Raw genomic sequence first — 54188 nt, forward strand, 5'->3', positions numbered from 1 at the left:
GGGTGTTGGGGGCGAACTTGGCGGTGGCCTTCACCGGGATGACCTTCACCAGCTCACCCAGGGCCTCGACCATCTGCGCCTGCACGCCGCCCAGCGTGGCCGCTTCCATCTGGCAGCCGGCGCAGGCGCCCTTCATGGACACGTAGATGTTCTTGCCATCCACATCCACCAGCTCGATGTCACCGTGGTCGCGCTGCAGGTTGGGGCGGGCCTTCTCGATGACCTGCTCGATCTTGCGGATGCGCTCCAGCGTGCTGAGCTTGCCCGGCACCTTCTTCTCCGGCGGCGGCGCCGGCTTGAAGTCCTCGCCGCGCTCGGCCAGTACCTTGGCGAGGATCTCCTCGATGCCTTCGTGGCAGGAGGAGCAGCCGCCGCCGGCCTTGGTGTAGTTGGTCACCTGCTCGACGCTGCACAGGTTGTTGGCGCGGATAGTCTCTTCGATCATCACCGCGTCCACCGCGAAGCACTTGCAGATCAGCGCGCCTTCTTCGTGGTCGTCCTTCCATTCCTCGCCGCGGTAGTTGGCGACGGCGGACTGCAGGGCTTCGCGGCCCATCACCGAGCAGTGCATCTTCTCGGGCGGCAGGCCGCCGAGGAAGTCGGCGATGTCCTGGTTGGATACTTCCAGCGCCTGCTCCAGGGTCTTGCCCTTGATGATCTCGGTCAGCGCCGAGCTGGAGGCGATGGCCGAGCCGCAGCCAAAGGTCTGGAAGGAAGCATCCAGGATGGTTTCGTTGGCCGGATCCACCTTCAGCATCAGCCGCAGCGCGTCGCCGCAGGAGATGGAGCCCACTTCGCCGATGGCGTTGGCATCCGGCAGCGGGCCGGCGTTACGCGGGTTGTAGAAGTGTTCCTTGACGGTTTCGGAGTAATCCCACATGGCGCTCTCCCGGTATCAGGCGGAGAAGGACTGGCCACAGGCGCAGCCGCCGGAGGCATTCGGGTTTTCGAACTTGAAGCCGGAGCCGGACAGAGAGTCGACGAAATCGACGGTGACGCCGTCCAGCATCGGGGCGGAGTAGGGATCGACCAGCAGGGTCACGCCGCCCATCTCGACGACCATGTCGTCTTCCGCCTTCTCGGCTTCCAACTTCATGCCGTACTGCAGGCCGGAGCAGCCGCCGCCCTGCACATGGATGCGCAGACCGGCAACCGGGTCGGCGGAGGTGGAGATGAAACGGCTGACAGCCTGCAGCGCGCTGGGGGTGAGGTTGATCATGTTCGGTTCTCCTGGGGAAGAGGGTGTGTCGCCGAACATGGTGCAAAGGCTATGCCATCACGGATGAAAACGTATCTTGCTGGTTTTAAAGGATTTGTTGTGCATGTGCCATGTCGCGAAGGGGACGCGCCACGGCCATTGTCGGTTTTGTGACATGCCGGCTAAAAACCCTTCTGTCAGCATGACTTTCGCCTTGCGCATGCGCACTGGAATGCGGCCACGGATGCGCAGGAAACGAATCGCTGGCGCCCCGTACAAACAATGAATGGCCGGCGGGCCGGGCACCCCGTTTGCCGCAGGAGTGTGCGGAAAGGTAATACGTAATACGCTAGCCGCCTGGCGGAGGAGGGACGACCTATGGTTCTGCTCGACATGATGGGTGGGGTGGCCCTGCTGCTGTGGGGGCTGCACATGGTCCACAGCGGCATCGTGCGCGCCTTTGGCGCCGACCTCAGGCGCACGCTGGGCGGCGCGCTGCGCAACCGTTTCAAGGCCCTGGCCGCCGGTCTCGGCATTACCGCATTGCTCCAGAGCAGTACCGCCACCGCGCTGATGCTGACCTCCTTCGCCGCCGGCGGCGTCATCAGCCTGGTGCCGGCGCTGGCCACCATGCTGGGCGCCAACATCGGCACCAGCCTCATCGTGCAGTTGCTGTCCTTCAACGTTTCCGCGCTGGCACCCATGCTGCTGGTGGTGGGCGTGGTCGCCTTCCGCCGTGGCGCGCGCACCCGCACCCGGGATCTGGGGCGGGTCGCCATCGGCCTGGGGCTGATGCTGCTGTCGTTGCACCTGCTGCTGAACAGCCTGGCGCCGGTGGAGCATTCGCCGCTGGTGCGGGATGTGTTCGCCGCCGCCACCAACGAGGCGCTGGTCTGCCTGCTGATCGGCGCGCTGCTGACCTGGGCGGCGCACTCCAGCGTGGCGGTGGTGCTGCTGGTGATGTCGCTGGCGCAGTCGCAGCTGATCGGCGTCGAGGCGGCGCTGGCGATGGTGCTGGGCGCCAACCTCGGCGCCGCGCTGAATCCGCTGTTCGAGGGCGGCGCCGCCGGCAACCCGGCCTCGCGCCGCCTGCCGCTGGGCAACCTGCTCAACCGCCTCGCCGGCTGCCTGTTGCTGCTGCCCTTCCTCGGCCCGGTGGCGGACTGGCTGGCGAGCGTCGATCCCCAGCCGGTGCGGGTGGCGGCGGACTTCCACATCCTCTTCAACCTGGCGATGGCGTTGCTCTTCCTGCCGCTGCTCAACCCGCTGGCGCGGCTGCTGGAGCGCTTCCTGCCGGAGCGGGCGGCACCCTCCGACCCCGGCACGCCGCTCTACCTGGATGCTGCTGCCCTCGACACCCCGGCGGTGGCGCTGGCCTGCGCTGCCCGCGAGACGCTGCACATGGGCGACGTGGTGGAAGGCATGTTCCACCGTGGCATGAACGCCCTGCTGAGCAACGATCGCAAGCTGGTGGCCGAGGTGTCGGCGATGGACGACGCGGTGGACCGCCTGCACGAGGCGATCAAGCTCTACGTGATCCAGCTCACCCGCGGCAGCCTGGAGGAGCACGAGGGCCAGCGGGCGATGGAGATCATGTCGCTGTCCATCAACCTGGAGCATGTCGGCGACATCGTCGACAAGAACCTGATGGAGCTGGCGGCGAAGAAGATCAAGCACCGCCTGGAATTCTCCCGCGAGGGCGCGGCCGAGCTGGAGGCCATGCACCAGCACATCGCCGCCAACTTCAAGCTCGCCGCCAGCGCCTTCCTCACCGGCGACGCCCGGGTGGCGCGCCAGCTGCTGGAGGAAAAGACGCGGCTGCGGGAGATCGAACAGGCCGCCGGCGAGAGCCACATGGCGCGCCTGCGCGAGGGCCGGCCGGAGAGCCTGGAGACCAGTTCGCTGCACCTGGACGTGCTGCGCGATCTCAAGCGCATCCACTCTCACCTGTGCGCGGCGGCTTATCCGGTGCTGGATGCCAGGGGCGAGCTGCGCGACAGCCGCTTGAAGCCGGAGGCGAGGGCGAGCGAGGAGCCGGCTGCGGCGGACGGGCTGCGGCCGCATTCGGGCTGAGGCTTGCTTCCCTCGCGGGAGAGGGGTTGGGGGAGAGGGGGAAAACCACCGGCGGGACCAGTCGGGTTGCTCCGAGACGCCCCTCGAGCGCTACCCGTCCAGCTTGGAAAACCGTCCTGGCGGCCTCTGCGCTCGGCCCTTCAGCGCCAGCCCCACGCCCAAACCCCAGCACTCAGCCCAGGATGTGCTCGTACACGTCCCGCATCACGTCCCGCTCGGTATCCGGGATGCCCGCCAGCTCGGTCAGCAGCGCGAAGCGCCCGCCGGCCTTGTCCACCGCCTCGAACGGTGGATCGGTGGCGGTGAGTTCGCCCAGCCATACGGTGGCGCTGCCTTCCGGCATCAGCATGCGGGAGCGGAATTCCGGATCGACGCGCAACTCGCCCGCCGGCAGGCCGAGGCGGCTGGCGGCCTGGGTGACCAACGGGCCGGGATGGGGGGAGACGATGGCTGGGTCGCCCTCGATCTCCAGGCTGGCGGCGATCACCGATTGCGGGAAGCGGACGAAGCGCAGGCGGGCGCTGGTGGCCTGCTTGTGATAGACGATGAGGGTGAGTAAGCCCATGGCATTCCATGCTGAGGCAATGCGGGAAAGGCGACCGGCGCGAGGGCTCGGTCGCCGGGAAGGTGCGGCGAGGCGGGAGTTGCGGCGCCGGGCCAGCAGAGCTGGCCCCGGCGGGCGGTGACGGCTCCGGCGGCGCTGCGGAGGGACGCGCGCCGGCGCGTCCCCTGCCGCGCCCGCCGCTCAGGCGGTGGCAGTCGCCGCCGACAGGCGCTTGCTGGCGTCCGCCCAGGCCTTGCAGGCGTCGTAGGTGGACTGCGCGATGCCGGGGATCTCCTCGTAGCCCGCCGGCAGGCGGTCTTCGACCAGGTCGTGCAGCTGGGAAGCCCATTCCTGCGAGATGCGCTTCAGCTTCTTCACTTCCTTCTCGAGGTCCTTGATTTCCTCTTCCGTCATGGTGGTCTCCTCCGTGATCAGAGCCCGGCGACTTCTGGGTACTTGCCGATGAGTTCCAGCGCCACCGACAGGTATTTGTCGGCTTCGTCCTTCATCTTCGAATAGCTGTCGAAGCCGAAGCGATGCACGTCGCGCAGGGTGCGGTCCAGCACCACCAGCTTGCCGACGGTGATCACGCCGCGGCCGAAGCCTTCGTGGGTGATGTTGATCATCGGCACCGCCATCAGGCCGCATTCCTTCTCGATCAGCGCGGCGATGGCGTTGTGGAAGGCCTTCACGCGGGCGATGGTGACGTCGTCCGGATCGCCCACCACCGGGATCTGGCGGCGTTGTTCCTTGGTCAGGATGTAGGGCGCGAGCACCTTGTCGGTGGGCCAGCCGTCGTAGGTGCCGTAGCTGTCCAGCGCGCGGGTCTGGCGATTCATCTCCTTGATGAAGTCGGTCTCGGCCAGTTCCGGGCTCAGTTCGGCCGCGGGAGCGGTGTTGGTGTCGATGGTGATCATCGTGGCGACTCCTTGTCGTCGGGTTCTGTTGCAGCGGTTGGGATTTGTTCCAGCAGCGCAGGCTGCGGACGCAGGCCGGGCAGGCGGGAGAGGCGGCGCGAGAGCAGGAAGCCGGCGCCCAGGCCGCCGAAGCTGGAGAGCGCGATCGCGCTCTCGGCCAGCGCGAGCTGGGAGGCGATGGCCATGCCCAGCAGCAGGCCGGCCAGCGGCAGCAGGTAGGCCACCGCGATGGCGCGGTAGGTGGTGCCGCTGTCCAGGTTCACCTGCACGGTTTCGCCCACGCGGTGGGCCTGGGCGTCGCTGGCGGGGACCACCAGCTCGGTGGCGTTGCTGCCGGCGCAGACGTGGGAGGAACGGCAGTTGCCACAGGCCGAGGCGCGCTCGAAGCGCACCACCAGGCTGTCGTCGGCGATGGCGATCACTTCGCCGCTGCGCGTCATCATTCCTGCCAGCCCTCGGCTTCCATGGCATCGAAGCGGCTGCTGTCCGCCGGCTGGCGGGCTTTCACCGCCTTGGCCAGCCAGCCGCCGGGGCCGCTGGCGAGTTCGCCTTGCAGGTCGCCGATCAGCCGGTCTATGCAGGCGCCTTCCTCTACCCGTATCGGCTGCACGCCGGAGGCCAGCAGCTGCTTAACCGCCGAGGCGCCGACCGCCAGGCAATACACCGCGGCGCAGCCGCTGAGGGTGGCGATCTTGGCCGGCAGCTTGTTCTCGTTGCCGTCCTGCGCGGTGTCGAGGAACTCGGTGACTTCCACCAGCTGCGAGGAACCGGGGCCGATCTCGAAGATGGCGAAGGCCTCGGTGGCGCCGAAGTGCTGGTTCACCGTGCTGCGGTCGGTGCTGGCGAAGGCGACGCGCACGCCGTCCATGACCGGGGCCGCCACGTCAGTGCCCACCAGCCGCAGCTGCCGCCGACGGGGGATCGTTTCGCTGGTTGTATCGAGATCGATGGGGAGCGATGGACTCATGATGTTGCAACACCAGGTTGGCCAGATCGAACAGGGCTTGCCGGGTACCCCGGTAGCCCACCCATGTCTTGCAGTAACCGCCGACGAGGTCGTATTGCGGCATGCCGGCGCGCAGCAGCGGCACGCCCAGCCGCTCGGCGGTGGCGGCTGCGTGCGAGTTGGCGATGATGAGTTCCGCCTGGCCGGCGCGGGCCAGGTCTTCCAGGTCTTCCAGGTCGCCGATGTGGGCCTGGGTGGCAGGCAGGTCGGCGAGGCAGGGCGCCTTCACCGGCGCCACCGCGGCGACGATCTCGCTGCCCATGCCGTGGACCAGGGTGGCGAGCTGCAGCAGCAGGTCGGCGTCGGCGGCGATGGCGACGCGGCGCAGGCCGGTCATGAAGTGGGTGTCCACCATCGCGTCCTGCAGCTGGGCGCGGTGGCGCTCCAGCTTCTCCGGCACCGGCACCCCGGCGATCTCGGCCAGCAGCGCGGTGAAGCGGTCGCAGGCCTCCAGCCCGACCAGGCCGTCGAAGCGGTGGTCGGGCACGCCGGTGCGGCTGGCCAGCACATCGGCGGCGGCGTTCAGCGAGCGGCCGATGACGATGGTGGCGCGCGCCTCGCCCAGCGTCGGCAGTTCGGAGACCGGCGTGCCGCCCAGGGTCACCGGGGTGGTGTCTTCCGGGATCAGGTGGCCGTCCAGCGAGTCGGCGAGGTCGGGCACCGCCACCGGCCGCAGGTTGAACAGCTCCACCCATTCCTTGATGGCCTCGACGTCGCCCGGCGTCAGGTGGCTGCCCAGCAGCAGGTTGATCTGGCGCGGCCGGCGGCCGACGATGCCGGTGCCGGCAGTGGTGGGCACGGTGGCCTCCAGCATGCCCTTCACCGCGGCGGCGTAGCCGGTTTCCAGGCAGCCGTTGAAGTCCGGCGTGTTCACCGCCGCCACCGGAATGTGGTCGTACTGCGGGTAGCGGCTGCGGAAATCCTTGACCAGGCGGTGGATATCGGTGCCCTGGGTTTCCGACAGCGCGGTGGTGGCGAGACCGACCAGCGACGGCTTGCTCTTGCCGCACACGGTGGCCAGCGCCTGGACCACGTTGTCGTCGGCGTTCATCACGGTGGCGACCTGGTCCATCGCGGTGGTCTGCAGCGGCACCGGCTCGCGGAAGTGGCGCACGAAGAACACCTTGGCGAAGGCGGTGCATCCCTGCGAACCGTGGAAGATGGGCATGCCGCGGTTGATGCCGAGGAAGGCCAGCGCCGCGCCGGCGGGCGCGGAGGACTTCAGCGGGCTGACCGACAGGGCCTTGGGGTGGCGGACGATCTCGGCCATCGCGGCGTCCTCAGGCGGCGGCGCCGGCGGGCGCGTGGTGGTGATCGTCGTGGTCGTGGGCATGCTCGTCCGGGCCGTCGCCGGCATCCGGGCTGTCGCCCATCTCCGGCCCGGCGATCACCATGGCCTTGCTCGACCACGGCGCCGGCTTGCGCACCGCGTCCCACACCGGCGATTCCAGCGTCAGCGCCAGCTGGCGCACCAGCTCCTTCATGCCCTCGTAGCCGGCGTAGCCGAATTCCCGTTCCTGGTTGATGTCGAGGAAGGGCAGGCGGGCCTTGAGCGCGGTGTAGAGGTTGCGGCCGCCGGCGATCAGGATGTCGGCCTTGAGGTTGTACACCGCGTTCAGCAGGTCGCGGGCGCCCTCGCTCTCCAGCATGATGGTGTTGTCACCCATCAGCTCCAGGATGCGGGCCTTGTCTTCCTCGGTGGATTTCTTGGTGCCGCTGGCGACCACGTTCATGCCCAGGTCCTGCAGTGCCGAGACCACCGACCAGGATTTCACCCCGCCGGTGAACAACAGCACCCGCTTGCCTTCCAGCCGCGGCCGCCACACGTTCAGCTCGCCGCGCACCCGGGCTTCCTCGCGGGCGATCAGCTTCTCGGTGCGCTCGATGAGGTCGGGGTCGCCGATGATGCGGGCGATGTCGCGCAGCGCCTGCGAGGTGTCGGTGATGCCGTAGAAGCTGCCCTCGAACCAGGGCACGCCGTACTGCTCCTCCATCTTGCGGGCGACGTTGATCATCGCCTTGGCGCACACCAGCATGCTCACCTCGGCGCGGTGCATGGTCTGCACCTCGTGGAAGCGGGCGTCGCCGGACAGGGTACAGAGCACGCGCAGGCCCAGTTCCTCGAACAGCGGGGTGAGGTACCACAGCTCGCCGGCGATGTTGTATTCGCCGATGAGGTTGATGTTGTGGATCCTGATGCCGGGCGGAATCGCCTCCGGCGGCACCGGCTCCGGCTCGCGGGTGCCGATGACGTGCTTCACCATGGCTTCGCCGGCGATGCGGTTGCCCAGGTTCTTGGTGCCGTAGAAGCCGGCGCAGTCTATGGGCACCACCGGCACGCCCCAGCGCTCGGCGGCGGCCTTGCACACCGCCTCGATGTCGTCGCCGATCAGCGCCGGCACGCAGGTGTTGTAGACGAACACCGCAGGTGGCTGGTAGCGGTCTATGGCTTGCTTGATACCGTGAAACAGGCGCTTTTCCGCCTTGCCCATGATGATGTCCTGCTCCGACAGGTCGGTGGTCATGCCGATCCTGAACAGCGTGGGGCCGGACGAGCGGGTGCCGCGGTTGTCCCAGGAGTTGCCGGCACAGGCGATGGGGCCGTGCACCACGTGGGCGACGTCGGCGATGGGCAGCAGGGCGATCTGTGCGCCGTCGAAGGCGCAACCGCCGGCGGAAGCGCCGGGCTTGGGCCGTGCGCAGCCGGATTTCTCCTTCTTGTTGTGCGCACAGGCGGGTTCGTCCATCAGGGCGGCGATATCGGAGGCTTTCATGTCGGGGGACTCCGTCGGCAGTAGTGGAGGGCAACGTGCAAGCTCCGTGCCGCCTCGATGTTTGTTCCTAAGTGAATGAAAAAGCGAATGTATTTTTGGTAGAGCGGCTGTCGCGAAGCCGACAATGTGCGGCCGGCCACACGACAGCCGCGTGGCTTACAGCGCGTAGGGCTGGTGCATCCATTGCCGCACCAGCGCGGCGTCGCGCTCCGGCAGGTAGGCGAGGCCGTCTGCCAGGTCGGCGAACACCTCGGCCGTCAGGTTGCGCGGCACGCGGCGGCCGGCCAGCAGGTGGAAGTACCAGGCGAAGCCATAGCCGGCGGCGCGATCGAACTCGTGCAGCTGCTGCGCCAGCGCGGTGCCGCGGCTGGGGGTGGCGGGCGCGCTCCAGGCCGGCGGGTGGACGGCCACCGGCGAGGCGGCGTAGCGGGTCTGGCGGTAGCGGTCCAGGTGCTCGGACAGGGCTAGCACCCAGCGATCGCAGAAGCGCGTCTGCTGGCCGGCGCTGCTGGCCTGCCATTCGCCGAGGAAGCGCAGCACCGGCGCCGGCTTGCCGCTCTGTTCGGCCATGCGGCCGAGATAGGCGGCGATGTCGACCAGGCGGCGGAAGTTGTAGCGGGAGGGGCCCAGCGGCAGCGGTGGCGGGCTGTCGGCCGGGCGGTCGAGCAAGGCCTCGGCGGTGGCCGGCGTGTCGGTGATGGCGGTGAGTCTGTGGCTGGCCACCTCCTGCAGCTCCTCGATCTCCAGCTGCAGGTAGTCTGCCGGGCCGCTGCCCCAGGGAGCGACGAAGTAATGGCTCACGCCCTGTTCCAGCGTCACCGTGAGGCCGGCATCGGCGTGGTGTTCGAGGAAGACGTCGCCATCCTCGCTGCACTCGGCCCAGGCCTGCTCCAGCCAGGCCAGTGCGTCTTCGGCCACCGTGGCGCCGCTGGCGTCCAGGATGCGGCCGGGCCGGAACCAGCCGCCGCGCGACAGCCGCGGCACGAACTCCGGGCCGCCCTCGCGCCGCAGGGCGTCGAGCAGGGCGGCGTGCCCCGGAACCGGGGCGATGGTGGCGCACAGGCGGAACACCGTCTCGGTCAGCGTGGCGGGAAACTTGCCGCTGTCGGCCGCGGTGGCGGAAACGGGCAGGGTGGCGGGGGCGTCGGTCATGGCGCGGTCCTCGGTTAGGCGTGGTGCATCGGGAAACGGGTGGGGCGCGGAGCCTCAGCTCGGGCCGGCGGACAGGCGTTCGGCGGCGAGCAGGCGGACGTCGGGCTCCGGGTCGTCCAGCACCGCGGGGAGCGCCTCCAGCGGGGCCTGCTGCACGGCGGCGGCGCGTACCAGCCACTCCGGGTCGGCGAGCAGCTGGGCGGCGTCGGCCGGCAGCATGCGGCTGGCGGCCAGGGCGCGCACTTCCGGCTCCGGGTCGGCGGCCAGCTTGCCCAGGGCGAAGGCCGGCAGGCGGCGGGCGATCTCCTTGCGCACCGCCGGGTCGGGGTCGTCCACCATCTGCGGCAGCTGGCCGTGGGGCAGGCGGCGGGCGACATGGATGCGCACGCCGTAGTCAGGGTCGCGCAGCATGCGGGCGAGGCCGGCGGGCGGCATGCGGGTGGCGACGGTGATGCGCACCTCGCGGTCGGGGTCGCGCGCCATGCGCTCCAGCACCTCGCCCTCGGCCCGCACCGCCACCGCGCGGCGCACCACCTCGTCCTCGTCGTGCTCCAGCCGCATTGCCGCCGCCTGCGGCGCATAGCGCACGGCGATGGCGCGCCGTTCCCAGAAGGGATCGTCCAGGCAGAACTCCGCCCACTCGGGATTGCGCGCGAGGAAGCGGTCGATCTGGCGGCCGCTGTAGACGAACAGGCAGGCGTCGCCCGGCCCGCAGCGGCCCTTGGGCAGGGTGTCCTCGCGCAGCTCGCACTGCGTACAGGGGTTGGCGGGCGGTGCGTAGTCGCCGTGGCCGGCCGGCGGGGCGTCGGATTCGTAGTCCAAGGCGATAGGGAGCGTGCGCTCTGCGTAGGTGGGTTGACGTTCTCCCATGCCAGCCGCAAGCGGCATGCCAACCGCGATAAGCCCTTGTCCTTCAAGGTTTGGCTGCCCGCCGGCGAGTGGTTTTTGGGGCAATTGCGACAAAGCGCGGGGCGGATTGTGGCGATTGCGCTAGAGCGGCTTGCCGCCGGCGGCGAACGTGCCAGCCCGCGACGCCGGCGCCCGGACGCTGTCCGATTCTCGGACGCCGGCCTGCCCCGCACCGCCCGGCGGTGGCGGCCAAAGCCGCGCCGCGACTGGCTTTGCGCCGCCGGCGCCGGTTTGGCGCGGCCCTTGCAATGGAGGCGCAGACGCCGCCACAGGCGCCCTCGATTCCACAGGAGACAGCAATGCGAGCAGCACTCTCATGCCAAGGCCGGTCGGCCGGGCGGGGCAAGGCCATGACGGACATCAGGCTGCGGGCGATTCCCGCCTTCGACGACAACTACATCTGGCTGATGAGCCTGGGCCGGCAGGCGGTGGTGGTGGACCCCGGCGACGCCGCGCCGGTGCTGGCGGCGCTGGAGGGCGGCGGGCTGAAGCTGCGGGCGGTGTTGCTCACCCACCACCATGCGGACCATGTCGGCGGCGTCGCCGCACTGCTGGCGGACCAGCCGGTGCCGGTGTACGGCCCGGCGCTGGAGGGCATCCCGACCGTCACCCGGCCGTTGGCGGACGGCGACCGGCTGGCGCCCTTCGACGGCCACGCCGGTTTCGAGGTGTTGGCGCTGCCGGGCCATACCCGCGGGCACATCGCCTATTACGACGGCGCCCGTCTGTTCTGCGGCGACACCCTGTTTCCCTGCGGCTGCGGCCGGGTGTTCGAGGGCACGATGGCGCAGATGCATGCCTCGCTGGCGCGGCTGGCGGCGCTGCCGCCGGTCACCCAGGTTTACTGCGCCCATGAGTACAGCCTGGCCAATGCCCGCTTCGCCCTCGCGGTGGAGCCGGACAACCGTGCGCTGCAGGCGCGCCAGCGCTGGATGGCGGCGCGGCGCGAAGCCGGCCTGCCCACCGTGCCCTCGCTGCTGCGCGACGAGCTGGACACCAACCCCTTCCTGCGCTGTGCCGCCGCCCCGGTACGCGAGCGGGTGGCCGCCCACGGCGGCCGGATGCCGGCGGACGAGGCGGAGACCTTCGCGCTGCTGCGGGAGTGGAAGAACGTGTTCTAGGCCGGCGGGCCGCGTCGCGTTTTCGGACAGCGCCGCGGCATCGCCGCCGCCGGGGCGTCCGATTCTCGGACAGGGCGGCCGGGCTTCCCGCCAGCCGGCAGCGGTCCGTCAAATAAAATCATTTAAATACAGTTTGTTATTTCATTTTCTCCCAGCCTGAACGGCATGGCTTGGAAGTTGCTGAGCAGGCGGCACAGCGCAGTCCATGCGCGGGAGGAGACGATGAAAGCAGCCAACAGAGAGGCGGCGGGGAGGCGTATCTCCGCCGGGGCCGGAGCGCGGCCATGCTGAGCGCGGCCGAACTGGCGGAATGCAAGCCGCACGCGCTGGACTTCGCCGGCCGGGCGCACTGGCGGGTGCGGCTGGTGGCGGAGCTGGTGGAGATCAACGCCATGCACCTGCGCGCCGAAACCCGCCGCGCCGGCGCCGACATCGAGCTGCAGGGCGCGCTGGAGCAGGGCTCGCTGCTGCGTGGCGCTGGCGGGGTCACCGAGTTGCGGCAGGCGCTGAGCGCCGCCGAGGCGCAGCTGGACGCGCTGGAACAGCAGCGCGAGGAACTGCTGGCCATGCTGGACGCGGTCAATGCCGCCGAGGCTGGCGGGAGGCTGTCATGAGCGCCGCGCCGGAGCGCCTGCCGGTCACCGTGCTCACCGGCTTCCTCGGCGCCGGCAAGACCACCCTGCTCAACCACCTGCTGCGCACCAGCGGCCGCCGCTACGCCGTCATCGTCAACGAGTACGGCGAGATCGGCATAGACGGCGAGTTGGTGGTCGGCGCCGAGGAAGAGGTGCTGGAGCTCAACAACGGCTGCATCTGCTGCAAGGTGCGCGGCGACCTCATCCGGGTGGTCGGCGGCCTGCTCAAGCGCCGCGGCCGCTTCGACGGCATCCTGATCGAGACCACCGGCCTGGCCGACCCGGCGCCGGTGGTGCAGTCCTTCATGGCGGACGACGAGATCCGCCAGTCCGCGCGGGTGGATGGCGTGGTCTGCGTGGTCGATGCCCGCCACTTTCTCGCCAGCCTGGCGCGCACCCGCGAGGCCGGCGTGCAGCTCGCCCACGCCAGTTGCGTGGTGGTGAACAAGGCCGAACTGGCGGAGGCGGACACGCTGGCGGCGGTGGAGGCGGAGATCGCCCGCCTCAACCCCGGCGCCAGCCTGCAGCGCAGCGTGGGCGGCGCGGTGCCGGCGGCGCAGCTGCTGGACCAGGGCGCCTTCGAACTGCCGCGGCTGGCGCTACCGGCCGGCGGCGGCGAGCGCTACTACCGGGCGGTGGCGCCCGGCCGCCACAGCGATGGCCTGGAGTGCGTGTCGGTGGTGCTGCAACGGCCGCTGGAGCGCCAGCGCTTCCTCGGCTGGCTGCAGCGGCTGGTGGCCGAATGCGGCGACCGCCTGCTGCGCAGCAAGGGCATCGTCGCCCTCGCCGGCGCGGAGCGGCGCTTCGTCTTCCAGGGCGTGCACATGATGATGGACAGCGACTTCGACCGCCCCTGGCACAGCGGCGAGGCGCGCGACAGCCGGCTGGTGTTCATCGGCCACGACCTTGCCGGCCTGTCGTTGCAGGCCGGGCTGGACGCCTGTCAGGTGGCGGCATGAACGCGCCCGCCGCAATGCCGCCGCTGCTGGAGCTGCTGGGCGAGCGCTGGCGGCTGGAGGTGCCGGTGGTGGCGCTGGCCTGGGCGCGCCAGGGTGGCCGGGTGGCCTTCGCCCTGGGCGACGGCGCAGTGGCGCTGGGCGGCCCGCTGCAGCCGCGCGGCGGCCGGCCACCGGCGGTGCCGCGCGAGCTGCAGCGCGTTCCCGCCCATGAGGGCGCCTGCCTGGCGCTGGCGGCCAGCGCCGACGGCTGCTTCCTCAGCGGCGGCGACGACGGCCGCCTGCTGTGCATCCTGCCGCCGCGCGCCTACGCCGAGGAACTGGCGCGCCATCCCGGCGAGTGGCTGGACCGGGTCGCCGCCGGCGCCCGCGGGCTGCGCGCCTGCGCCAGCGGCAAGCGGGTGTGGCTGCAAGGGCCGGAGCTGGAGGACGAGGTGATCGAGCTGGCGCTACCCTGCGGCGTCACCGCGCTGGCCTTCGACCCCGCTGGCGGCAGGCTGGCCATCGCCGGCCACGGCGGCGTTTCCCTGTGGTCGGCGGCGGACAGGTCGCTGCGCCGGCTGGACGCGCCCGGCTATCACCGCAGCCTGGCCTGGAGCGCCGACGGCCGCTTCCTCGCCAGCGGCCTGCAGGAGAACGCGGTGGGCTGCTGGCGGCTGGGCGACGGCCGCCATTTCCTGTTCGAAGGCCACGCCGGCCAGCCGCGCGGCCTTGCCTTCGCTGCCCGCGGCCATCTGCTCGCTGCCGGCGGCGGGCCCATGGTGGCCGCCTGGGATCTGGACCAGCCGCGGCCGGCCGCCGGCCGCATCGAGTTCGGCTACCCCAGCCGGGTGCCGGTCACCGCGCTGGCCTGGCATCCGGCGCGCGCGGTGGCGGCGGTGGGCTACCACAACGGCGCGGTGCTGCTGTGCCGGCCGGGCGGGCAGCACAGCCTGTTCGTCAAAGGCTCGGGCGGCGGGCCGGTGGAAGCGCTGGCCTGGGCGCCGGATGGCGGCGCGCTGGCGCTGGGCACGCAGCAGGGCGATGCCGCGGTGGTGGCGGTACCGGCCGAGATCCTGACCATGGCCCGCACGGCCTGAGGCGTCGCGGGCCGGACAAGGCAACAAGACACACCAGACACACCCATAAGAAACCAAGAGGAGACAGCGATGGACAAGCAGACCTTCACCCCTGGCGCCCAGGACACGGCCGAAGCCGATGCCAAGGACGCCTTCTTCGAGCAGGTGGCGGCCATCTCGGAACAGATGATCGCCGGCTACGGCCGCGACTTCGCCATGGGCGTGCTGCTGCTGGCGGCGCGTTACATCGCGCAGAACCGGCCGGCCGAGGCCGAGCCGCCGCAGATCGTCACCCAGCCCTGAGGACCGTGCCCCGCGCAGCCGCGGGGCCGGCCGAGCACGGCGCGAACCGGGAGACAGCGCGCCGGCCCCGCAGAGGGCCGCGCCGCATCGCGGGCGGTTTCGCCTGCCCGCGCACGCCAACAGCTAGAGGAGTCGAAGATGGCTATACACAGCCAAGGGGAAGTCATGCCCGGCGCGCGGCGCACGCTGGAGCCTGACGGGGAATCGCCGGGCCGGCCGGCGGCGGGCGCGCTGGGCGCCGCAGCGCGTACCGCGGGCCTGGCGGCGGGCCTGGCCGCGGCCAGCAGCGGCGCCTGGGCGCTGGAGATGGACGCCGGCGACGATACCGCGCTGCCGGAAGGCACCAATCTGGCGGTGCTCTACTACCAGCATGTGGAGCGCGACCGCCTCTACGTGGATGGCGACAAGGCGCCGGGCCGCAACAAGCTGGATTCGGACATCGGCATCGCCCGCTTCGTGCACTACACCAAGTTCGCCGGCATGACGATCAACCCCCAGTTCCTGCTGCCCTTCGGCCGCATGCACCTGGGCGGCGACCTTTCCGGCAGCGCCAGCGGCGTCGGCGATCTCATCCTCGCCTCGGTGTTCTGGCTGGTGGAGAAGCCGGAGAGCAACACCTACTTCGCCATCACGCCCTACGTCTATCTGCCCACCGGCAACTACGACAAGAACGACGCACTCAACCTTGGCGAGAACCGCTGGAAGGGCACGCTGCAACTGGGCTACATCACCGGCCTCACCGACAAGCTGCTGCTCGACCTCTATGCCGACGTCACCGTGTTCGGCAACAACAACGAGTACGGCCCCAACTCCGCCACGCTGAAGCAGGACCCGCTGTACCAGGTGCAGGGCTGGCTGCGCTACAAGCTCAGCGACGCCTGGGATGTGCGCGCCGGCTACTTCCACACCTGGGGCGGCGAAACCAAGGTGGACGGCGTATCCAGCGACGACCGCGTGCGCACCTCCAAGTACCAGGTGGGCACCGCCTGGTTCTACGAGCCCAAGGGCCAGCTGATCTTCACCTACGGCCAGGACGTGGCAGTGGAGAACGGCTTCCGCGAGCGCAGCCGGCTCAACTTCCGCTGGCTGAAACTGTTCTGAGGCGATCACCAGCCACAACGATCCCGTTCGCGCCCCGGGTGGGCGCCTGGTGCCGGGGCAGCCGCCCCGGCGCCCTTTTTCTTCCGCTTCCCTTTCCGCTTTGTTCAGCCGCGGCCCCAGGGCGTCGCCGGCGCATCCCAAGGAGTTCCGCAATGTCCCGCCTCGCCGCGCTCTCGCTCAGCATCGGTCTGCTCGGTGGCTTCGCCACCTGGCTCTTCCTCACCGTGGGTGGGGTGCTCATCTGGGCCGCCTTCGTCGCCTGGGGCTGCTACTTCCAGGCCGGCGGCAACGCCCAGGCGCTGCGCAGCACCCTGGTGTGCAACACCTTCGGCGCCGCCGTGGCCTGGCTGGCCGCCATCGTCATCCTCGCCGTGCCGCTGGGCGAACTGCTGACGCCGCCGGGCTGGGCGGCGGCGGTGGTGTTCGCCACCGCCTGGCTGGTGTGCATGGCCGCCGGCATTCCGGCGCTGGCCACCATCCCCGCCAGCTTCTATGGCTACGCCAGCACTTTCGCCTTCCTGCTGCAGACGCCGGAAAAGATGAACCTGGCAGCGCTCACCAGCCCGGGGCTGGAGAACGCCTTCATCGTCACCGCCCTGTCCATGGCCCTGGGCGCGCTGTTCGGCTACGCCTCCGGCCGCCTGGGCGGGGCGCTGATGGCGCGGGCGGCCTGAGGCGCACGGCGCATGGCTACGCGGGTGCGTCCCAGAATCGGTCAGCGCCGGCCGGCCGGCGTCCCAAAGCGGGACGCGGCGGCGGCCGGGGCGTGGCCGTTCTGGCTCGCGCCCGGCCTGCCCGCGGCCCCGCAAGCCAGGCGGCGCAAGGCGAAGGCGCGCAGGGTGATGTGAGCAGGGGCGCCGCGGCCGTCGCGCCGCCGCCCTGGTCCGCCTCTTGCGATGGCGGTGGAAAAACGTGGCCCGCCCACTGGAGGCGGGCCCGATCGGAGGAGAGCCGAGCATGCTGCGCTTGTGGTGCTGCGTCCTGTTCTGTCTGTCGCTGCTGGCGCCAGCCTGCCGCGCCGCACCGCCGCTGGAGGTGGTGACCACGCTGGCGCAGATCGCCGAGCCGCTGGGCTGGATCGCCGGCCCGCGCGCCCGCGTCAGCAGCCTGCTGGGGGCGGGCGTCGATCCCCATCTCTATCGCCCCACCCGCAGCGACGTCGCCCGCCTCGCCGCGGCCGACCTGGTGTTCTACAACGGCCTCCACCTGGAAGCGCAGATGGAGGGCATGCTGCAGGCGCTGGCGGCGCGCAAGCCGGTGGTGGCGCTGGCGGACGGGGTGGAGCCCGCGCGGCTGCGCGGCGCCGGCGCATCCCCCGCCGCCGCGGCGCGCGATCCCCACCTGTGGATGGACCCGGCGCTGTGGCGCAGCGCGCTGGAGCATGCGGTGGCGGCGCTGATCGCCGCCGATCCGGCCGGCGCCGAGGGCTACCGCAGCCGCGCCCGCGCCTATTTCCTGCGCCTGCAGCGGCTGCAGGCCTACGTCACCCAGGTGATGGCGACGGTGCCGGCGCAGTCGCGGGTGCTGGTCACCGCGCATGACGCCTTCGGCTACTTCGGCCGCGCTTTCGACCTGGAAGTGCTGGCCATCCAGGGCCTGAGCACCGAGAGCGAGGCCGGCCTGCGCCGCATCGAGGAGCTGGTGGAGGTGCTGGTCAGCCGCCGCATCGCCGCGGTGTTCGTCGAAAGCTCGGTGTCGCCGCGCAGCGTGCAGGCGCTGATCGACGGCGCCGCCGCCCGCGGCCACCGGGTGCGCATCGGCGGCGAGCTGTACTCCGATGCCATGGGGCCGCCGGGCGACTACACCGGCAGCTACCTGGGCATGCTGGATCACAACGCCTCCACCATCGCCCGCGCCCTGGGCGGCCGGGTGCCGGCCGGCGGGCTGCGCGGCGAGCTGGCGGAAATGGCCGGCGCGGCGCCCGCCGCCGCCGCGCGCTGAGGCTGGAGCCCCGCCCGTGGTCGCCCTGCTCAAATTCAGCCCGCGCCGGCCGCCACCGCCGCCGCTGTCGCGCAGCCCGCTGGCGGTGCAAGGCCTCACCGTCGCCTACGGCGGCGAGCCGGTGCTGCGCGAAGTGGATTTCGTTGCGCCGGAGGCGGCGCTGGTGGCGGTGGTCGGCCCCAACGGCGCCGGCAAATCCACCTTTCTGAAGGCGGTGCTCGGTCTGCAGCCGCGGCTGGCGGGCCGCATCTCCTGTTACGGCCACCCGGTGGAGCGCCAGCGCCGCCTCATCGCCTACGTGCCCCAGCGCAGCAGCGTGGATTGGGATTTCCCCGCCTCGGCGCTGGACGTGGTGGCGATGGGCCTGTACCGCCGCATTGGCTGGTGCCGGCCGGTGGGCGCCCGCCACCGCGAACAGGCGCTGGCCTGCCTGGCGCAGGTGGGCATGGCCGACTTCGCCCGCCGCCAGATCGGCCAGCTCTCCGGCGGCCAGCAGCAGCGGGTCTTCCTCGCCCGCGCGCTGGCGCAGGACGCCCGCCTCTACCTGATGGACGAGCCCTTCGCCGGCGTGGATGCCGCCACCGAGCGCGCCATCGTCGAGGTGCTGCGCAGCCTGCGGCAGCGCGGCCGCACCGTGCTGTGCGTGCATCACGACCTGCACACCGCGCCGGACTACTTCGAGCACTTGCTGCTGCTCTCCGGCCGGGTGGTGGCGGCCGGCGCCATGGCCGAGGCCTGTACCGCGGCAGCGCTGGAAGAGGCCTACGGCGTGCGCCTGCCGGCCGGTGGCGCGACCGCGGTGCGCGCAGGCTAGGGCGGGCGCGGCGGGAGATGAGCATGACCGCCCAGCTCGTCGATCTCCTGCTGCTGCGCGCCGGCTACAACAGCGCGGTGGTGGTGGCCGGCGCCGCCGCGCTGGGGCTGGCGGCCGGCGTCGTCGGCAGCTTCGTGCTGCTGCGCCGGCGGGTGCTGGTCAGCGATGCCATCGGCCATGCGGCGCTGCCGGGCGTGGCGCTGGCCTTTCTCGCCGGCCTGGCGCTCACCGGCAGCGGCCGCCATTTCGGCCTGTTGCTGCTGGGCGCCGCCGCCTCCGGCACGCTGGGGGTGCTGCTGGTGCAGGCCATACGCGACCACACCCGGCTGCCGGAGGACAGTGCCATCGCCACCGTGCTCAGCCTGTTCTTCAGCATCGGCGTGGTGCTGCTGTCCCACATCCAGACCCTGCCGGCCGGCGGCCAGGCCGGCCTCAACGCCTTGCTGCTCGGCTCGGCCGCCACCATGAGCCTGGACGAAGCCCGGCTAGTGGGCGGCGCGGCGCTGGCGGTGGTGGCGGTTTGCGCGCTGCTGACCAAGGAGTTCGGCCTGCTGTGCTTCGACGCCGGCTACGCCGCCGCGCTGGGTTGGCCGGTGCGCCGGCTGGACCTGATGTTGTCCCTGCTGTTGCTGGCGGTGGTGGCGATAGGGCTGAAGACGGTGGGCCTGATCCTGATCGTCGCGCTGGTGGCGCTGCCGCCGGTGGCGGCGCGCTGCTGGACCCACCGCCTGGGGCGGATGGCGGCGCTGTCCGGCGGCTTCGGCGCGCTGGCCGCCTGGCTGGGCGCGGCGGTTTCCTCGCTGTGGCCACGGCTGCCCACCGGCGGCCTCATCGTGCTGGTGGCCGGCGGCCTGCTCATGCTCTCGCTGCTGTGCGGTCCGGCGCGCGGGCTGGCGGCATGGTGGCGGAGCCGGCCGGCGTGAGCGGCGCCGAAGCCTTCCTGAGCATAGACCTGCCGGCGCTGCTGGCGGCGCTGCTGGCGGCGCTGGCCTGCGCGCTGCCGGGCAACTTCCTGGTGCTGCGGCGGCAGGCCTTGATGGGCGACGCGATGTCGCATGTGGTGCTGCCCGGCATCGTCTGCGCCTATCTGCTGGCGGGCGACATCCTGCCGGTGGCGATGGTGGCCGGCGCGCTGGGCGCGGCGCTGCTGGCGGTGGCGCTGATCCACCTGCTGCAACGCCTGGGCGGGCTGGAGCCGGGCGCGGCGATGGGCGTGGTGCTCACCCTGATGTTCGCCGCTGGCCTGGTACTGCTGGAGCAGAGCGGCGCCAGCGGCGCCCACCTGGACGTGGAGCATGCGCTCTACGGCAACCTGGAAGGCACGCTGTGGCTGGGGCCGCGCCAGTGGGCGGACCTGCTGGACCCGGCCAGCTACCGCAGCCTGCCGCGGGTGCTGGGCACGCTGGCGCTGGTGGCGGCGGCGATGGTGGTGCTGGCGGTGCTGTTCTTCAAGGAGCTGGCGGTGACCACCTTCGACCCCGGCTTCGCCGCCGGCCTGGGCATCTCCAGCCGGGCGATCAGCCTGGGCCTGCTGGGCATGACCGCGCTGGCGGCGGTGGCGGCCTTCGAGGCGGTGGGCTCCATCATCGTCATCGCCATGTTCGTGTGCCCGGCGGCCACCGCCCGCATGTTCACCGACCGCTTGTCGCGGCAGCTGTGGCTGAGCGCGCTGTTCGCCCTGCTGGCCGGTGCCGGCGGCTACTGGCTGGCGGCTTTCCTGCCGCCCTTGCTGGGCCATCCGCAGGCGCTCAACGCCGCCGGCATGGTCGGCGTTGCGGCTGGCGGCATGCAGTGCGCCGCCATGCTGCTGGCGCCGCGCTACGGCGTGCTGCCGCGGGCCTGGCGGGCGCGCTGGCGCAGGCGCGCGGGGACCAGCCCGGAGCAGGGGCGCGCGGGATGAGGATCGCCGCCGCGGCTGCGCCGTTTGCCGCGTCGCGCGGTGGTGCCGCCACCCCTTCCGCCCTTCCTTTCGCGTCCGCCATCCGCTTTTTCGCCGCCGGTTTTTCCGCCTGTGCTTTCCGTTTCCCGGTGGCAGGAAAAGCCCGCTCCGCGCCCGTCCCAAAATCGGACGAGGCCCTTCGCGGCCGAGTCGCAGAACACAACATGCTGCAGTGCATGAAGCCGGCTTTTGGCCGATTTTTCGCCGGAAAAGCCTGCAAAACGGCCCGAATGCGAGCTGGCACGCATGTCGCTAAAGAAGTTGCAGCTCGATCGGCGACGGTTGCGCGGGCCAGGGCGGCAGGAGGCTCCGGCGACGATCGGCACGCTGCGCGTTCCCTGCGGACGCCCACACCAATACGAGAGTGAAAGGAGACTGGAATGACTGCTGGATTGACCCTGAACAAGATCACCTCCCAGCGGGGTGTGAGCATCGGCGAGGCGGCCCGCCGCATCGCCGACCTCGGGTGGAATCCGTCCTACGTGCAGGAGGCGATGACTTTCCCCACCGATTACAAGATCGGCCGCCAGCCCAAGGACCCGATGAAGCAGGTGCTGCGCTCCTACTTCCCGATGCAGGAGGAGAAGGACAACCGCGTCTATGGCGCGCTGGACGCGGCGCTGCGCGGCGACATGTTCCGCAACGTGGAGGCGCGCTGGGTGGAGTGGATGAAGCTGTTCCTGGCGATCATCCCCTTCCCGGAGATTTCCGCCGCGCGCTCCATGTCCATGCTGGCGCGGCTGGCGCCGGGCGAGGAGCTGCGCACCGGCTTCACCATGCAGATGATCGATGAGTTCCGCCATTCCACCATCCAGATGAATCTGAAGAAGTGGTACATGGAGAACTACATCGACCCGGCCGGCTTCGACATCACCGAAGCCGCCTTCGGCAAGTGCTACGCCACCACCATCGGCCGCCAGTTCGGCGAAGGCTTCCTGACCGGTGACGCGGTGACCGCGGCCAACGTCTACCTGCAGGTGGTGGCGGAAACCGCCTTCACCAACACGCTGTTCGTGGCCATGCCGTCCGAAGCCGCCCGCAACGGCGACTACGCGCTGCCCACGGTGTTCCTGTCGGTGCAGTCGGACGAAAGCCGCCACATCGGCAATGGCCACTCGCTGCTGATGTCCATCCTCAACGACCCGGACAACCACCTGCTGCTGGAGCGCGACCTGCGTTACGCCTTCTGGCAGAACCACTGCATCATCGATGCGGCGGTGGGCACCCTGATCGAGTACGGCACCACCAACCGCGACAAGAGCAAGGAATCCTACGTCGAGCTGTGGCACCGCTGGATCTACGAGGACTACTACCGCACCTACATGCTTCCGCTGGAGAAGTACGGCATCAAGGTGCACCACGACGACGTCGCCGCCGCCTGGGACCGGCTGGTGAAGAAGAACTACCACCACAAGGTCGCCCAGTTCTTCTCCGTCGGCTGGCCGGTGAACTTCTGGCGCATCGAGGCCCAGACCGACAAGGACTTCGAGTGGTTCGAGCACAAGTACCCCGGCTGGTACGCCGAGTTCGGCGACTACTGGCGCTGGTACGGCAAGAAGAGCGTGCCGGGCGAGACGCCGATGCTGTTCGACCAGGAGAACGGCTATGTGTACCCGCACCGCTGCTGGAGCTGCATGGTGCCCTGCCTGATCCGCGAGGACTTCGTCGTCGATGAGGTGGACGGCAAGCTCTACACCTACTGCTCCGAGCTGTGCCGGTGGACCCACAAGGTGGCCTTCAGCGCCGAGTACGAGGGCCGCTCCACCCCGGCGATGGGCCGCTTCAGCGGCCGCCGCGAGTGGGAAGAGTGCTACCACGGCTGGGACCTGGCGGACTGCATCAAGGACCTCGGCTTCGTTCGCTCCGACGGCAAGACGCTGGTGCCGCAGCCGCACCTGCGCTTCGACGACAAGGAGATGTGGACCCTGGACCACGTCAGGGGCAACACCATCCAGAGCCCGCTCGTCCTGCTGCGCAACATGACGCCGGAGCAGCGCGAGAAGCACATCGCCGACTACCGCGCCGGTTTCACCATCCGGCCCTTCCAGTAAGCCAGAAGGGCACGGGCGCCCGCGCGCCCGTGCCTCCCAGCCGACCCCTCGCCCGCGGCCGCGCGCGCCAGCGCCCAGCCGCGGGCGGAGAGGAAGAACACGGAAGAACAGCAAGGAAGACCAGCATGTCCGAAACCCCTGTACACATCGTCCGCTTCGAACCGGTCGGCGTCGAGATGGAGGTCGCCGAAGGCGAGACCGTGCTCGACGCCGCCTTCCGCCAGGGTGTGGCCGTGATGCACGGCTGCAAGGAAGGCCAGTGCAGCAGCTGCAAGGCGCTGCTGCTCGAAGGCGACATCGAGTTGCTCAAGTACTCCACCTTCGCGCTGCCCGACTACGAGCGCGACTCCAACCGCGTGCTGCTGTGCCGCACCCTGGCCTACAGCGACATCACGGTGGAGCTGCTGAACTACGACGAAGACCTGATGCGCCGCTCCATCGCGGTCAAGGACTTCGCCGCCAAAGTGGTGGGCATACAGGCGCTCACCCACGACATCCGCCGGCTGGAGGTCGAGCTGGACCAGCCCATCCGCTTCTGGGCCGGCCAGTTCGTGGACGTCACCCTGCCGGAGAAGGGCATCACCCGCTCCTACTCCATGGCCAGCGTGCCCAGCAGCCCCGGCCGGGTGTCCTTCATCATCAAGAAGTACCCGGACGGCGCCTTCTCCAACGAGCTGGACCACGGCCTCAAGCCGGGCGACCCGGTGCGCATCAAGGGCCCCTACGGCGGCTGTTTCCGCCGCGAGGAACGGCCCGGCCCGATGGTGCTGGTGGGGGGCGGCTCCGGCATGTCGCCGCTGTGGTCCATCCTCAACGACCACATCGAGAGCGGCGAGCGCCGGCCGGTGCGCTTCTTCTACGGCGCCCGCACCCGGCGCGACCTGTTCTACCTCGAACAGTTCGCCGAGTTCGAACGCACGCTGCCCGACTTCCGCTTCATCCCGGCGCTGTCCGCAGCCGAGCCGGAAGACGCCTGGAGCGGCGAAACCGGCTTCATCCACGAGGTGCTCGCCCGCCAGCTGCGGGCGGAAGGCTTCGACGGCGAGGCCATAGACGCCTACACCTGCGGCCCGGCACCCATGATCGACGCGGTGACCCCGGTGCTGCAGATGGCCGGCGTGCCGCCCGACCAGATGTTCTTCGACAAATTCACCCAGGCCGTGCGCTGAGGCCAGGGCAGCAGGGACCGTCCCGCAGCACCCATCCACACCGCAATACCAGGAGACTCACGTGAACGCATTCACCCAGGAAGCCATCGCCCAGCCCCCCCGATCCGGCGCCGCCGGCGCCGCGCAGTTCGCCGGCTGGGACAGCCGCAAGTACAACTACTACAAGCCCAAGGGCCGCCACGCCACCCACTACGAAGACGTGACGGTGGACGTGCAGCCGGACCCGAAGCGCTACCTGCTGCAGGACTTCATCATCTCCTTCCCCGACGGCACGCCGACCTACTCCGAAACCTGGACGGCCGCCAAGAGCTCGGACTGGCACCAGTTCCGCGCGGTGGACGAGGAGTGGGAGCGCACCCACTACCAGCGCCAGTCCACCATCTGCGGAATGATAGGCAGCGTGGTGGAGAACGCCCGCCGCGCCGGCGCTCCCAAGCGCCTGGACCGCACCTGGGTGAAGGTGCTGGAGCAGTACCTGGGCGCCTACAAGCATGCCGAGTTCGGCCTGGGCATGGCGACCATGCACGCCCAGCGCTACGGCTACACCCAGATGATCAACAGCGCCATCCTCACCAATTCCTCCTACAAGCTGCGCTTCGCCCAGGATCTGACCCTCTACCTGGCCGAGCTGGCGCTGGACCTGCCGGAGATCAACCTCGACCTCGGCAAGCAGCACTGGCTGGAGAACCCGGCCTGGCAGGGCACCCGCGAGGCGGTGGAAGCCATCAACGGCACCAGCGACTACCTGGAGAAATACTTCGCGGTGAACCTGGTGTTCGAGCCGCTGGTGGCCGAGCTGGTGCGCAGCGGCTTCTTCATGCAGGTGGCGGCGGCACAGGGCGACTTCACCACGCCGACGGTGATCTCCGCCGCCGAGGGCGACTACCAGCGCAACCTCGCCAACACCGCCGAGCTGGTGCACATCCTGAGCCAGGACGCCGAGCACGGCGCCCACAACCGCGCCCTGTTCAACCGCTGGCTGGCCGAGCACGGCAAGCGCGCCCTCGCCGCCGCCCGCCAGCTGCAGCCGATGTGGTCGCTGCCCCACCACAAGGTCGCCCAGTTCCCGGAAGCGCTCAACCGCGCGCTGGAGCGCATCCGCAGCATCACCGGCGAACTCGGCCTCGAACTGCCGGCCGAGCTGAAGGCCGCCTGAGCGTCTCGCAAGCCGGGCCCGCCGGCCTGGCGCCTCCCTTTCTTCCCTCCCCTATCGAGGACAGAGCATGAGCACCTATCACAACGACAACATCTTCCAGTCCCTCAAGGACGTGAAGTTCAACCAGACCATTTCCCACCAGTGCGGCGTGACCATGAACGACAGCGTGGAAGCGCGCGCCATCGCCGAGCTGATGGCGACCAAGCCCGGCCTCAAGGTCACCTACCTGCCGGCCATGATCCGCATCGACGGCGAGGGCAAGATCGAATTCAGCATGCCGGAGATCAGCGAGGCGCTCGGCCGGGAGATGACGCCGCACATGTTCGAGATCTTCACCTCCACCCACTACGGCCGGATGGTGATGCTGGACGACGACACCGTGGTGCTGTTCGGCGACATGGACGCCGCGCTGGCCTACGAGTAAGCGCCGCGGCACCCCGCGCCCGCCCTGGCGCGCGGGGCTGCCCGCCGATAACGCACCGGATAACGCAGCCAGCAAGGCCGCGACCGAGGAGGAGAGAGACATGCCCAACATCATGCTGCATGACGACGAGGCCCGCGCCGCCCTGGCGCGCGGCGTCGCCAAGATGGCCCGCGCGGTGCGCGGCACCCTGGGGCCGCGCGGAATGAACGCCATCATCGACCGCCCCATAGGCACGCCCATCATCTCGCGCGACGGCGTCAGCATCGCCGCCGAGATCGAGCTGGAAGACCCCTTCGAGAACATCGGCGCCCAGGTGCTGCGCGAAGTTTCGCGCCAGACCAACGAGGTCGCCGGCGACGGCACCACCACCGCCACCGTGCTGGCCGACGCCCTGGTGCAGGACGGCCTCGCCTGTGTGCAGGCCGGCGCCCGCCCGGTGGAACTGGTGAAGGGGCTGGAGCTGGCGGTGGAGGAAACCATGGCGGTGCTCAAGGCCATGGCGATCCCGGCGCGCGGCCGCGACGACGTGTTCGCTGTGGCGGTGGTGGCCGCCAACGAGGAGAGCACCGGCGCGCTGGTGGCCGAGGCGCTGGAGCGGGTGGGCCAGGACGGCATCGTGGACGTGGAGTACGGCACCACGGTGGAGACCACGCTGGAAGTGCTGGACGGCATGGCCTTCGACCGCGGCTACCTCTCCCATCACATGGTCACCGACGTCGAGAAGATGCAGGTGGTGCTGGACGAGCCCTACATCCTGATGACCGACCAGCGCCTGCAGAGCCAGGAAGAAGTGGCGCTGCTGCAGCGCCTGCTCGCCGGCAGCAAGCGGCCGCTGCTCATCATCGCCGAGGAAGTGGCGCCGGCCTGCGTGGTCAGCCTCATGGCCTGGCGCGAGAAGAGCGGCGTGCCGGTGGCCGCCATCCACCCGCCGGAGTACGGCCATTGGCGCAAGTCCATGCTGGAGGACATCGCCATCGTCACCGGCGGCAAGGTGGTGGCGCGCGACCTCGGCGGCATGCTGAGCGACGTCACCCTGGCCGACCTCGGCAGCGCGCGGCAGGTACGCATTTCCGCCAACCAGACGGTGGTGTCCGGCGGCGGCGGCAGCCACGAGGCCATCGCCGCCCGGCGCAAGCAGGTGCAGCGCCAGTACGAGCTGGCACCGCAGAACATAGAGCGCGACAAGTTCCAGGACCGCCTCGCCAAGCTCACCGGCGGCACCGCCCTCATCCTCGCCGGCGGCGCCACCCCGGTGGAGCAGAAGCGCCGGGTGCTGCTGATCGAGGACGCCATCCACGCCGCCCGCGCCGCCATCGCCGAAGGCATCGTGCCCGGCGGCGGCATCACCCTGCTGCAGGCGGCTGGCCAGTTGGAAGAACTGGCGGCGCGCACCAGCGGCGGCGTGCAGCAAGGGGTGAAGCTGCTGCAGCGCGCGCTGTCGCGGCCGCTGTACCACATCGCCGCCAACGCCGGCCTGGATGGCCGGCAGGTGGTGGACCAGGCGATGCGCGCCCAGCCCGGCCACGGCCTGGACGTGCGCAGTGGCGACTTCGTCGACCTGGTGGCGGCCGGGGTGATAGACCCGGTGCGGGTGAGCTACACCGCGGTGCGTAACGCCGCCTCGGTGGCCGGCCTCATCCTCACCACCCAGACCCTGGTGGCGAAGAAGCCGGAGGTGGTGGACCCGACGGCCGGCCCGGCCACCGGAGGCGGTGCCGAGCACTACGGACGCGACTGAGCCGGCAAGCGCCCTTCGCGTTTCGTTCCCCGGGGAGAACCGAGAGGTTCCCCCCGGGGTCTTTCGTGCAAGCTTCCGGGAGGCCGCCATGATGAAGCCGACTACCGACCACCGCCTCGGCACGACCCTGTGTCCCGCCCTCGCCTGTCCACGCAGCCCGCTCCGCCGCACGCAGCGGGCGCTGGGCCTGCTGATTTCCGCCGCCGGCCTGCTCGTCTGGCTGTCCGGCAGCCTGTCCGGCTGAGCGCCGTCATCCCCTGCGCAGGGCGGGTTTCACTACGCAATGCGGATTAGGCCGGCTGACATACCGGCGGGGCGAAGGAGTATATGATCCGATGGCCGGCGCAGGCCGGCGAGATGCACGTCAGATGCATTGAGCAAAACAAGAAGGGGCGGACCAGGCCGACACCAGATCGACCGTAGTCCGCCCGCTCCAAAGGAGTGAGACATGCGGGAGCTTTCCTATCGAAAGTCCGGCGCCCGGTTTCCGGCGGAGGTCGGCCAGGCCGGCCTGCTGGCCGAGCGTACAGGGGGCGCGATCGACCGCGCCACCTACGACGCCTGGGAGCGCTTCGTCACCGGCGAACCGGTGGCCCCCAGCACCGTCGAGGAGCCGGTGCTGGATTCCTGGCGGCGCAGCCGTGCCGCTGGCGTCGACCCCATAGGGCGGGCGGCGCCGGTGGCCGCCGACGGCGACGACATGGAGCGCCTGCGCAGCCGCAACCGCGAGCTGATGGCCGCCGCTTCCAACCTTTTTGCCCACACCGGCGAGCTGATGGTGGGCTCGCGCTCCATCGTGCTGCTCACCAGCCCCGACGGCGTGGTGCTGGACGCCGCCGGCGACACTGTCACCCTGGACGCGGCCCGCGACATTCACCTGATGACTGGCGGCAACTGGCGCGAGGAAGTGGTCGGCACCAACGGCATAGGCACCGCGCTGGCCACCGGCCGGCCGGCGCAGATCCACGGCGCCCAGCACTTCTGCGAAGGCATCAAGGGCTGGACCTGTACCGCCGCGCCCATCCTGGAGCCGGGCACGCAGGAGATCCTCGGCGTGCTCGACATCTCCGGTCCGCCGCAGACCTACCAGCGCAACAACCTGCTGCTGGCGGTATCGCTGGCCCGCCAGATCGAGATGGTGCTGTCGCAGAGCGCGCTGGGCGAACGCTTGCGCCTGCTCGAACAATGCATGGGCCGGCTGTCGCTGGCCGACGCCGCCGGCATGGTGGCGATAGACCGCCGCGGCCGGCTGATCCATGCCACCGGCCGGGTGCCGCTGGCGGTGGGCGTGGGCGAGCGCCTGCCCGGCCTGCGGCCGCATGCGGACATCGAGGAATGGGCGCGCAACCTGCCCGAGGGCCTGCGGCCGGAGTGGCTGCATCCTGTGGTGGCCGGCGGCCGCACCGTGGGCGCGATGGTGCTGGTGCCGGCGCCCGGCGCCGGCCGCGGCGGGCGGGCCACGCCGGTGACGCGGCTGGCGGAGCAGAGCTCCGAGGCCGACCCGCGGCGCTCCTGTTTCGACAACATCCTCGGCCGCAGCCCGGCGATGCGGGAGGCCACCGAGCTTGGCCGCCGCCTCGCCAGCAAACGGGTGCCGGTGCTGGTGGAGGGCGAGACTGGCGTCGGCAAGGAGCTGTTCGCCCGCGCGCTGCACGGCGGCGAGCACCTGGGCGGGCCCTTCATCACCTACAACTGCGGTGCCGCCTCCAAGGAACTGATCGCCGCCGATCTGTTCGGCCATGTGCGCGGCGCTTTCACCGGCGCCACCAGCGAGGGCCGCCCCGGCCGCTTCGAGCTCGCCCACGGCGGCACGCTGTGCCTGGACGAGATCGGCGAGATGCCGCTGGAGCTGCAGCCGGTGCTGCTGCGGGCGCTGGAGGAGGGCATCGTCTACCGCCTGGGCGATACCCAGCCGCGGCGGGTGGATGTGCGCCTGATCGCGATGACCAACCGCAATCTGCGCGACGAGGTGGCGGCCGGCCACTTCCGCCGCGACCTCTACTACCGCATCGGCGTCACCCGCCTGCGCATCCCGCCGCTGCGCGATCGCCACGGCGACATGGCGCTGCTCGCCAACCATTTCTGCGACCAGCTGGCCGAGCGCCACGGCGTGCTGCGGCGCCAGCTCGGCGCCGACGTGCTGGAGGCGCTGGAGGCCTACGACTGGCCGGGCAACGTGCGCGAGCTGCGCAACGTGGTCGAATCCCTGCTGCTGATGTCCTCGGCGCCGCAGGTGGGCGTGGCCGAGCTGCCGGAGGAAATCCTGAGCGCGTTGCCGCAGCGGGCGGCGGCGCCCATCGCCGGCCTGATGCCGGAATGCCCCAGCCTGGAGGCGGCGGAGCGCTGCGCCATCCAGCGGGCGGTGAACAACTTCCAGGGCAACCTCGCCCAGGCGGCCCGCCAGCTCGGCATCTCGCGCAGCACCCTGTACCGCAAGGTGGAGCGCTACGAGCTGGAGGATTTCGTGCGCGCGGCGGGCGGCAGCATGGAGGCGGAAGGGCCGTTGCCGCCGGAGTGAGGCCAGCGGGCTGTGCTGGCTGTTTGTCACCGGCCGCAGGGGTTGCTCCGGCGGCCGTTTTCATTTCCGGCCGGGCAGCGGTGGATGGGGCGTGAGGGGCGCGCGGACGGCCTGGGGATGGGGCTCGAGGGGAGTCGCGCCGGGGCTGTCCCAATATCAGTCGCGCCGCGCGGCGCGCTCCGGCGGCGGCGTCCGATCTTGGGACGGCGCTCGCGGCAGGCTTCCCGGAGGTGTCGTGTCTCGATCCATTAAGTATATTTAATTCAATGGCTTGATGCGTATTTCCCTATGCCGGCCAGCTTTGGCACAGGCGTTGCAATAAGGCTGGCTGCAAGCGCCGTGGCGCGCCGGGACAGTCTCTCCTCCTTGCTGCGCATCCGCCGCGTCCGGTGCTTGCTCCCACACCCACAGAGGGAGACGCCCATGCCAAAGCCAAAATTCATCCACGCCATGATCCGGGTGCTGGACCTGGACAGATCACTGGCCTTCTACCGCGATGCCTTCGGGTTGGAAGAGAGCTACCGCCTCGACTTCCCCGACTTCGCTCTGGCCTATCTGCGCAACGCCGAGAACGACTTCGAGCTGGAGCTCACGCTCAACAAGGGCCGCAGCGAGGCCTACACCCACGGCAGCGGCTACGGCCACCTCGCCGTCTGTGTGGACGATCTCGAAGCCGAGCACCGCCGCATGAGCGGGCTGGGCATCGCGCCCACCGACATCAAGCGCTTCGCCGACGGCGACAGCCTGATCGCCCGCTTCTTCTTCGTGCAGGACCCCGACGGCTACAAGGTCGAGGTGCTGGAGCGCCACGGCCACTACCAGTGAATGCCGCGCGGGCCGGCCACAACTGCCCGCATCCATACCAATAAAGGAGAGAGACATCATGTCCGAACACCCCGTATCCCTGGGCGCCCTCGCGCAGCCGCGGGTGAGCCGGCGCGCCTTCCTCAAGGGCAGCGGCCTGCTCGTCGGCACCCTGTGGGCCAGCTCCAGCGTGCTGTTGGCGCTGGCGCCCAGCCCGTCGTGGGCGCTGGAGTTGAAGAGCCTGGACCAGGCCAGCGCCACCGCGCTGCTGCAGTTCTGTCGCCGCATCTTCCCCCACGACAAGCTGGACGACGCCGTCTATGCGCTGGTGGTGAAGGAGCTGGACGAGGCGGCGGCCAAGAGCGCCGAGACGCGCACCCTGCTGACCGAGGGCGTCGCCGGCCTGAACCGCGCGGCCGGCGGCAACTGGGCCGCGGCGCTGGTGGAGAAGAAGGACGCCGTCACCGCCAGCCTTGCCGGCACGCCCTTCTTCCGCAAGGTGCAGGGCACCGCGGTGGTGGCGCTCTACAACAACGAACTGGCCTTCGCCCACTTTGGCTACGAAGGCAATGCCTTCCAGCACGGCGGCGGTTACCTGATGCGCGGCTTCAACGACCTGAAGTGGCTGCCCAACCCGACCGTTCAGGCCAGCCCGGCCGCTTTCGGCGTCTGACCCCGCGGAGATCAAGCAAATGACGAGCTACAAGCACGACGACAACTCGGTGGTGGTCATCATCGGCTCTGGTGCCGGCGGTGGCACCCTGGCCAACGAGCTGTGCCAGCAAGGCGTGAAGGTGGTGCTGCTGGAGGCCGGCAAGCGCCAGTCCATCGGCACCTTCATCAACGACGAATGGGCCGCCTTCAGCCAGCTGACCTGGAACGACAAGCGCACCACCTCCGGCTCCTGGCGGGTGGCGCGCGACTTCCCCAACCTGCCGGCCTGGATCTGCAAGACGGTGGGCGGCACCACCACCCACTGGGCCGGCGCCTCGCTGCGCTTCCAGGAGCATGAGTTCCGCGCCCGCAGCGTGTATGGCGGCCTGGCCGGCGCCAACCTGCTCGACTGGCCGCTGACCCTGCAGGAGCTGGAGCCCTACTACGCCCGCGCCGAAGACAAGATGGGCGTCACCCGCACCAACGACATCCCCGGCCTGCCGGGCAACAACAACTTCAAGGTGTTCTACAACGGCGCCACCAAGATCGGCTACGGCGCCACCACCGGCCGCATGGCCATCAACAGCCAGCCGCGCGCCAACCGGGCGTCCTGCCAGCAGTTCGGCTTCTGCTTCCAGGGCTGCAAGACCGGCGCCAAGTGGTCCACCCTCTACACCGAGATCCCGGCGGCGGAGGAAACCGGCAGGCTGGAACTGCGCGAGGGCTGCCATGTGGCGCGCATCGAGCACGATGCCGCCGGCAAGGCCACCGGCGTGGTCTATTTCGACGCCAACGGCAAGGAGCAGCGGCAGAAGGCCAGGGTGGTGTGCGTGGCTGGCAACGCGATCGAGACGCCGCGCCTGCTGCTGATGTCGGCCTCCGCCAAGTTCCCGGACGGCCTCGCCAACTCCTCCGGCCAGGTCGGGCGCAACTACATGCGCCACACCACCGGCTCGGTGTACGCCACCTTCGAGCAGCCGGTCCACATGTATCGCGGCACCACCATGGCCGGCATCGTGCAGGACGAAGCCCACCTCGACACCAAGCGTGGCTTCGTCGGCGGCTACGAGCTGGAAACGCTGTCGCTGGGCCTGCCCTTCATGGCCGCCTTCCTCGACCCGGGCGGCTGGGGCAAGGGTTTCGCCGAGGCGATGGACAACTACGTCAACATGGCCGGGCTGTGGATCGTCGGCGAAGACATGCCGCAGGAGTCGAACCGCATCACCCTGCACGCCACCGAGAAGGATCAGTGGGGGCTGCCGGTGCCGGACGTGCATTACGACGACCACCCGAACGACATCGCCATGCGCAAGCACGCCTACCGCCAGTCCACCGCGCTGTACGAGGCGGTGGGGGCGAAGAAGGTGTACGAGGTGCCGCCCTATCCTTCCACCCACAACCTGGGCACCTGCCGGATGAGCGCACGCCCGCGCGACGGCGTGGTGAACAAATGGGGCCAGACGCACGACGTGCCCAACCTCTTCATCTCGGATGGCAGCCAGTACACCACCGGCGCGACGGAGAACCCGACGCTCACCATCGTCACCCTGGCGATCCGCCAGGCGGAGTACATCGCCAGGCAGATGAAGTCGCGTTCGCTGTGATCGCAGCCGGCGGGCCGTCCCGGCCCGCCGGCGAGGCCAAACGCGCATCGGATTCCCGATCGAAGAACAGGGGGCCTCCCTCCTTGGCGCCGGCGTCGTCCGGCGCTCTTTTTTGTGGCGGCCGATCGTGCGCAGGGAGGGAAAAGGGCGCAGCAAAAGAAAAGGCCAGATCCGGAGATCTGGCCTTGGTATTCGGTGGTGGGGGCACAAGGATTCGAACCTTGGACCTACTGATTAAGAGTCAGCTGCTCTACCAACTGAGCTATACCCCCGATGCCTTTTCAGGCTGCCGCCGGCGGTTTTTCTGAGTGCCGATCAGCAAGAGGCGCGCATAATAGCGCGCCCTTTTTAGTCGCGCAAGTCAAAGCGAAAGAATTCTTCCGGCGCGGCGCCGGCCGCCGACGCCGGCCATGCCACCCAGACCGCGCCCGCCGTGGGCGTGGCAGATGGCGCAGGCGAGGGCATCGGCCGCGTCCGGGCTGGGGCTGCCCTCCAGCTCCAGCAGGCGTTGCACCATGTGTTGCACCTGCTCCTTGGCCGCCTTGCCGTAGCCCACCACCGCCTGCTTCACCTGCAGGGCAGTGTATTCCGCCACCGGCAGGTCGCAGGACACCGCGCCGCAGATCACCGCGCCGCGGGCCTGGCCCAGCAGCAAGGTGGACTGGGGATTGACGTTGACGAAGACCTTTTCCACCGCGACCGTGTCCGGCGTGTAGGTCTGCACCACCTCGCGCACGCCGTCGAGCAGGATCTTGAGCCGGCCGGGCAACTCGCCCTCGCCGGTCTTGATGCAGCCGCTGGCGACGTAGCGCAGCTGGCTGCCGAGCACGTCGATGAGGCCGAAGCCGGTGATGCGCAGCCCCGGGTCCAGACCGAGGATGCGGGTGGCGACGATGCTGCCGGCGCTGCTCACCGGCGGCGGCTTCCTGCGGAGCGGGCGGCCAGGCTCAAGCCGTCACCACCGCGGTGCCGCTGACGCACACCATCAGCATGCCGTTGTCGCTGCCCAGCACCTCGTAGTCGATGTCGATGCCGACGATGGCATTGGCGCCCAGCCGCTGCGCCTGCTCCTCCATCTCTTCCATCGCCACCTTGCGGGCATCGGCCAGCGAGCGCTCGTAGGCACCGGCGCGGCCGCCGACCACGTTGCGGATGGAGGCGAACATGTCCTTGAGGATGTTGGCGCCGATGATGGCCTCGCCAGTGACGACGCCGAGGTACTGGCGGATCGGCTGGCCTTCCAGCGTGGGCGTGGTGGAGAGTTGCATGGCGGCGTGCTCCTTCGCGGTCGGGAAGGCCGATTCTAGCCCTTGCGCGCCAGCCACACGCCGGCCACCGCCACCGCCATGCCGAGCAGGGCTAGCGGCGTCAGCGTCTCGCCGAAGGCGGCCCAGGCGATCAGCGCGGTGGTGGGCGGCGTGAGGTAGAACAGGCTGGCGACGTTCACCGCGCTGCCGCTGCGGATCAGCAGGTTGAGCAGGCTGATGGCGCCTACCGACAGCACCATCACCAGCCACAGCAGTGCGAAGACGAATTCGCCGCTCCAGTGGATCTCCAGCGTTTCCGTCCGCGCGGCCAGCAGCAGGGTGAGGATCAGCGTCGGCAGGAACTGCACCACCGAACCGGTGCGCAGGTCGAAGCGCGGGCAGAAACGCTTCTGGTACAGCGTGCCGGCGGTGATGCCGGCCAGCGCCGCCAGCGCCGGCGCCAGCATGTGCGGCAGGTCTTCGCCCTGGCCATCGCCCAGCGCGGCCTTGCTGCCGACCACCAGCACGACGCCGGCCAGCCCCAGCAGCAGCCCCAGCCACTGCGCACGGGAAACGCGCTCGCCCAGCAACAGGCCGGCGCCCAGCGCGGTGAGCAGCGGCTGCATGCCGACCACCAGCGCGGTGATGCCCGCCGGCAGGCCGTGGCTGATGGCGACGAACACGCCGCCGAGGTACACCGCCTGCATCAGCACGCCGGTGAGGCCGATGTGGAACCACTCCCGCGGCGTGCGTGGCCAGGGGGCGCGCATGGCCAGAGCCACCGCGGTCATCAGCAGCACCACCAGCACGTAGCGCGCGCTGAGGAAGGTCAGCGGCCCGGCGTAGGGCAGGCCGTACTTGGCGCCGATGAAGCCGGTGCTCCACAGCACCACGAACAGCGGCGGTGTGGCGCGGCGGGCGAGGTCGGGGAAGGGCATGGGCGTCCCTGCTTGTTGTTATGGGGGAGCGTCAAAGAAAAAGCGGCGCTGGGCGCCGCTTCGTCTTCCTGGCCGGGCGAGAGGAGCTTACTCGCCGATCACCGCGGAGGTATAGACCTCCTGCACGTCATCCAGGGATTCCAGCGCGTCCAGCAACTTCTGCATGCGCGCGGCGTCGTCGCCGGTCAGCTCGGTCTCGTTCTGCGCTTTCATCGTCACTTCGCCGAACTCGGCGGTGAAGCCGCCCTTCTCCAGCGTTTCCTTGATGGTGGTGAATTCCCACGGCCCGGTGATGACTTCGAGGGAGCCGTCGTCATTGGCGATCACGTCTTCGGCGCCGGCTTCCAGCGCGGCTTCCATCAGCGCGTCCTCGTTGGTGCCGGGGGCGAACAGCAGCACGCCGCAGTGCTTGAACTGGAAGGCGACGCAGCCGTCGGTGCCCATGTTGCCGCCGTACTTGGAGAAGGCGTGGCGCACGTCGGCCACCGTACGGGTCTTGTTGTCGGTGAGGCAATCCACCATCACTGCGGCGCCGGCGATGCCGTAGCCCTCGTAGCGCGCTTCCTCGTAGCTCACGCCTTCCAGCTGGCCGGTGCCGCGCTTGATGGCGTTCTCGATGTTGTCCTTGGGCATGGACTCGGCGCGCGCCTTGTCGATGGCCAGGCGCAGGCGCGGGTTCGCGTTCGGGTCTCCGCCGCCCATCTTCGCGGCGACGGTGACTTCCTTGATCAGCTTGGTGAAGACCTTGCCCCGCTTGGCGTCCTGACGCCCTTTGCGGTGCTGGATGTTGGCCCATTTGGAATGACCAGCCATATACCCCTCGATGCAGCCGTAAGCGATTGAAAATCGCGCCATTATACAGGTGGGGCGGGTGTCTGCCCCGGGCGCCTCTGGTAGATTCCGCCATCATTGTGGCGACCGGGAGAGCGAGATGAGGCGATGGATGCGGGCCCTGGCGGCCGGTCTGCTGGCGATGCTGATGGCGGCCGGCGTGCAGGCGCAGGAGGAGGAAACCCTGTACGGCGGCTGCACCGATGCCCGCGGCGGCAAGGTGATGACGCTGCGCACGCCCGGCCTGCAGGCGGTGGTGGCATTGAGCGTGGAGGGCGGCCAGGCGGTGATCCGCTACGACGACCAGGCCCTGCCACGGCTGTTGCCGGAGAGCCGGCTGTTCTTGTTCGCACGGACCTGCGCCCGCCTCAATCTCGGTTTCCCCGCCCGGGGCGAGCTGGACGAGACCCAGGCCCGCCGCGCCGACTGCGCCGGCCTGGCGATGCTCAGGCGCGCCGGCCAGCTGGGCAGCGTGACGCCGGCTGCCCTGGAGGCGGACCTGCGCCTGTCCGACCCCGAATCCGCCTGGCTGCCCGGCCCGCGCCGCGCCATCACCTTCGCCGGCTGCGCCGACCCCCAGCCCCGCGGCAACCTGGCGGTGCGGGACGAAGGCGAGCGGCCGGGCTGGAATGCCTGCATCCGCGCCTGCGCCGCGCCGCTGTACCAATGCCAGTCGCGCTGCGCCGCCGGTGCCTGCGGCGAGTGCGAAAGCCGCTACCAGGCCTGCAGCCGTGGCTGCGAGGCGCAACGCTAGGCCGCCGCTCCCCGCGGGCGGCGCCAGGCGCGCTGCTAAACTCATTCCACTCCATCCTCGCTCTGCGCGTGCCCAAATGACCGAACCCATGCTGATCGCCAAGAATGCGGACAAGGAACTCTTCCTGCTGCCGCGCCTTGCCAACCGCCACGGCCTCATCACCGGCGCCACCGGTACCGGCAAGACGGTCACGCTGCAGAAGATGGCGGAATCCTTCGCCGCCATCGGCGTGCCGGTGTTCCTGGCGGACGTCAAGGGCGACCTCTCCGGCATCGGCGCCGCCGGCGTCGCCAGCCCCAAGCTGCTGGAGCGCCTGGCCGCCATCGACATCCATGAATTCCAGCCGCGCGCCAACACCGCGGTGTTCTGGGACGTGTTCGGCGCCGGCGGCCACCCGGTGCGCGCCACCATCTCCGACATGGGGCCGCTGCTCCTCGCACGCCTGCTGAACCTGAACGACACCCAGGCCGGCGTGCTGCAGCTGGTGTTCAAGATCGCCGACGACGATGGCCTGCTGCTGCTGGATCTGAAGGACCTGCGCGCCATGGTCCAGTACGTGGGCGAGAACGCCAAACGCTACACCACCGAGTACGGCAATATCTCCGCCGCCTCCATCGGCGCCATCCAGCGCAACCTGCTGGCGCTGGAGGAGCAGGGCGGCGACGTGTTCTTCGGCGAGCCGATGCTCGACATCAACGACCTGATGCAGACCGACGCCGACGGCCGCGGCGTCATCAACGTACTGGCGGCGGAAAAGCTCTACCACTCGCCCAAGCTCTACTCCACCTTCCTGCTGTGGTTGCTGTCCGAGCTGTTCGAGCACCTGCCGGAGGTGGGTGACGTGGACAAGCCCAAGCTGGTGTTCTTCTTCGACGAGGCCCATCTGCTGTTCGCCGACGCGCCCAAGGCGCTGGTGGAGAAGGTGGAGCAGGTGGTGCGGCTGATCCGCTCCAAGGGTGTGGGCGTCTATTTCGTCACCCAGAATCCTCTGGACGTGCCGGAAACCGTGCTGGGCCAGCTCGGCAACCGGGTGCAGCACGCGCTGCGCGCCTTTACCCCGCGTGACCAGAAAGCGGTGAAGACCGCCGCCGACACCATGCGCGCCAACCCCGCCTTCGATGCGGCGGCGGCGATCACCGAGCTGGGCGTGGGCGAGGCGCTGATTTCCTTCCTCGACGAGAAAGGCCGGCCGGAGATGGTGGAGCGGGCGGCGGTGATCGCGCCGGCCTCCCGCCTGGGGCCGCTGACGCCGGAGGAGCGCAAGGCGGCGATCAGCACCTCGGTGCTCTACGGCCACTACGAGGCGATGGTGGATCGGGAGTCCGCCTACGAGCGCCTGCGGGCTGCCGCCCAGGCGTCGGCGGAGGCGGCGCCGGCCGGTGGCAGCGCCGGCGCATCGGCCGAGGGCAATATGGTGAACGACATCCTGTTCGGCTCCACCGGCCCGCGCGGCGGCCGCCGCGACGGCCTGGTGCAGATCGCCGCCAAGACGGTCACCCGCAGCATAGGCAGCACGCTGGGCCGCCAGATCGTGCGCGGCCTGCTCGGTTCCCTGCTGGGCGGCAGCAAGCGGCGCTGAGCCATCGGCGGGGGCCGGCGGATGCGGCGGGCTCAGTCCGGCGGCAGGCCGACCACCGCGTCTGCGAAGCCGGGGCGTAGCTCCTTGCAGTCATCTCTGGCGTCCCAGGGCAGGAAAGTGCGGACCTGCCGGACGCCCAGGTCGACCAGCTGGCGGACGACGCCGTCGCCTCCCCGCAGGTGGCCGCTGCCGATCAGTGCCACCACCAGCGTGCCCGGGCGGGCATCCAGCGCACTACGTATGCCTTGGGCGAAGGCACGGTCCCACACCAATTGGGCTTCGACGAAACGGGCGGCGGCTTCCGCGTCCGGCTTGCTGCCGTGGCCGCCGGCATGGCTGGCATGGATGGACGCCAGCCAGTCGCGGTAAGCTGCGCTGGCCGGCGCCGGCGCGCTCAGTCCCTCGCGGGCGTCTTCCTCCACCTGGGTGAAACCCTCACGGGTGACGCGGCGTATCAGTTCGCGGTCCACGTTCAGCGCCTGCAGCGGCAGGCGGGTGTCGCGGGCGTAGCGCAGGATAGGCAGGTAGAGTCCGGCGTCCATGCGCCACACCTGGTTCCAGTTGCTGCGCTCCAGGAAGGCCGCTTCGTCCAGTTCGCCGGCCACCCAGGCCTCCAGCGCCGGCTGGGCGCGGCGGGGGAACATCTCCAATGCCAGCGTGAGGTCCGGCCGCCTCGCCCGCAGCGCCTTCAGCGTCTCCAATTGCCAGCGGTGGTGAGCGTGGCTGTCATGGCGTTCGCCGAGCAGCACCGCCTGGGCGACCGCTGCCGCGGCCAGTGCTTCGTCGCTGGCTATTGCGCCCTTACCGGGCACCAGCCAGGTCCCGGTCTGGACACAGGCGGCGGCTTCTTCGGCCGCTGCCGGGAAAGGCAGCAAGGCCAGCGCGAGTACGCCAGGCAGGCGGCTGAGCAGGGTGCGCCGGGAGAGGAAGTCGTTTGTCATGGTCGCGGCCTGCTGCGGTGGAAAACCATATTGGATGCAAGGACTTGGCTGCTGTTCCCCGTTGCCGGGGAGCGCTTTGTATCCATATTGACCATAACATGCCCCCCCTCTACCATCCTGCGCCATGGACGCCGAACTCACCCAGCTGGAAACCCAGGTCGAACAACTCATCGGCCTCTACGAAAGTCTCAAGGCGGAGAACCGCGAGCTGCGCGCGCGCGTGGGCCGGCTGGAGGCCGACAACCGCAGCCTTTCCGACAAGGTCAAGCTTGCCGCAGACAAGCTCGAAGCCATGCTGGAAAAATTGCCCGAAGCCTGAGGACCTGTAAATGGAATCGCTGGACATCATGCTGCTGGGCAAGGAGTACCGCGTCTCCTGCCGTCCCGAGAACCGCGAGGGACTGCTGGCCGCAGTGGCCTACCTGGATGACAAGCTCGTCGAACTTGCGGAAAAAACGCACTCTTCCGGCGAGAAGCTGGCAGTCATGACCGCGCTCAACATCGCCCATGAATTCCTCCAGCACCAGCGCGGCAACGGGTTTGACATGCCTGCCGCGAAGCGTAGAATCGAACTCATGAAAGCGCGCCTCGATGGGGTGCTCGGCCAGCAAGAAAAGCTCTTCTGAGGCCGGGCCCGGGGCGCCAGGATCAATCCCCTGCAGTGTTCGTCGAAGTCGTAGATTCCTTGAACCAATAGTCGAGAGACTCGGTTGCCTACCTGATATGCCGTTGGTGTGCACGCCCCTTGCCGGGTGAGCCTGATGCGGAAGGAAAGCGACCTCCCTGAACCCTAGGTTCAGGATGCCCGACGGAGACGGCACAGGCGGGGGGCCATACAAAGGCGCGGGAAACCGCGCTTTTTTCTTTCGCCGCAGAGGCGGAAAACAGAAGGGCGGCCGGCGCATTGCGCGGGTCGCCCTTTCTTTTGCGTCAGCTTGCCTGCAATCCGCGGATATCGGCGCTGCCTCCGGCTCGTGGATTGCGTTGGCCCATTCCTTCCTGTCGCAGCAGTCGCTCCGGCCTCCCTCCAGGCTTCCGCTTCGCCCGCAGCTTCAGGCGTCGGCGAGATGCAGGCCTGCCGGGGCGCAGCCTGCTCCGTCATATGCAAGCGCCACGTCCGCGGCGCGGACCTGGGGGCTGAGCAGGGACGCGAGCAGCATGCCGGCGGCGAGGCCGAGTGTGCGGATGAATCTCATCTGGTTTTGTCTCCGTCTGTTGTCGTTTGTTGTCATGGGCCGGGCTGCCGCATAGGCGCGGATCTTGTGTCCGTGCGACCCGGAGAGGACTTTGCGCCTGCTTCCGCATGGCGAGCCATTCGCGTTTGCCCGTATCGGGATCGGAGAGGAAGTCTGCAAGAGATGGACAGACGTGCGCTGGCGAAGTGGTGACAATGCGGCGAACCGGTGCCGGCGATGGGCTTCTTGCCGAGAGCACTTTCTATCGGGCTTCCCCTGCGAGGAGCTAGGCGATGACTTCGACCCGAGCGGGCGTGGGAGCCCGGATGGATGGCCTGCTGGCGGTGGCCCGCTGCCGCAGTATCGAGGCGCTGCAGGGCGAGTGCCTGGATTATCTGCGGAGCCAGTTGCAGGGCCCGGCGGCCGGCGTGCCGGCCGCCGGTTTCTACCTCTTCGGCTCGGAAGCCTCTGCGCCCATGTGCCGGGCCGCGGGAGTGGAGGACGGTTTTCTGCATGAGTACGAGGATGAGGTGCGTTGCGCCGATCCTGTGCTGCAGCGCCTGGTGGCGGAGCGACGCTGCTTGACCGGAAGGGGCGTCCTCGGCACGGACTGGCCGGCCAGCCGGGCCGGCGCCCACCTGCGGCGCTGGGGTTACGGCCACAACATCCAGGGACCGCTGGTGGTGGAGGGGCGGGTGGTCGGGACGCTGAACGTGGCGGCTGCGCGCGGCGCCGGGGCCTTCCGGCCGCAGCAGGTCCAGCGCCTGGACTGGCTGTGCGCCGCCGCTTCGGCGGCGCTGGCGGGCATCGTCGAGCGCGATGCGCTGCGCGACGCGCTTGCCCAGTGGCGGGCGGCGCTGGATGTGCTGCCGGTTCCCGTCGTGGTCAGCGATGCAAAGGGCCGGGCGACCCTGCTCAATCGCCCGGCGCTGGCCCGGGTGGCCCGCGACGGTGCCCTGCCGGGCGCCTTGTCCGCCTACCTCGAGGCTGCGGCCTGTGCCGGCGAGCGGCCAGCGACCGCGCTGCCGGTGGATGCTCCCACGCTGACGGTGCCGCTGGGCGACCTGGACGACCACTTCCTCAGCGCCTGGCTGCCGCAGGCCTCTGGGACGGCCTCCCTGGCGGAGCCGCTGCCGCCCCGCGCGGCCGCGGTGGCCCGCCTGCTCTGCGACGGCGCGTCCAACAAGGCGATTGCCCGCGCGCTCGGCATTTCCGAGCACACGGCCAAGGAGCATGTCGCCCATCTGTGCCGCCGTCTGGCGGCGCGCAATCGCACGGAGTTGGTCAGCAAGCTGCTCGCTGGCTGAGCCATCCCCCCGAATGGCGGGATTGTTCCTCTTCCGCTGCCTTCCTACATTGGGGCCGGACCGCCGATGGCGGTTTTCCTACCCCATCCACAGGAGAGCACGACGATGAGCGCAGCCCTGGCAGCAGTATCCAGCACCGAGACCAAGGACCCGGTCCAGCACTGTAGGTTGAACGACGGCGGGTTCATCACCCGGACCGAGCAGATTCCCTGGACCCGCCTGAACAAGCCGGGCCTGGAAGGCATCTGCTACAAGATCCTCAATTTCGATGAGAACCGCGGTTACATGGTGGTGCTGAACACCTTCGATCCCGGCTCCCGTTTCGTGCCTCACAAGCACCTGGGCGCGGTCGAGATCTTCATGCTGTCCGGCTCCTTCTTCTACGACAACGGCCAGGTGTTCGCCAACGACTTCATGCTGGAAGCCGGCGGCGTCACCCATGCGCCGGGTTCGGACGAGGGGGCGCTGATGCTGGCGATCTTCCACGGCCCGCTGCAGGTGCTGGACGGCGAAGGCAATGTACTGGTCACCGTCGGCATCGACGAGATGTACGAACTCGCCAAGGAGGCCGGCGCGGTTGCCCACCTGCCCAAGACCGAACACCGGGTGGCGCTCACCGCCGGTCGCTGATCCCGCTTTCGCGGCGCGGGCACGGCGGGCAAGCCGCGAGCCCGTCCTGCCGCCCGCCCCGGCCGGGTGGGGCGCCCCCTCGCCGGCCGGGCGCGTTAAGCTTCGCTCCCTTGGCGCGTTCGCGCCGTGAGCGCTGCCGTCATACCTTGCGGCCGCGGAGGGAGGAAGCGATGCGCTACTGGCTGATGAAGTCCGAACCGGACGATGTTTCCATCGACGATCTGGCCGCCCGGCCCGGCGGCACCGTGCCCTGGTACGGGGTGCGCAACTACCAGGCGCGCAACCTGATGCGGGATGCGATGACGGTGGGCGATCCGGTGTTCTTCTACCACTCCAGCTGTGCCGAGCCGGGCATTGCCGGCATCGCCCGGGTTGCCAGCACCGCCTACCCGGACGCCACCCAGTTCGACCCCGCCAGCCCCTACTACGACGCCAAGGCCACGCCGGAGACGCCGCGCTGGCTGAATGTGGATGTGCAGTTCGTGCGCAAGACCCGGCTGATCGGCCTGGCCGAGTTGCGTACCCATGCGGAACTGGCCAACATGCGCGTCCTTGCACGCGGCAACCGGCTGTCGATCACCGAGGTCGAGCCGGCCGAGTGGCGCTTCATCACCCGCGAGCTGATGGGCCTGCGGGAGGACTGAGCGGCGCGGCGGCTGCGGCTGCCAGGACCGATCGGCGGAAAAGAACCAGGGAGGAGAGACAGGGTGGAATTCGATCTGTGGTGGCTGAGCTATCCCTTGCTCGGCGCGGTGGTGGGTTTCTTTGCCGGCTTGCTCGGCGTGGGCGGCGGCGGCATCACCGTGCCCATCCTCACCAGCCTGTTCATCGCCCAGGGTTTCCCCCATGAGCAGGTGGTGCACCTGGCGCTGGGCACCTCGATGGCGGCCATCGTCATGACCTCCATCTCCAGCATGCGCGCCCACCACGGCCACGGCGCGGTGCGCTGGGACGTGGTGCGCAACATCACCCCGGCGGTGCTGGTCGGCACCTTCGGCGGCACCTTCGTCGCCTCGGCGGTGGATACCGTGCCGCTGGCCATCTTCTTCGCCTTGTTCATGAGCTACGTGGCGGTGCAGATGCTGCTCAACGTCAAGCCCAGGCCCAGCCGTTCCCTGCCCGGCGCGGTGGGCATGAGCGCGGCCGGGCTGGGCATAGGCGGGGTGTCGGCGCTGGTCGCCATCGGCGGCGGTTCGCTGTCGGTGCCCTTCCTCACCTGGTGCAACGTCAAGGTGCACAACGCCATCGGCACCTCGGCCGCCATCGGCTTGCCGATCGCGGTGGCGGGCGCCATCGGCTACCTGGTGAATGGCTGGAGCGTGGACGGGCTGCCGCGCTACTCCGCCGGCTTCGTCTATCTGCCGGCGCTGGTGCTGATCACCGCGGTCAGCACCTTCACCGCGCCGGTCGGCGCCCGGCTGGCCCACAAGCTGCCGGTGGCGACGCTGAAGAAGGTGTTCGCCGGCGTCATCGTGCTGCTGATCGTGAAGATGCTCTACGGCCTGCTGGGCTGAGCCAGCGCCGCGGCCGCCGCGCCGGCACCGGCCGAGGCGGCGGCGCCTTCCACCAACTGCATGCGCGAGGCCGGCAGCGAAACCGTGATGCCTTCCGTGTTCAGATGGCGCAGCAGTTCGAGGTTGATCGCCTGCTGCACGTCCATGTAGCGGTTGAAGTCGGCCACCAGCACGTAATACACCACCTCGAAGTTGAGCGCGGCGGCGCCGAAGCCCTGGAAGTGGGCGCGGTCGAAGCGCACCTCGTCCTGGCTTTCGACGATCTGCCGCAGCACCTGCGGCAGGCGCGCCACCTTGTCCGCTGGCGTGTCGTGGCCGATGCCGAAGCCGAACACGATGCGCCGCTCCTGCATGCGCTTGTAGTTGCGGATGCGGCTGCCCAGCAGGTCGGCGTTGGACATCACCACCTGCTCTCCGGACAGGCTGCGGATGCGGGTGGTCTTGAGGCCGACGTATTCCACCGTGCCCAGCACATCGCCGACGATGATGAAGTCGCCGACGACGAAGGGCTTGTCCAGCGCGATGGAGAGCGAGGCGAACAGGTCGCCGAGGATGTTCTGCACCGCCAGCGCCACCGCGACGCCGCCTATGCCCAGCGAGGCCACCAGTGCGGTGACGTTGAAGCCGAGCTGGTCCAGCACCAGGATGAGCACCACCGACCACAGCGCCAGCCGGGTGATGAACCCGAGTAGCGCCATGGAGGTGATGCTGTCGCCATCGCCCCGGTCGCGCTGCTCCTGCTGGCGGCGGCCCAGCCAGGCGCGCACCGCGCCATTGCCCCACAGGCCGCACTGCAGGAACAGCAGCGCCATCACCACCCGGCTCAACAGCGTTTCCAGGTTGTCCGGCAGATCCAGGTTCATGCCGGCCACCAGCACCGACACGGCGGCCAGCATCCAGCCGCGGGTGGCGGCCAGCAGTTCCACCGCCAGGGCGTAGAGGCGGTAGCTGCTCTCGCGTGCGCGGGCGGCAAGGCGGCTGCGGATGAAGCGCCGCAGCATCAGCAGCAGCAGGAAGAGGCCGCCGCCCAAGGCGACGGCGAGCCAGACGGTTTCGGCCGAGTTGTGGGTGATGAGGTGCTGGAAGAAGGACATGCCGGGCGGTTCTCCTGGAGTGAGTTGGGGCGGCCGTCGCGCGGCCGGCCGCCGGGGGGCGAAGGGCGCGCGCGGTGTGGCGGGGAAGGGAAGGGCGCTTCGCGCCGCCCTGCCTTTACGAGGCCGCTGGCGGCGGATGGTTCAGGCCGCGGGCGAAACGCGCCGCAAGGGGCGGCGGCACCGGGCGCGGAAAAGGGTGCGGGCAAGCACCACGAAACGCTGGCGCGATGCTTGCTGTTGCTGCGCCTATTCAACCCCTGACGCCAAGCAGAAGCCCCATCCCCATGAGCCCGGTACCCAATCTGCACGACTTGCTAGAACTCGCCACCACCGACCTGCTGACCCTCACCGAGGGTCTGGAGCCCCGCGAGCTGGCCGCCAGCCGGCTTACCCGCGCCGAAACCGAGAAGCGCCTGCGCCGCGTCGCGGCCATCGCCGCCGGCCTGCCGGACGAAGCGCGGGCGGCCCTGCCGGAGCTGGACTGGGATGCCTGGCGCCAGGTGGGCGAGGCGCTCGCCGCCGGCCCGCTGGCGGCGGAGGTGCTGTGGACGGCGGCGCGTGAGCTGGCCACCGAGACCTTGCAGTGGCTGCGGGTCTACCGCGAGGCCAACCCCGCCTGGTGGCAGTCGGCGGCGTGAGCGGGATGAAGGACGACATTGTCGGGAAGGCGACAGCGCCGCCGGCGGGCGGCCTCCGCACTCAACTGGACTGGTCCGCCTACGAAGCCAGTGCCGCCGGCGGCTTCGGGGATAGCTTCGGGAGTGGCTTCGGAGGGGCTGCTGACGGCGGCTTCGGCGCCCCGTATGACGGCTCCTGCCCGCCGGCCGGGTCCGCCGACGCCGGCACCGGCTATCTCCGCGCGGCGGCGCTGTGCCAGGGCAAGGGTCAGTGTCAGCGCAAGGAAGGCGCAGGGGTGATGTGCCCCAGCTTCCGCGCCACCGATGAGCCGCTGCATTCCACCCGCGGCCGGGCCGAAGCGCTGCGCGAGTTGCTGGAGAGCGGCGCCGGAGCGGAGATCGACTTCGCCTCGCCCCGGGTGGCGGAGGCGATGGCGCTGTGCCTGGGCTGCAAGGGCTGCAAGCGGGAGTGCCCGAACGGCGTGGACATGGCGCTGCTGCGCACCGAGTTCCTCGCCCAGCGCGCCGCCCGGCTGGGCGTGCCGCGACGCGACCGCCTGTTCGCCGGCATCGCCCGCCGGGCCCGCGGCCGCGGGCTGCTGCGCGCAGTGCTCGCCCTGCGCAACCGCTTGCCGCTGCTGGCCGGGCTAACCGAGCGCCTGTTCGGCATCGCCCGCGATCGCAGCCTGCCCCTGCCGGCGGCCCGGCCCTTCGAGCCGGCTGCGTCCGCGGCCGCAAGCGATGGCCGCGACGTGTTGCTGCTGGTGGACAGCTTCAGTCGCGGCTTCGAACCGGAAGTGGCGCAGGCGGCGCTGGAGGTGCTGCAGGCGGCGGGCTACGCGGTGCGGGTGCTGGCCCCGGCGGCCGACGATGCCGAGCCGCAGCGGCCGCTGTGCTGCGGCCGTTCGCTGCTGTCCTACGGCCTGGTGGAGCAGGCACGGGCGGAAGCGCGGCGGACGATGGCCGCGCTGGCGCCCGCGATTGCCGCCGGCACGCCGGTGATCGGGCTGGAGCCCTCCTGCCTCTACATGCTGAAGGATGAGTACTTCAGCCTGGGGCTCGGCGAGGCGGTCGGCCGGCTGGCGCCGCGGGTCTTCCTGCTGGAGGAGTTCCTCGCCAGCGAACAGGCGGCGGGGCGGCTGAAGCTGGTGTTGAAGCCGCTGCCCGGGCCGGCGGCGCTGGTGCACGGCCATTGCCACCAGAAGGCGCAGGGCGGCATGGGAGCGGTGCAGGCGGTGCTGGGCTTGATTCCGGGTTTCGAGTTCAGGCTGGCCGAGGCCGGCTGCTGCGGCATGGCCGGCAGCTTTGGGCTGGAGGCGGAGCATGCGGCGTTGTCGCGGCGCATCGGCGAATCCGCCCTGCTGCCGGCGGTGCGGGCACTGGCGCCGGCCGCGCCGGTGGTGGCGGACGGTTTCTCCTGCCGCCACCAGATCCGCGACGGCGCTGGCCGGCGTGCCGAGCATGTGGCCCTGCTGCTGAGGCGGGCGCTGGCCTGAGGCCGCCGCCGGGCTGGAATGAAAAAGGGCGCCTGCGGCAGGCGCCCTTTTTCGGCACGGTGGCCGGACCCGGGGGCCTAACGCGCCTCGTAAGGCAGCAGGGTAGGCGCGCTCTGGTCGGCGCCGTTTGCGGCGGCTCTGGCCGGGTCGGAGTCCAGGCTGGCGTCGAAGCCGAACAGGCTGCCGGCCCACAGGAACACCAGCCACACCAGGAGGCCGAAGGGCATGTAGCCGAAGTAACCCAGCAGCGGCATTTCGGCGAAGATGTGGATGACGTTCACGTAGGGGATGTCATACACCCAGTAATTCGGATTGGTGGCCGGCACCGGGTTGGGATTGGCGCTGCCCCAGTTCCACAGCTCCCAGAAGAAACCGTTGCACAGCGAGGCGAGCGCGATCAGCACCAGCGGCGTCCAGTTGCCCTGGGCCAGCGCGGTGAAGGGCGTCCAGATGCCCTTGCGGATCAGCTGGCCGCCGATGACCACCATCGGCCCTATCCACAGCACCCAGAATAGCGGCAGCGGCAGGAACACCATCAGCACGATCAGCGCGAAGCCGGCCACCAGCAGCAGCGTGCCCGGCAGCGGCAGCCTGGGGCCGCTGGCATAGCGCGCGCCAAGCTTGGGAAAGGTGCGCAGCAGGGAGTACCACTCGAAGATGGCCGGCCACACGGTGGTGTAGGCGATCAGGAACAGCAGCACCACGGTGGAGTGGCTGAGCTCCGGCATGTGGCCGTTGGGGTAGTACCAGTTGCTGAAGACGAAGTAGTTGTAATACTCGAAGTAGTACCAGCCGCCGACCGACACCAGCGCCGACAGCAGCAGCGTCTTCGGCTTCTTCGCCAGCAGCGAGTTGCCATTGGAGCGGCGGTAGGCGATGCCGTCCAGCACCAGGATGAAGCCCCACCACATCGGGCTGAAGGCGTAATAGACCAGATCGCCGAAGGGCGTTACCCGCGCCCACATCAGCCACCAGAAGAACAGGGTGAACACCAGGCCGACCCAGAACCACGCCGGGAAGGGTGCCTTGGGTGAGGGCGCAGGCGGCGCCACCGGGCGGAAGCCGAACAGGCGGGGGAAGAGCAGCAAGGCCCCCACCGCCAGCTCGGCCACCAGCACGGCGATGAAGTAGTAGAGGTTGAAGGCCGGTTCCTGGGTGACGAACTCCGGCGGGAATACGCCGAACTTGGGCGGCAGGTGAGTATCCGGATAGGCGAACCAGGCGGCGACCAGCGGCAGCACGAGGGTGGCGAGCACCGGCCACAGCAGGCTCCATTTGGATGGCGTATGCATCTTGGGCTCCGAGGGGTGGAGCCGGATTATCTGTTCCGGGTTATGCCGGATGTCTAGCCGGCTTTTGCGCGGGATGTCGAATAGATCACGGTGCGGTCCCGGTGAGGCCGTCGGTCAGGCCGTCGCGCAGCTTGCGCCGCCGCTTGTGCTCGTACATCCGCATGTCGGCCAGCTGCTTGAGCTCGTCCTTGCCGGGATTCTCCAGCACCCGCACCGAGCCGTAGCTGGCGCCGCTGAAGACGAAGCCGCTGTCGCGCAGCCCCTCGGCGGTGGCTCCTATCAGTGCTTCCACCCGGACGAAGTCGCCGTCCGGCGCGGTGATGGCGAACTCGTCGCCGCCCAGGCGGTGCAGGGTGGCCTCCGCGCCCAGGCGCTCCGCCAGGCTGACGGCGAACAGGCGGATCAGTTCGTCGCCGCGGTGGTGGCCGAAGGTGTCGTTGTAGCGCTTGAGGCCGTCCAGATCGACGAAAGTGAGGCTGCCGGCGGCCGGCAGTTCGGCCATCGCCAGTTCCAGCGCGTAGCGGTTGGGCAGGCCGGTGAGGGCGTCGGTATAGGCCACCCGCAGGTTTTCCTCGGCGCGCGCCAGCGCCTCGTCCTTCTCGCGGTGCAGCTGGGCGAACTGGTAGGACAGCACCAGCGCCAGCAGCAGCACCTCGATGGCCACCGCCAGCAGCCCCAGGTGCTCCACGTAGAAGGCCTCGTAGCCCTCCAGCCGCAGCAGGGTGATGGAGGTGACTCCGGGAATGAAGAAGGCGATGTTGGCCACCAGATAAAGGCGTGCGGAGGGGTTGCCGCGCAGCGCGCAGAGGGTGCCGGCGCCGAGGCCGAACAGCAGGAACAGGCCGACGCCGTAGCGGTCCAGCTCCAGCGACCAGCTCGGCCGTACGGCCGCCACCACCACGAACATCGCCAGCACCATCAGCAGGACGCGGCTGAGGCGGTGGAGGTGGGGATGGTTGTCGCGGCGTATCTCCAGCAGCGCCCGCACGAACAGGATGTAGGCGATGTTGGAGAACAGGATGGGCACGCTGATGAGGTAGAACCAGCGGATGCCGAACAGGTCCGGGAACACCAGCAGCGCGCTGCCGTTGTAGAGCAGGTTGCCGAGGATGAAGAGGGCGTACATGCCTTCCACCGCGCGGCGGCGGGCGACGGCCAGGCTGGCGTAGTACAGGCCCAGGCCAAGGAATACGCCCAGGCACGCCAGAGTGAGGGCGTTGCCCGGCTTGATGGATGCGCGGTAGTGCGCCAGCGGTGCGAGGTAAGGCTCCGGCTGGGCGAGGAAGAAGGGCGAATCGACCTCGGTGACCAGCAGGTATTCGCCGGCATCCAGCTCGAAGTCGCGGCCGTGGCGGAGGAAATAGGCGTTGTCCGCGCTGGAGCGTATGCCGCCCTCGGCCACCTGGGTCAGGCCCTCGGCACCGTACAGGTGATGGCGGAAGTTGCCGATGACGCTGGAGTTGCGGAAGTCCAGCACGTATTGGCCGGGCGTGCTCACCTGCACGCGGGCGACATACCAGAAGCGGCCACCGGTGGCCGGCAGCCGCTCCACCGCCGGCAGGCCGCGCAGTTCGGGCGGGAAGGGCCTGTCCTGTTGCAGTGTGGCGGTGGGGCGGAACCAGTTGCCGGCCAGGTCCAGCGCCGCGGCGCTGGCACTCGCCGGCAGCAGCGCGAGCAGCGCCGCCGCCAGCATCAGCAGGGCGCACAAAAACGCGCCGGCGGGAGGGCGCCGGCGCGGCAGGGCTGCGGCAACGAAGGTCATGACTTCAATGATGGCCGAGAGGCCGGCGCTCCCGCGTGATCCAGGTCATGAATCCTTCTTCGTCATCGCGGCAAAAGCAATAGCCGCATTCCGATTGGATGGCTGGCGGCGGCGCGCGCGTTGCAGAAAAGCCGCGCGGGCATTCGTCGGCTCGCGTCTGCGCCTGGCCGGTGGCGGAGAAGGCCCTGCCGCGGCAGGCGCGCCGGTGCCGGGGCGGCTTACTTGCCGTCCGCCAGCGCCCGGCTCATCACGTCCAGGTTGTGCCGCATCATCGAGATGTAGTCCGGCGCGGGGCCGCCGGCGGGCGACAGCGCGTCGGAGTACAGGGTGCCGCCGACGCGGGCGCCGCCTTCGCTGCGGATGCGCTCCAGCAGGCGGGGGTCGGTGATGTTCTCCAGGAACACCGCCGGCACTTTTTCGCGGCGGATCTGGGTGATCAGGCTGGCGACGCCGCGGGCGGTGGGTTCGGCGCTGTTGGCGACGCCTACCGGCGCCAGGAAGCGGATGCCGTAGGCGCGGCCGAAGTAGGCGAAGGCGGCGTGGGAGCTCACTACCTTGCGCCGTGCCGGCGGCAGCGCGCCCAGGGTGCGGCGGATGTCGGCGTCCAGCACCTGCAGGCGGGCGTCGTAACCGGCGGCGCTGGCGCGGTAGGCCTCGGCGCCGGCCGGGTCGGCGGCGGCCAGCGCGGCGGCGATGTTGGCGACGTAGCGCCGCACGTTGGCCACGTCCTGCCAGGCATGGGGGTCGATGCCGTGTTCGCCGTGCTGGTGGCCATGGTCGTGATCGTGGCCGTGCTCGTCCTCCTGCTCTTCCTCGCTCGCCAGCGTGGCGACGCCATCGCTGGCGACCACCAGCGGTCCGCGGTAGCCGGCGGCGGCGGCGAGGCGCACCAGCCAGTCGTCGAAGCCCAGGCCGTTCACCACCACTACTTTGGCGGCGCCCACCTGGCGGGCATCCGAGGGGCGGGGCTGGAAGGAGTGGGCGTCCTCGTCCGGCCCGACCAGGCTGCGCACCGCGACGCGCTCGCCGCCTACCTGCTGCACCAGATCGCCCAGCAGGCTGAAGCTGGTGACCACCTCCAGCGGCGCCGCCTGGGCGTTGCCGAGCATGAACGGCAGCAGGGCGAGGGCGACCAGTTGGGCGCGGCAGCGGGCGAGGGCGCGGCGGAAGGCGGTCATGGGCGTAGGCTCAGGATTCGAGATGGCGGCGCAGCGGCAGGCGGCCGGCGAGCAGGCCGCCCGGCGCGGCCAGCAGGGAGGCGAAATAGACCAGGCCGCACATCAGCACGATGGCGGGGCCGGCGGGCACGTCGGCATGGTAGGAAACCAGCAGCCCGGCGACGCCGCTGCCGAAGGCGAACAGCACCGCCAGCAGCAGCAGCGCCGGCAGGCCGCGCGCCCACAGCCGGGCGGCGGCGGCGGGCAGGATCATGATGCCGACCGCCATCAGCGTACCCAGCGCATGGAAGCCGGCTACCAGATTCAGCACCACCAGCACCAGGAAGCCGTAGTGCGCCACCGGCGACCAGCCGCTCACCGCGCGCAGGAAGGCCGGGTCGAAGCACTCCAGCACCAGGGGGCGGAACAGCAGGGCGAGGCCGAACAGGGTGACGGTGGCGATGCCGGCGATGAGCAGCAGCGAGCCGTCGTCCAGCGCCAGCACCGAGCCGAACAGCACATGCAGCAGGTCCAGGTTCTTGCCGCGCAGCGAGACGATCATGACGCCGGCGGCCAGCGACAGCAGGTAGAAGGCCGCCAGGCTGGCGTCCTCTTTCAGCACCGAGCTGCGGGTGACCAGGCCGGCGGCGAACACCACCACCAGGCCGGCGACGATGCCGCCCACCGTCATGGCGCCCAGCGACAGGCCGAAGGCGAGGTAGCCGAGCGCGGCGCCGGGCAGGATGGCGTGGCTCATCGCATCGCCCATCAGGCTCATGCGCCGCAGCATCAGGAAAACGCCCACCGGCGTCGCGCCCAGCGACAGCGCCAGGCAGCCGGCCAGCGCGCGGCGCATGAAGCCGAAGTCGGCGAAGGGAGACAGCAGCAGTTCCGTCATTTGTCGTCCCGGCGGCAGGCGGCGGCGTGGTCGTCGAAGGCTTCGGAGAGGTGGCGGGCGCGGTGCAGCAGCGGCTCGGTGAGCACCTCGGCGGTGGGGCCGCTGGCCACCAACTCGCGCGCCAGCAGCAGGCAGCTGGGGAAATGGCGGCGCACCTGCTCGAAGTCGTGCACCACCGCCAGCACCGTGCGGCCTTCCGCATGCCAGCCGAGGATGATGGCGACCAGGTCTTCCACCGTGCGCACGTCGATGGCGGCGAAGGGTTCGTCCAGCAGGATCACCGGCGCATCCTGCAGGATGAGGCGGGCGAAGCGGGCGCGCTGCAGCTGGCCGCCGGACAGCGAACCGATGGGGCGCGACTCGAAGCCGGACAGGCCGACTGCCGCCAGCGCCGCCAGCACCCGGCGGCGGCGCCCGCCGTCCAGCCGGCCGAAGGCGCCCAGCTCGCGCCACAGGCCCATGGCCACCATGTCGAAGACGGAGACCGGGAAGCTGTGGTCCAGCTCGCCGCGCTGCGGCATGTAGGCGACGTCGCGATGCGGATCGCAACCGAGGCGGATGGTGCCGCCTATCGGCCGCAGTTCGCCGGCCACGCCCTTCAGCAGGGTGGACTTGCCGGCGCCATTGGGGCCGATGACGGCCACCAGCGCGCCGGCGGGTATTTCGGCGCTGAGGTGATGCACCGCCGGGTGGCGGTCGTAGCCCAGTGTCAGATCCTCGAAGGCCAGCAGCGGCGGACGGACGGGGGCGTGGGCCAGCGGCAGGGCGGCGTTCATGTGCGCATCGCCCAGTTCAGCGTCAGCCACAACAGGCCGCTGGCCGCCACCGCGATCGCCAGCCGTGCCGCCAGCCCGGTGCCCAGCAGGCTGCGCTTCACCTTGGGCCGCGCTGGCCGGTGCTCGTGCGCATGGCCGTGGTCATGCACGGCCGCCGGTGCGAGCGGGGAAGCGGGAGAGGGAGCGGTGGGACGGGTGGGCATCGGAGGGAGCCGGAGCTGGAGAAGGGGCCGGTCGCGCCGGCGGAAGGTGCTGAAAGAGCGGCGGGTCAGCTGCTTGTCCGGGTGACGGGGCGTGCAAAAACGGGGGGCGAATGATGCAACACTGTTGCAGTAAAGGCAATCCCGACTGTCGTCAGCGCCGCCGCCTCGCCGCCGGGCCGGCCCGTTGCACGCCACAGTCCGGACAGGCGCCGTGGATGACGAGTTCGGCGCGCTCCAGCTGGAAGCCGGCCGGCAGCGCCACCGCCACCGCCGGCTCCAGGCCTTCCAGGCAGATCACCTGGCCGCAGCAGTCGCAATGGAAATGGGCATGGCGGTGGCCGTCGGCGCGCAGCAGCTCGAAACGCCAGGCGCGGTCGCTGCCGCTGCCGGCGATGCGCCGCGCCAGCGCTTGCTCCACCAGCCAGTCCAGCGCGCGGTAGAGGGTCACCCGGTCGTGGGCGATGTCGGCGGCGGCCAGTTCGGCGCCCAACTCGTCGTGGCTCATCGGGCGGTCGCTGGCCTGCAGGATCTCCAGCACCGCCACCCGGGTGCGGGTGACGCGGCCGCCGCGGGCGGCGATCAGCGCGCGTGCATCGGCAGGCACGTCATGGGCCTCGGCGGGCGCGGTGTGCGTTTGGCGGGCTTCGGGCTGGGTCATGGCGGGGCAATTTGCGGGCGATATTGCAACATTGTAGCATTTGCATCCCTTCCCGCCATGCCCTTCCGGTGCCGCCATGAGACTGCCGCTCGCCCTCCTGCTCGCCTGCTTCTGTTCCGCCGCCCGCGCCCAGCATGCTGCCCACGACCACGGCGTGGCCGAGCTGCGGGTGGCGCTGGAGGGCAGGATGCTGCAGGTCGAATACGCCAGCCCGCTGGATACCCTGGTGGGTTTCGAGCATGCGCCCAGCGATGAGCGCCAGCACCGTCTGCTGGCCGAGGCGGAGGCTACTCTGCGCAACGCCGGCCGCTTGTTCCGCCTGCCAGCTGCCGCCGGCTGCGGGCTGAAGACGGTGGAGCTGTCCTCGCCCTGGGCGCTGGCGCGCCAGGAGCCCGCCGCCGAGGTCGAGCACGACCACTCGCATGCCGCCGGCGGCCATGCCGAGATGGAGGTGGCCTACACCTTCGAATGCGGTCGGCCGCAGGCGCTGGACACGCTGGAGGTGCTGGTGTTCGATGCCTTCCCGCGCACCCGCGAGGTTCGCGCCGAGCGTGTCTCCGAGCGCGGCCAGGCGGCGCAGGTGCTGAACCCGCAGCGTCGCCAGCTGCCGCTGTGAGGCCGGCCATGTGGCATGACGAAGGCCGAGGGCCGGGGCAGCCAGGTCTCCGCCGGGGTCGAGCCGGATGAGCGAGGCGGTGATGGTGCAGGGCTTGCGCTTCCGCTGGCCGGGCGCGGCAGCGGACTGCCTGGCGGTGGAGGA

59 protein-coding genes, 1 tRNA gene and 1 other RNA gene (1 of these 61 running past the window's edge) are annotated in these 54188 nt (G+C 70.0%); 35 read left to right on the plus strand and 26 right to left on the minus strand.

Translation table 11 applies throughout. The annotated features are described in order from the left end of the window. Both nifU and GRF61_RS07785 read right to left on the minus strand, forming a co-directional pair. Positions 1 to 880: Fe-S cluster assembly protein NifU (gene nifU / locus GRF61_RS07780; protein WP_169150106.1), on the minus strand; the 880-nt coding region annotated here is incomplete at its 3' end. A 15-nt stretch (positions 881 to 895) separates the two neighbouring features. Then, positions 896 to 1219, minus strand: a complete 324-nt coding sequence (locus GRF61_RS07785; protein WP_169150107.1) for an iron-sulfur cluster assembly accessory protein — start codon at positions 1217 to 1219, stop codon at positions 896 to 898. 357 nt (positions 1220 to 1576) lie between these two features. On the opposite strand from GRF61_RS07785, the gene GRF61_RS07790 reads away from it, so the two are divergent. Next, entirely contained in the window at positions 1577 to 3271 is a 1695-nt protein-coding gene (locus tag GRF61_RS07790; protein WP_169150108.1) for a Na/Pi cotransporter family protein, read from the plus strand. 172 nt (positions 3272 to 3443) lie between these two features. Here GRF61_RS07790 and GRF61_RS07795 read toward each other — a convergent pair whose 3' ends face one another. The 9 genes from GRF61_RS07795 to GRF61_RS07835 form a co-directional block, all read right to left on the minus strand. Then, entirely contained in the window at positions 3444 to 3836 is a 393-nt protein-coding gene (locus GRF61_RS07795; RefSeq protein ID WP_169150109.1) for a hypothetical protein, read from the minus strand. 180 nt (positions 3837 to 4016) lie between these two features. Continuing rightward, on the minus strand, positions 4017 to 4229 hold the full coding sequence (locus tag GRF61_RS07800) for a CCE_0567 family metalloprotein (RefSeq protein WP_133589997.1): 213 nt from the start codon (positions 4227 to 4229) through the stop codon (positions 4017 to 4019). A gap of 17 nt (positions 4230 to 4246) precedes the next feature. After that, positions 4247 to 4732 carry a NifX-associated nitrogen fixation protein gene (locus tag GRF61_RS07805; RefSeq protein ID WP_169150110.1) on the minus strand — a complete coding sequence of 162 codons (486 nt, stop codon included), beginning with the start codon at positions 4730 to 4732 and terminating at the stop codon, positions 4247 to 4249. Then, complete coding sequence (locus GRF61_RS07810) at positions 4729 to 5175, minus strand: SoxR reducing system RseC family protein (RefSeq protein WP_169150111.1); 447 nt, start codon at positions 5173 to 5175, stop codon at positions 4729 to 4731. The genes GRF61_RS07805 and GRF61_RS07810 overlap by 4 nt, the downstream gene beginning before the upstream one ends. After that, positions 5172 to 5699: a NifB/NifX family molybdenum-iron cluster-binding protein gene (locus GRF61_RS07815; protein ID WP_169150112.1), complete on the minus strand. Its 528-nt coding sequence runs from the start codon at positions 5697 to 5699 to the stop codon at positions 5172 to 5174. The genes GRF61_RS07810 and GRF61_RS07815 overlap by 4 nt, the downstream gene beginning before the upstream one ends. After that, entirely contained in the window at positions 5617 to 7071 is a 1455-nt protein-coding gene (nifN, locus tag GRF61_RS07820) for a nitrogenase iron-molybdenum cofactor biosynthesis protein NifN (RefSeq protein ID WP_248281156.1), read from the minus strand. The genes GRF61_RS07815 and nifN overlap by 83 nt, the downstream gene beginning before the upstream one ends. Beyond that, positions 7019 to 8512 carry a nitrogenase iron-molybdenum cofactor biosynthesis protein NifE gene (gene nifE, locus GRF61_RS07825; RefSeq protein WP_169150113.1) on the minus strand — a complete coding sequence of 498 codons (1494 nt, stop codon included), beginning with the start codon at positions 8510 to 8512 and terminating at the stop codon, positions 7019 to 7021. The genes nifN and nifE overlap by 53 nt, the downstream gene beginning before the upstream one ends. Positions 8513 to 8668: 156 nt before the next feature. Then, positions 8669 to 9664: a hypothetical protein gene (locus tag GRF61_RS07830; protein ID WP_169150114.1), complete on the minus strand. Its 996-nt coding sequence runs from the start codon at positions 9662 to 9664 to the stop codon at positions 8669 to 8671. A gap of 54 nt (positions 9665 to 9718) precedes the next feature. Next, positions 9719 to 10534, minus strand: a complete 816-nt coding sequence (locus GRF61_RS07835; protein ID WP_169150115.1) for a 4Fe4S-binding leucine-rich repeat protein — start codon at positions 10532 to 10534, stop codon at positions 9719 to 9721. Positions 10535 to 10923: 389 nt separating this feature from the next. Between GRF61_RS07835 and gloB the strand changes: the two genes are divergently transcribed. The 21 genes from gloB to GRF61_RS07940 all read left to right on the plus strand — a co-directional run bounded on the left by gloB (position 10924) and on the right by GRF61_RS07940 (position 32559). Beyond that, positions 10924 to 11694, plus strand: a complete 771-nt coding sequence (gene gloB, locus GRF61_RS07840) for a hydroxyacylglutathione hydrolase (protein WP_169150116.1) — start codon at positions 10924 to 10926, stop codon at positions 11692 to 11694. Between the two features lie 284 nt (positions 11695 to 11978). Further along, positions 11979 to 12308, plus strand: coding sequence for a hypothetical protein (locus GRF61_RS07845; protein WP_169150117.1), 330 nt, complete (start codon positions 11979 to 11981; stop codon positions 12306 to 12308). Continuing rightward, complete coding sequence (locus GRF61_RS07850; protein ID WP_169150118.1) at positions 12305 to 13288, plus strand: GTP-binding protein; 984 nt, start codon at positions 12305 to 12307, stop codon at positions 13286 to 13288. The genes GRF61_RS07845 and GRF61_RS07850 overlap by 4 nt, the downstream gene beginning before the upstream one ends. Continuing rightward, the gene (locus GRF61_RS07855) at positions 13285 to 14364 is read left to right on the plus strand and encodes a WD40 repeat domain-containing protein (protein WP_169150119.1); all 1080 of its coding nucleotides are present in this window, start codon (positions 13285 to 13287) and stop codon (positions 14362 to 14364) included. The genes GRF61_RS07850 and GRF61_RS07855 overlap by 4 nt, the downstream gene beginning before the upstream one ends. 69 nt (positions 14365 to 14433) lie before the next feature. Next, positions 14434 to 14646 (plus strand): hypothetical protein, encoded by a 213-nt coding sequence (locus GRF61_RS07860; protein ID WP_169150120.1) that lies wholly within the window; start codon positions 14434 to 14436, stop codon positions 14644 to 14646. A 138-nt stretch (positions 14647 to 14784) separates the two neighbouring features. After that, positions 14785 to 15747 (plus strand): transporter, encoded by a 963-nt coding sequence (locus GRF61_RS07865; protein ID WP_169150121.1) that lies wholly within the window; start codon positions 14785 to 14787, stop codon positions 15745 to 15747. 152 nt (positions 15748 to 15899) lie between these two features. Continuing rightward, positions 15900 to 16421, plus strand: coding sequence for a DUF1097 domain-containing protein (locus GRF61_RS07870; RefSeq protein WP_169150122.1), 522 nt, complete (start codon positions 15900 to 15902; stop codon positions 16419 to 16421). Between the two features lie 283 nt (positions 16422 to 16704). After that, positions 16705 to 17688 carry a zinc ABC transporter substrate-binding protein gene (locus GRF61_RS07875; RefSeq protein ID WP_169150123.1) on the plus strand — a complete coding sequence of 328 codons (984 nt, stop codon included), beginning with the start codon at positions 16705 to 16707 and terminating at the stop codon, positions 17686 to 17688. Between the two features lie 16 nt (positions 17689 to 17704). Beyond that, complete coding sequence (locus GRF61_RS07880; RefSeq protein ID WP_169150124.1) at positions 17705 to 18502, plus strand: ABC transporter ATP-binding protein; 798 nt, start codon at positions 17705 to 17707, stop codon at positions 18500 to 18502. A gap of 23 nt (positions 18503 to 18525) precedes the next feature. Next, entirely contained in the window at positions 18526 to 19425 is a 900-nt protein-coding gene (locus GRF61_RS07885; protein ID WP_169150125.1) for a metal ABC transporter permease, read from the plus strand. Continuing rightward, on the plus strand, positions 19422 to 20402 hold the full coding sequence (locus GRF61_RS07890) for a metal ABC transporter permease (RefSeq protein WP_348982363.1): 981 nt from the start codon (positions 19422 to 19424) through the stop codon (positions 20400 to 20402). The genes GRF61_RS07885 and GRF61_RS07890 overlap by 4 nt, the downstream gene beginning before the upstream one ends. 419 nt (positions 20403 to 20821) lie before the next feature. Next, the gene (locus GRF61_RS07895; RefSeq protein WP_169150127.1) at positions 20822 to 22492 is read left to right on the plus strand and encodes an aromatic/alkene/methane monooxygenase hydroxylase/oxygenase subunit alpha; all 1671 of its coding nucleotides are present in this window, start codon (positions 20822 to 20824) and stop codon (positions 22490 to 22492) included. A gap of 125 nt (positions 22493 to 22617) precedes the next feature. Next, complete coding sequence (locus GRF61_RS07900; RefSeq protein WP_169150128.1) at positions 22618 to 23661, plus strand: FAD-binding oxidoreductase; 1044 nt, start codon at positions 22618 to 22620, stop codon at positions 23659 to 23661. 61 nt (positions 23662 to 23722) lie between these two features. Next, complete coding sequence (locus GRF61_RS07905; protein WP_348982364.1) at positions 23723 to 24817, plus strand: aromatic/alkene monooxygenase hydroxylase subunit beta; 1095 nt, start codon at positions 23723 to 23725, stop codon at positions 24815 to 24817. A 67-nt stretch (positions 24818 to 24884) separates the two neighbouring features. Continuing rightward, positions 24885 to 25241: an MmoB/DmpM family protein gene (locus tag GRF61_RS07910; protein WP_169150129.1), complete on the plus strand. Its 357-nt coding sequence runs from the start codon at positions 24885 to 24887 to the stop codon at positions 25239 to 25241. A gap of 100 nt (positions 25242 to 25341) precedes the next feature. Next, positions 25342 to 26979, plus strand: coding sequence for a molecular chaperone GroEL (locus GRF61_RS07915; protein WP_169150130.1), 1638 nt, complete (start codon positions 25342 to 25344; stop codon positions 26977 to 26979). An 88-nt stretch (positions 26980 to 27067) separates the two neighbouring features. Next, the gene (locus GRF61_RS07920) at positions 27068 to 27223 is read left to right on the plus strand and encodes a hypothetical protein (RefSeq protein ID WP_169150131.1); all 156 of its coding nucleotides are present in this window, start codon (positions 27068 to 27070) and stop codon (positions 27221 to 27223) included. Positions 27224 to 27427: 204 nt separating this feature from the next. After that, positions 27428 to 29497, plus strand: coding sequence for a sigma-54-dependent Fis family transcriptional regulator (locus tag GRF61_RS07925; RefSeq protein WP_169150132.1), 2070 nt, complete (start codon positions 27428 to 27430; stop codon positions 29495 to 29497). Positions 29498 to 29920: 423 nt separating this feature from the next. Continuing rightward, positions 29921 to 30322, plus strand: coding sequence for a VOC family protein (locus GRF61_RS07930; protein ID WP_169150133.1), 402 nt, complete (start codon positions 29921 to 29923; stop codon positions 30320 to 30322). 58 nt (positions 30323 to 30380) lie between these two features. Then, positions 30381 to 30974, plus strand: a complete 594-nt coding sequence (locus tag GRF61_RS07935; RefSeq protein WP_169150134.1) for a twin-arginine translocation signal domain-containing protein — start codon at positions 30381 to 30383, stop codon at positions 30972 to 30974. A 19-nt stretch (positions 30975 to 30993) separates the two neighbouring features. Beyond that, entirely contained in the window at positions 30994 to 32559 is a 1566-nt protein-coding gene (locus GRF61_RS07940; protein ID WP_169150135.1) for a GMC family oxidoreductase, read from the plus strand. Between the two features lie 196 nt (positions 32560 to 32755). Here the strand turns inward: GRF61_RS07940 and GRF61_RS07945 are convergent. The 5 genes from GRF61_RS07945 to GRF61_RS07965 form a co-directional block, all read right to left on the minus strand. Beyond that, positions 32756 to 32831, minus strand: a tRNA-Lys gene (locus tag GRF61_RS07945). Between the two features lie 89 nt (positions 32832 to 32920). After that, positions 32921 to 33472 (minus strand): crossover junction endodeoxyribonuclease RuvC, encoded by a 552-nt coding sequence (ruvC, locus tag GRF61_RS07950; protein WP_169150136.1) that lies wholly within the window; start codon positions 33470 to 33472, stop codon positions 32921 to 32923. Between the two features lie 34 nt (positions 33473 to 33506). Further along, on the minus strand, positions 33507 to 33827 hold the full coding sequence (locus GRF61_RS07955) for a heavy metal-binding domain-containing protein (RefSeq protein ID WP_169150137.1): 321 nt from the start codon (positions 33825 to 33827) through the stop codon (positions 33507 to 33509). A gap of 35 nt (positions 33828 to 33862) precedes the next feature. Next, positions 33863 to 34744, minus strand: coding sequence for a DMT family transporter (locus GRF61_RS07960; RefSeq protein WP_169150138.1), 882 nt, complete (start codon positions 34742 to 34744; stop codon positions 33863 to 33865). A gap of 87 nt (positions 34745 to 34831) precedes the next feature. Further along, complete coding sequence (locus tag GRF61_RS07965) at positions 34832 to 35557, minus strand: YebC/PmpR family DNA-binding transcriptional regulator (protein WP_169150139.1); 726 nt, start codon at positions 35555 to 35557, stop codon at positions 34832 to 34834. A 118-nt stretch (positions 35558 to 35675) separates the two neighbouring features. On the opposite strand from GRF61_RS07965, the gene GRF61_RS07970 reads away from it, so the two are divergent. After that, the gene (locus GRF61_RS07970) at positions 35676 to 36329 is read left to right on the plus strand and encodes a hypothetical protein (protein WP_169150140.1); all 654 of its coding nucleotides are present in this window, start codon (positions 35676 to 35678) and stop codon (positions 36327 to 36329) included. A gap of 76 nt (positions 36330 to 36405) precedes the next feature. Beyond that, positions 36406 to 37908, plus strand: a complete 1503-nt coding sequence (locus GRF61_RS07975; RefSeq protein ID WP_169150141.1) for a helicase HerA-like domain-containing protein — start codon at positions 36406 to 36408, stop codon at positions 37906 to 37908. Positions 37909 to 37940: 32 nt separating this feature from the next. Here the strand turns inward: GRF61_RS07975 and GRF61_RS07980 are convergent, their stop codons facing one another. Next, a complete protein-coding gene (locus tag GRF61_RS07980; protein WP_169150142.1) occupies positions 37941 to 38849 on the minus strand; it encodes a ChaN family lipoprotein in 909 nt (302 codons plus the stop codon). Between the two features lie 124 nt (positions 38850 to 38973). Here GRF61_RS07980 and GRF61_RS07985 point away from each other — a divergent pair, with 124 nt between their 5' ends. The 3 genes from GRF61_RS07985 to ssrS all read left to right on the plus strand — a co-directional run bounded on the left by GRF61_RS07985 (position 38974) and on the right by ssrS (position 39683). After that, positions 38974 to 39168, plus strand: a complete 195-nt coding sequence (locus GRF61_RS07985; protein WP_169150143.1) for a hypothetical protein — start codon at positions 38974 to 38976, stop codon at positions 39166 to 39168. Between the two features lie 10 nt (positions 39169 to 39178). Continuing rightward, positions 39179 to 39475 (plus strand): cell division protein ZapA, encoded by a 297-nt coding sequence (locus tag GRF61_RS07990; RefSeq protein ID WP_133590064.1) that lies wholly within the window; start codon positions 39179 to 39181, stop codon positions 39473 to 39475. A 24-nt stretch (positions 39476 to 39499) separates the two neighbouring features. Next, positions 39500 to 39683: non-coding RNA, 6S RNA (ssrS, locus tag GRF61_RS07995), on the plus strand. Positions 39684 to 39901: 218 nt separating this feature from the next. Here the strand turns inward: ssrS and GRF61_RS08000 are convergent. Next, positions 39902 to 40045, minus strand: coding sequence for a hypothetical protein (locus tag GRF61_RS08000; protein WP_169150144.1), 144 nt, complete (start codon positions 40043 to 40045; stop codon positions 39902 to 39904). 272 nt (positions 40046 to 40317) lie between these two features. Here GRF61_RS08000 and GRF61_RS08005 point away from each other — a divergent pair, with 272 nt between their 5' ends. The 4 genes from GRF61_RS08005 to GRF61_RS08020 all read left to right on the plus strand — a co-directional run bounded on the left by GRF61_RS08005 (position 40318) and on the right by GRF61_RS08020 (position 43475). Next, positions 40318 to 41331 carry a LuxR C-terminal-related transcriptional regulator gene (locus GRF61_RS08005; protein ID WP_169150145.1) on the plus strand — a complete coding sequence of 338 codons (1014 nt, stop codon included), beginning with the start codon at positions 40318 to 40320 and terminating at the stop codon, positions 41329 to 41331. A 105-nt stretch (positions 41332 to 41436) separates the two neighbouring features. Continuing rightward, complete coding sequence (locus GRF61_RS08010) at positions 41437 to 41961, plus strand: cupin domain-containing protein (RefSeq protein ID WP_169150146.1); 525 nt, start codon at positions 41437 to 41439, stop codon at positions 41959 to 41961. A gap of 170 nt (positions 41962 to 42131) precedes the next feature. Next, positions 42132 to 42605, plus strand: a complete 474-nt coding sequence (locus tag GRF61_RS08015) for an EVE domain-containing protein (protein ID WP_169150147.1) — start codon at positions 42132 to 42134, stop codon at positions 42603 to 42605. A 63-nt stretch (positions 42606 to 42668) separates the two neighbouring features. Further along, entirely contained in the window at positions 42669 to 43475 is an 807-nt protein-coding gene (locus GRF61_RS08020; RefSeq protein ID WP_169150148.1) for a sulfite exporter TauE/SafE family protein, read from the plus strand. Here GRF61_RS08020 and GRF61_RS08025 read toward each other — a convergent pair. Next, on the minus strand, positions 43457 to 44569 hold the full coding sequence (locus tag GRF61_RS08025) for a mechanosensitive ion channel family protein (RefSeq protein ID WP_169150149.1): 1113 nt from the start codon (positions 44567 to 44569) through the stop codon (positions 43457 to 43459). The genes GRF61_RS08020 and GRF61_RS08025 overlap by 19 nt on opposite strands. Before the next feature lie 284 nt (positions 44570 to 44853). On the opposite strand from GRF61_RS08025, the gene GRF61_RS08030 reads away from it, so the two are divergent. Beyond that, positions 44854 to 45207 carry a hypothetical protein gene (locus tag GRF61_RS08030; protein WP_169150150.1) on the plus strand — a complete coding sequence of 118 codons (354 nt, stop codon included), beginning with the start codon at positions 44854 to 44856 and terminating at the stop codon, positions 45205 to 45207. Positions 45208 to 45212: 5 nt separating this feature from the next. Beyond that, entirely contained in the window at positions 45213 to 46682 is a 1470-nt protein-coding gene (locus GRF61_RS08035) for a (Fe-S)-binding protein (protein ID WP_169150151.1), read from the plus strand. 77 nt (positions 46683 to 46759) lie between these two features. On the opposite strand, the gene GRF61_RS08040 is transcribed toward GRF61_RS08035, so the two are convergent. The 7 genes from GRF61_RS08040 to GRF61_RS08070 all read right to left on the minus strand — a co-directional run bounded on the left by GRF61_RS08040 (position 46760) and on the right by GRF61_RS08070 (position 53428). Continuing rightward, positions 46760 to 47974 carry a hypothetical protein gene (locus GRF61_RS08040; protein ID WP_211165813.1) on the minus strand — a complete coding sequence of 405 codons (1215 nt, stop codon included), beginning with the start codon at positions 47972 to 47974 and terminating at the stop codon, positions 46760 to 46762. Positions 47975 to 48059: 85 nt separating this feature from the next. Then, positions 48060 to 49736 carry a diguanylate cyclase gene (locus GRF61_RS08045; protein WP_211165814.1) on the minus strand — a complete coding sequence of 559 codons (1677 nt, stop codon included), beginning with the start codon at positions 49734 to 49736 and terminating at the stop codon, positions 48060 to 48062. 218 nt (positions 49737 to 49954) lie between these two features. Continuing rightward, positions 49955 to 50845, minus strand: a complete 891-nt coding sequence (locus tag GRF61_RS08050) for a zinc ABC transporter substrate-binding protein (RefSeq protein WP_248281159.1) — start codon at positions 50843 to 50845, stop codon at positions 49955 to 49957. 79 nt (positions 50846 to 50924) lie between these two features. Then, on the minus strand, positions 50925 to 51791 hold the full coding sequence (locus tag GRF61_RS08055; RefSeq protein WP_133590075.1) for a metal ABC transporter permease: 867 nt from the start codon (positions 51789 to 51791) through the stop codon (positions 50925 to 50927). Further along, a complete protein-coding gene (locus GRF61_RS08060; protein WP_169150153.1) occupies positions 51788 to 52567 on the minus strand; it encodes an ABC transporter ATP-binding protein in 780 nt (259 codons plus the stop codon). Before GRF61_RS08060 ends, GRF61_RS08055 begins: the two co-directional genes overlap by 4 nt. Further along, positions 52564 to 52770: a hypothetical protein gene (locus GRF61_RS08065; RefSeq protein WP_169150154.1), complete on the minus strand. Its 207-nt coding sequence runs from the start codon at positions 52768 to 52770 to the stop codon at positions 52564 to 52566. The genes GRF61_RS08060 and GRF61_RS08065 overlap by 4 nt, the downstream gene beginning before the upstream one ends. A gap of 151 nt (positions 52771 to 52921) precedes the next feature. Further along, positions 52922 to 53428 carry a Fur family transcriptional regulator gene (locus GRF61_RS08070; RefSeq protein WP_169150155.1) on the minus strand — a complete coding sequence of 169 codons (507 nt, stop codon included), beginning with the start codon at positions 53426 to 53428 and terminating at the stop codon, positions 52922 to 52924. Positions 53429 to 53504: 76 nt separating this feature from the next. Between GRF61_RS08070 and GRF61_RS08075 the strand changes: the two genes are divergently transcribed. Then, positions 53505 to 54044 (plus strand): DUF2796 domain-containing protein, encoded by a 540-nt coding sequence (locus tag GRF61_RS08075; RefSeq protein WP_169150156.1) that lies wholly within the window; start codon positions 53505 to 53507, stop codon positions 54042 to 54044. Between the two features lie 67 nt (positions 54045 to 54111). After that, positions 54112 to 54188 carry the start of an ABC transporter ATP-binding protein gene (locus GRF61_RS08080; protein ID WP_169150157.1) on the plus strand. 631 nt of this gene lie beyond the right edge of the window, so 77 of the gene's 708 nt are visible here — the first part of the coding sequence; it begins with the start codon at positions 54112 to 54114; the stop codon falls past the right edge of the window.

This window comes from Azoarcus sp. TTM-91 (genome assembly GCF_012911025.1).
Lineage (GTDB): Bacteria > Pseudomonadota > Gammaproteobacteria > Burkholderiales > Rhodocyclaceae > Azoarcus.

Bases quoted from the DNA above. Each gene is read 5' to 3' on its own strand.
- GRF61_RS07830 (WP_169150114.1), bottom strand. From the start codon at position 9,664: ATGACCGACGCCCCCGCCACCCTGCCCGTTTCCGCCACCGCGGCCGAC.
- GRF61_RS07860 (WP_169150120.1), top strand. From the start codon at position 14,434: ATGGACAAGCAGACCTTCACCCCTGGCGCCCAGGACACGGCCGAAGCC.
- GRF61_RS08030 (WP_169150150.1), top strand. From the start codon at position 44,854: ATGAGCCCGGTACCCAATCTGCACGACTTGCTAGAACTCGCCACCACC.
- GRF61_RS07955 (WP_169150137.1), bottom strand. From the start codon at position 33,827: ATGCAACTCTCCACCACGCCCACGCTGGAAGGCCAGCCGATCCGCCAG.
- nifE (WP_169150113.1), bottom strand. From the start codon at position 8,512: ATGAAAGCCTCCGATATCGCCGCCCTGATGGACGAACCCGCCTGTGCG.
- GRF61_RS07900 (WP_169150128.1), top strand. From the start codon at position 22,618: ATGTCCGAAACCCCTGTACACATCGTCCGCTTCGAACCGGTCGGCGTC.
- GRF61_RS07990 (WP_133590064.1), top strand. From the start codon at position 39,179: ATGGAATCGCTGGACATCATGCTGCTGGGCAAGGAGTACCGCGTCTCC.
- GRF61_RS07965 (WP_169150139.1), bottom strand. From the start codon at position 35,557: ATGGCTGGTCATTCCAAATGGGCCAACATCCAGCACCGCAAAGGGCGT.
- GRF61_RS08025 (WP_169150149.1), bottom strand. From the start codon at position 44,569: ATGTCCTTCTTCCAGCACCTCATCACCCACAACTCGGCCGAAACCGTC.
- GRF61_RS08055 (WP_133590075.1), bottom strand. From the start codon at position 51,791: ATGACGGAACTGCTGCTGTCTCCCTTCGCCGACTTCGGCTTCATGCGC.
- GRF61_RS08060 (WP_169150153.1), bottom strand. From the start codon at position 52,567: ATGAACGCCGCCCTGCCGCTGGCCCACGCCCCCGTCCGTCCGCCGCTG.
- GRF61_RS07850 (WP_169150118.1), top strand. From the start codon at position 12,305: ATGAGCGCCGCGCCGGAGCGCCTGCCGGTCACCGTGCTCACCGGCTTC.
- GRF61_RS07935 (WP_169150134.1), top strand. From the start codon at position 30,381: ATGTCCGAACACCCCGTATCCCTGGGCGCCCTCGCGCAGCCGCGGGTG.
- GRF61_RS08050 (WP_248281159.1), bottom strand. From the start codon at position 50,845: ATGCTCGGCAACGCCCAGGCGGCGCCGCTGGAGGTGGTCACCAGCTTC.
- GRF61_RS07910 (WP_169150129.1), top strand. From the start codon at position 24,885: ATGAGCACCTATCACAACGACAACATCTTCCAGTCCCTCAAGGACGTG.
- GRF61_RS07960 (WP_169150138.1), bottom strand. From the start codon at position 34,744: ATGCCCTTCCCCGACCTCGCCCGCCGCGCCACACCGCCGCTGTTCGTG.
- GRF61_RS08075 (WP_169150156.1), top strand. From the start codon at position 53,505: ATGAGACTGCCGCTCGCCCTCCTGCTCGCCTGCTTCTGTTCCGCCGCC.
- GRF61_RS07785 (WP_169150107.1), bottom strand. From the start codon at position 1,219: ATGATCAACCTCACCCCCAGCGCGCTGCAGGCTGTCAGCCGTTTCATC.
- GRF61_RS08065 (WP_169150154.1), bottom strand. From the start codon at position 52,770: ATGCCCACCCGTCCCACCGCTCCCTCTCCCGCTTCCCCGCTCGCACCG.
- GRF61_RS07930 (WP_169150133.1), top strand. From the start codon at position 29,921: ATGCCAAAGCCAAAATTCATCCACGCCATGATCCGGGTGCTGGACCTG.
- GRF61_RS07925 (WP_169150132.1), top strand. From the start codon at position 27,428: ATGCGGGAGCTTTCCTATCGAAAGTCCGGCGCCCGGTTTCCGGCGGAG.
- GRF61_RS08040 (WP_211165813.1), bottom strand. From the start codon at position 47,974: ATGCATACGCCATCCAAATGGAGCCTGCTGTGGCCGGTGCTCGCCACC.
- GRF61_RS08070 (WP_169150155.1), bottom strand. From the start codon at position 53,428: ATGACCCAGCCCGAAGCCCGCCAAACGCACACCGCGCCCGCCGAGGCC.
- GRF61_RS08015 (WP_169150147.1), top strand. From the start codon at position 42,132: ATGCGCTACTGGCTGATGAAGTCCGAACCGGACGATGTTTCCATCGAC.
- GRF61_RS07970 (WP_169150140.1), top strand. From the start codon at position 35,676: ATGAGGCGATGGATGCGGGCCCTGGCGGCCGGTCTGCTGGCGATGCTG.
- GRF61_RS07845 (WP_169150117.1), top strand. From the start codon at position 11,979: ATGCTGAGCGCGGCCGAACTGGCGGAATGCAAGCCGCACGCGCTGGAC.
- GRF61_RS07895 (WP_169150127.1), top strand. From the start codon at position 20,822: ATGACTGCTGGATTGACCCTGAACAAGATCACCTCCCAGCGGGGTGTG.
- GRF61_RS07855 (WP_169150119.1), top strand. From the start codon at position 13,285: ATGAACGCGCCCGCCGCAATGCCGCCGCTGCTGGAGCTGCTGGGCGAG.
- GRF61_RS07920 (WP_169150131.1), top strand. From the start codon at position 27,068: ATGATGAAGCCGACTACCGACCACCGCCTCGGCACGACCCTGTGTCCC.
- GRF61_RS07940 (WP_169150135.1), top strand. From the start codon at position 30,994: ATGACGAGCTACAAGCACGACGACAACTCGGTGGTGGTCATCATCGGC.
- nifN (WP_248281156.1), bottom strand. From the start codon at position 7,071: ATGCCCACGACCACGACGATCACCACCACGCGCCCGCCGGCGCCGCCG.
- GRF61_RS07795 (WP_169150109.1), bottom strand. From the start codon at position 3,836: ATGGGCTTACTCACCCTCATCGTCTATCACAAGCAGGCCACCAGCGCC.
- GRF61_RS07870 (WP_169150122.1), top strand. From the start codon at position 15,900: ATGTCCCGCCTCGCCGCGCTCTCGCTCAGCATCGGTCTGCTCGGTGGC.
- GRF61_RS08045 (WP_211165814.1), bottom strand. From the start codon at position 49,736: ATGACCTTCGTTGCCGCAGCCCTGCCGCGCCGGCGCCCTCCCGCCGGC.
- GRF61_RS07835 (WP_169150115.1), bottom strand. From the start codon at position 10,534: ATGGGAGAACGTCAACCCACCTACGCAGAGCGCACGCTCCCTATCGCC.
- GRF61_RS07975 (WP_169150141.1), top strand. From the start codon at position 36,406: ATGACCGAACCCATGCTGATCGCCAAGAATGCGGACAAGGAACTCTTC.
- GRF61_RS08010 (WP_169150146.1), top strand. From the start codon at position 41,437: ATGAGCGCAGCCCTGGCAGCAGTATCCAGCACCGAGACCAAGGACCCG.
- GRF61_RS07790 (WP_169150108.1), top strand. From the start codon at position 1,577: ATGGTTCTGCTCGACATGATGGGTGGGGTGGCCCTGCTGCTGTGGGGG.
- GRF61_RS07875 (WP_169150123.1), top strand. From the start codon at position 16,705: ATGCTGCGCTTGTGGTGCTGCGTCCTGTTCTGTCTGTCGCTGCTGGCG.
- GRF61_RS07810 (WP_169150111.1), bottom strand. From the start codon at position 5,175: ATGATGACGCGCAGCGGCGAAGTGATCGCCATCGCCGACGACAGCCTG.
- GRF61_RS07980 (WP_169150142.1), bottom strand. From the start codon at position 38,849: ATGACAAACGACTTCCTCTCCCGGCGCACCCTGCTCAGCCGCCTGCCT.
- GRF61_RS08005 (WP_169150145.1), top strand. From the start codon at position 40,318: ATGACTTCGACCCGAGCGGGCGTGGGAGCCCGGATGGATGGCCTGCTG.
- GRF61_RS07885 (WP_169150125.1), top strand. From the start codon at position 18,526: ATGACCGCCCAGCTCGTCGATCTCCTGCTGCTGCGCGCCGGCTACAAC.
- GRF61_RS07805 (WP_169150110.1), bottom strand. From the start codon at position 4,732: ATGATCACCATCGACACCAACACCGCTCCCGCGGCCGAACTGAGCCCG.
- GRF61_RS07865 (WP_169150121.1), top strand. From the start codon at position 14,785: ATGGCTATACACAGCCAAGGGGAAGTCATGCCCGGCGCGCGGCGCACG.
- GRF61_RS07815 (WP_169150112.1), bottom strand. From the start codon at position 5,699: ATGAGTCCATCGCTCCCCATCGATCTCGATACAACCAGCGAAACGATC.
- GRF61_RS08035 (WP_169150151.1), top strand. From the start codon at position 45,213: ATGAAGGACGACATTGTCGGGAAGGCGACAGCGCCGCCGGCGGGCGGC.
- GRF61_RS07915 (WP_169150130.1), top strand. From the start codon at position 25,342: ATGCCCAACATCATGCTGCATGACGACGAGGCCCGCGCCGCCCTGGCG.
- gloB (WP_169150116.1), top strand. From the start codon at position 10,924: ATGACGGACATCAGGCTGCGGGCGATTCCCGCCTTCGACGACAACTAC.
- GRF61_RS07800 (WP_133589997.1), bottom strand. From the start codon at position 4,229: ATGACGGAAGAGGAAATCAAGGACCTCGAGAAGGAAGTGAAGAAGCTG.
- GRF61_RS08000 (WP_169150144.1), bottom strand. From the start codon at position 40,045: ATGAGATTCATCCGCACACTCGGCCTCGCCGCCGGCATGCTGCTCGCG.
- GRF61_RS07985 (WP_169150143.1), top strand. From the start codon at position 38,974: ATGGACGCCGAACTCACCCAGCTGGAAACCCAGGTCGAACAACTCATC.